This is a genomic window from Defluviicoccus vanus (assembly GCF_014672695.1).
GTDB classification, from domain to species: domain Bacteria; phylum Pseudomonadota; class Alphaproteobacteria; order Rhodospirillales; family Defluviicoccaceae; genus Defluviicoccus; species Defluviicoccus vanus.
Genome location: NZ_CP053923.1, coordinates 2,877,987 through 2,935,657 on the forward strand (window position 1 = coordinate 2,877,987; position 57,671 = coordinate 2,935,657).

Sequence of the window (57,671 nt, forward strand, 5' to 3'; positions counted from 1 at the left end):
TTCTGACCATCTGGAGACTCTGGCGCAGACACTGGAGGCCACGGAGGATTACCGGGTGATCCGGCGTCTCAAGCCACGCCCTCGCACCGTTCCGCCTCCCGGCACCCCGCTGCGCCTTGGCCTGGTGGTCGATGTGGAGACCACGGGGCTCGACCCTCAGCGCGACGAGATCATCGAACTCGCCATGACGCCATTCAACTATGGCTTGGATGGCACCGTTTTCAGCGTGGGCGACAGCTTCCAAGGGCTGCGTCAGCCGAGCGAGCCTATCGCCCCGGAAATCACCGCGATCACGGGCATCACCAACGAGATGGTGGCCGGCCAGATTATTGATCCCGCAGCGGTAGCCACATTCGCGGCGCCGGCTTCGCTCGTCATCGCGCACAACGCGGCGTTCGACCGCCGCTTTCTTGAACGATTCAGCGACGTGTTCTCGACGAAGCCGTGGGCTTGCTCGCTCAGCCAGATCGATTGGGCCGCGGAGGGGTTCGAGGGCACGAAACTCGCCTATCTCGCTCAGGCCGCAGGCTTCTTCTACGACCGCCACCGCGCGATGCACGACTGTCTTGCTACGGTCGAGTTGCTGGCAATGCGGCTGCCCCGATCTGGCGTTACGGGTCTCAGCCGCCTCCTGGACGGCGCTCGTGCCGTTTCTTGGCGCATCTGGGCGGAGAACTCGCCCTTCGACCTCAAGGATGTCCTCAAAGCGCGGGGATACCGTTGGAACGGCGATCCCGGCCCGCAGCCGCGCGCATGGTATATCGACGTTCCCGAAGCTCAGCGCGAGGCCGAGCTACGGTTCTTGAGAACGGAAATCTATCGGTATGAGGTCGATCCCCCGGTTCGGCGGATCGATGCGTATGATCGGTTTTCAGACCGGATCTGAACGCCGTCGAAGGCCGGGCTATTGCTTGCCCTGGCTGTATCCATTGCCGCCCTCGATGCTCCCGGCGGCCTTCAGCAAGTCCCCGATGGAGCGCCCGCCGATCCGGCAGGTGGCCACTACACGGTCGTAGGACTGGCGGTTGGCGACGCACTCGGCGTTTCGGCCCATGGCGATCTTTTCCAGCGCAAGCTTGGCGTTGGGGCCGCCAGGGGAGTGGAGTTCGGGCGCGTAGAAATCCTCCAGTCGTATCTCAACCCAGTTCGATGGCCCTTGGCCCACGGCCACGCACAGAGAGTCGCCGTCTCCGACATAGACCACGGGGCCGGAGAAGTGCGCTCCGCGATGGAGATACGACGGCATCGGTCCACGGTCGGGAATGGCCTTGCAGGGATCGGCCTTGGCCGCCGTCGCCATGGTCAGCGCTCCCAGCAGCAGCGCCAAGCCGATTGCGATCTGCATAGTCGTGTTCTCACTTTCGCTTCAGGCGCCACGGTCTGCGTGACAGTCGATGGTATTGATGATAGGGCTACGTCGTGAAATCGGCAGGATGCACGGACCGAACCGGATTGTTTCCTGCATCCATCGCTTGACGATAGTCCCCGAAAGTACGGTATTTCGGGGTTTCCGGGAAAAATGCAGCAATATCAAGAGCTGGCCGTTTTGGCGGGACAGTTGACGGTATAGTGCTGCAAAAAATATTTTTAACGGCGTGTTTTCAAAGAGTTATGTAGCCCGTTAATAATCGAGTGGGAGTGAATTAGGGTGGTTTCAGACCATCCCGCTCCGTGCCGGAAATCGCACCATCTCTTTGACTGACAAGGATTATTTTTCCAACCCCGTATCGCTGCATGTCACCCCAACCCGGCCACTTTGTTGGTACCGATGTTGGTATGGCGCAGGATGGTCGAGAAACGGGCTTTCGGTACCAACAGCCCCTCCTGNNATGGTATCCGATCGCNCCCCTGACCGGATGCGGATTTATGGGCGATCTCACTGATAAAGAACTGAAAAACCTCAAGCCGAGGGCCAAGCTGTACAAGGTGACGGATCGTGACGGGATGTACGCGGCCGTCACGCCGACCGGTGTCATATCGTTCCGGTACCAGTACCGGGTGAACGGGCGGCAAGAGGTGTTGACCATCGGCCGATATCGCGCCGAGGCGGCGCGCAAGCTGACGCGGGCGCCCGACGCGCTGGAATACGGCATGGAGGTCTCGCTTGCGGAGGCGAGGACACTGCTGGCGCGCGCCCGGCGTCAGGTCGAGCGGGGCGAGTCGCCGTCGAAAGCCAAGGTGGAGAAGCGCATCGCGTCAGCCGAGGCGTTCACGTTCGGCGGATGGGCGGAAGCCTATTTCAAGCACAAAGCCGATCCCAAGTCGGGGGCCGAGAAACTGGCCGACAGCACCTTGGCAATGCGGCGATCCGTCTATGATCGCGCCATCGCGGGCGAGTTGTCGAAGCTCAAGCTGGGGGAGGTGACGCCGCAGCGTCTCAAACGTCTGTGCGACGAGGTTAAGGAGAAGCGCGGGCCGGCCGTCGCCGTGCATGTCCGCGAGGTCGTGCTGCTGGTGTTTCGCCACGCCCAGGGAAGCGGGCTGGACGTGAGCAACCCGGCCGAGTCGATCCGCACCAGCGCCATCGCCACCTTCGAGCCGCGCGAGCGCGCCCTGTCGCCGTCCGAGGTCCGCGCAGTCCTGGCGGCCTTGGATCATGTGACGGCGGCGCCCACATTGCGCTCGGCGGTGAAGTTTGTCCTGCTGACCGGCGTTCGTAAGTCGGAGTTCATCGACGCAACATGGAAGGAAATCGACTTCGCCGCTGCTCGCTGGACGATCCCGGCCGAGCGCATGAAGGCCGGCAAGGCGCATGTCGTCCCACTGAGCGATCAGGCGCTCGACATTCTGACGGCGTTCCGCACCATGTTCGGTGCCAGCCGATACCTGCACCCCGGCCGCTACGACGGCGATACGCCCATCAGCAACGCCACGCTCAACCGCGTGATCGACACGGTGGTAGAGCGTATCTGCGAGGATGACCCGGACTTTCAGAGCTTCGGCGTTCACGACCTGCGCCGCACGTTTTCGACCGGCCTGAACCGCGCCAAGTTCGATGATCGCTGGATCGAGATGAGCTTGGCCCACGCACCCCGGAACCGGATCGCGGCCGTCTACAATGTGAACCGCTATCTCGCCGAGCGGAAGATCATGCTTCAGTGCTGGGCTGATATGCTCGACGCTTGGGTGAAGGGCGAATCCGCGAAAGACCTGATCGCCGATGCGAAGCAGCGCGCCGCCGAGGTCCACGACGACGAACTTGACGACGATCTCTGAGCTACATGCGGCCGCGTCCACTCTGTCAGTCGTTGTCGTTCGCGGCGGCGATACGTGCGGCGAAGTCCTCGCCGGCCATGCGGTGGCCGATGAGGTGTTCAAGCTCGGGGATGATAGCATCGCCTTTGCGTAGCGCCTCGGCGGCGGGGCCATCCACAGTGCGGTTGTCATTTGCCGGGACGAGATATGCGCTCGGCTCCGGCGTGTCAGCGGGGGCATGGTGGGTGGCTTCTACGCCCGGTTCGTCGTTGTCATTGGCGGCCCGCCAGCCGACGGGATCGGCGATCCAACGGTCGATGTCGGATTCTTTCCACCCCGCGCCGTTGACGCTGATCCTGATCTGAGCCGGGAACGTGCCCTCGGCGATCTTGCGGTAGATGGTGGACCGAGACAGGCCGGTACGGTCGAGGACGGTTTTCAGGCGGATGATACGGTCTGGTTGGCGCATGGCTGCGATGCCTCCTGCTGGCTATTTCTGAGAACTGCCAAGACAGGCAAGNNGATGAGAATTTGTTATTGTGCAATAGATGTTTAGNNGCTTCGTAGTCGTGTGGCGCAGCGGAGGCGGAAAATAGGATAGTTCTACGGTCCGAGCCCTTCGTCCCTTTCAGGCGCCTCCCTTCGGTTTGATGGTAATCGTACATTGGACCGGCTTGGCCGTTCGGGCGGCATTCTGCTCGCACCCGGCGATGACGGTGGCGTTCTCGCGCCTCATGTCGATGGCAGCGGCGGTGGCGGCCCATATCTCGGGAGCGTCGGCGCGCATGAGGCGAACGCCGGCCTCCCATAAGCTGGGCTCGCCGATCATGTGCCGGGCCATGCGCTCGGGCACATGCCAGTTTCGCGGCAGCTCACGCGCGATCATGCCGGCCACGACCATCGATATGAGCAATCCCGCGACGAGACCGCCGCTTGCCGCCCATGCGAGGTGTTTGCGTTGTTGGCGGATNNGTCCGGCGGCCGTGCCGATCAGTGCCGTGAACTCGCCCGCTGTTCGTTCCATCTGGTGGCGAGCATTGGCAAGCGCCGCCTCATCCTCGGCGCGCGCCTGTTGTCCGGCGGCGGCAATCTCCCGCGTCATCGCATCGGNGGTGAGCCTCATCGCTGGCCTCGCTGCCATCGTCTCGACGGCCTTGCGCAGAGTCTGTTGCTCGGCGGCGATCTGTCCAAGCGTTTCGGTGTAGTCCGGGGTCTCGTCCCGCCTGGCGGCGAGGCCGGCCACGGCCGCGCCGAGCAAGCTGACCTGATCGGCGAGCCGGTTGAAGGCGGCTTCGGCCCTATCGGAGTCCGGAGTCGGCACGGGAAGCAGGTTGTCGCTTGTGGCGTTGTGTATGGCGGTGACAAATTAGGCCAGGTAGCGGCGGTGATTGGTGCTGCCGCGCCGGAGTAAAATCCGGCCAGTGGTTAGGCTGTCTCCTTTTTTTGGGGGCGGCCGGGGATGTTTGCCGTGGAAGTCTACGCCGCCGTTCGGCATTTCGTTTTCATCGAGGGCAACAGCCGGCGTGAGGCGGCCCGGGTGTTCGGGCTGAGCCGTGAGACGGTTTCGAAGATGTGCCGGTTCTCGTTGCCGCCCGGCTACACGCGAACGAAGCCGGTGAAGAAGCCGAAGCTCGGGGTGCTGCTGCCGGTGATCGACGCCATCCTCGAGGCCGACAGGACGGCGCCTTCGAAGCAGCGGCATTCGGCCAAGCGGATCTTCGAGCGACTGCGCGACGAGCACGGTTATGCCGGCGGTCTGACGGTGGTGAGGGACTACGTCCGGGTTGCTCGGGGAGATTGCGGGAGACCTTCGTGCCGCTGGCTCATCCGTCCGGTCATGCGCAGGTCGACTTTGGCGAGGCGATCGGCGTGATCGGCGGCGTCCGGCAGAAGATCCACTTCTTCTGCATGGACCTGCCGCAATCGGATACTCCTTTCGTGAAGGCCTATCCGGCGGAGACGACGGAAGCCTTCCTCGACGACGGGCATGTGTCGGCATTCGCCTTCTTTGGCGGCGTGCCGTTGTCGGTGCTTTACGACAACACGACGCTCGCGGTGGCGAAGATCTGCGGCGACGGCAGGCGGGAGCGCACCCGGGCCTTTACGGAACTGCAGAGCCATTACCTGTTCCAGGATCGCTTCGGCCGTCCCGGCAAGGGCAACGACAAGGGCAAGGTCGAGGGGCTGGTGAAGTATGCTCGATCGAACTTCCTGACGCCGATCCCCCAGGCGGCAAGCTTCGACGATCTCAATGCCATGCTGGAAGAGCGCTGCCGGCAGCGACGAGGCGAACGCGCCGGTCGCCACGGCGAAACCATCGGCGAGCGTCTCGTCGCCGACCTCGAAGCCTTCCGGGATTTGCCGGCGGTGCCATTGGAGCCGAGCGAGAAGCGGGCGGCCCGTGTCTCATCGACCGCCCTGGTCCGCTACCGCGGCAACGACTACTCGGTACCGACGGCATACGGCTTCCGGGATGTTGTGGTGAAGGGCTTCGTCGACGAGGTGGTGATCCTTTGTGCCGGCGAGGCGATCGCCCGGCATCGTCGCTGCTATGGCACGGGCACCTTCGTATTCGAGCCGCTGCACTATCTGGCGCTGATCGAGACGAAGCCGAATGCCCTCGACCAGGCGGCGGCGCTGAAAGACTGGGATCTGCCGGAGGCGTTCCAGCACCTGCGCCATCTCCTCGAGGCGCGCATGGGCAACCGCGGCAGGCGGGAGTTCATCCAGGTGCTGCGGCTGATGGAGGCGATCCCGATGGAGATGGTGGCGAGCGCGGTCAGCGAAGCGATCCGGCTCGGCGTCATCGGCTTTGATGCGGTCAAGCAGATTGCTCTGGCGCGCGTCGAGCGGCGGCCGGCCCGGCTCGACCTGACGGCCTATCCACATCTGCCGAAAATGGACGTCAGGATGACGGCGGCGGCTGACTACGCCGTTCTCGTTCCCGGGACAACGGCATGACCGGCAAGGCGGGCGCTGATGCGATGCCGGCGGGAACGACAAGCGGCACACCGCAGGTTCTGCTGGCGCATCACCTCAAGCAGTTGAAGCTGCCGACCGTTCTGCGGGAATACGACAAGATCGCCCGCGAATGCGCACGCGACGGCGTCGATCATCCCCGCTATCTGCTGCGCCTGGTGGAACTCGAACTGATCGACCGAGAACGCCGAATGGTCGAGCGGCGGATCAAGGCAGCACGCTTCCCGGCGGTCAAAAGCCTCGACACCTTCGACTTCACCGCGATTCCCAGCCTCAACAAGATGCTGGTGCTCGAGCTGGCCCGCTGCGAGTTCATCCTGCGCCGGGAGAACGTCATCGCGCTCGGCAACAGTGGCACCGGCAAGACCCATGTCGGGCTCGCCCTCGCTCTTGCCGCCTGCCAGAAGGGGTTCACCGTCGCCTTCACCACCGCAGCCGCCCTCGTGCACCAGTTGATGGAGGCGCGTGACGAGCGCCGCTTGCTGAAGCTGCAACGCGATCTCCAGTCGGTGATGTTGCTCATCGTCGACGAACTCGGTTACCTGCCGCTGTCGCCGACCGGGGCGGAACTTCTGTTCGAGGTGTTCTCCCAGCGCTACGAGCGCGGCTCGACCCTCGTCACCTCCAATCTGCCGTTCGAGGACTGGACCTCGGTGCTGGGATCGGAACGGCTCACCGGCGCGCTGCTCGACCGCCTGACCCACCACGTCCATATCCTCACCATGAACGGCGACAGCTACCGGTTGAAGCAATCCGCCGGACGTCGTCGTCCCCCCACCGCAGCCGATCGGGCGGAGCAAAACCAGACCACCGCCGAGACCGTCGATCCCGAGACCGGCAAAACCAGCAAGCCCTGATCCCCGAGGCAAAGCCGACGCACGGCAAGGGGCCCGATCGGGCCCCTTGCCGTGATTGCACCGCTCTCGCCCAAATGGCCTGCTTTTACTCCGCTACAGTGGCCCAGAATTGCTCCGCCGTTGACACGCAGTTTCGGGTGATCCGCCACGTCCGGCCGCGCTTCGCCTGCCGGTCGAGCGCGGCCGGCCACCTCGCCCGGTTCCGCGGCTTCCTGCAGGCGGACGCCTACACCGGCTTCGACAGGCTCTACGGCGAGCGGATCGTCGAGGTCGCCTGTTGGGCGCACGCGAGGCGGAAGATCTTCGAGGTGCACGAGAGCACGAAATCGCCGGTCGCCGCCACCGCGCTGGCGAGGATCGCCGAGCTCTACCGCATCGAGGCGACGATCCGCGGCCGGCCGCCCGACCAGCGCCGCGCCGTCCGGCAGGATCAGACNCGCGGCTTGCTGACCGCCCAGCTCGGCCGGCTGCCGGCGAAGAGCGGGCTCGCCCAGGCGTTCCGCTACGCGCTCGCCAACTGGACCGCACTGACCCGCTTCGCGGACGACGGCCGGCTGGAGATCGACAACAACCGCGCCGAAAACACCCTCCGCGGCGTCAGCCTGGGCCGAAAGAACTGGTTGTTCGCCGGCTCCGATGCCGGAGGCGCCCGCGCCGCCGCCGTTTACAGCCTGATCGAGACCAGCAAACTGGGCGGCATCGACCCGTTCGCCTGGTTGCGGGACGTGCTCGCGCGGATCGCCGAGCACCCGATCCGCCGCATTGACGAACTCCTCCCGTGGCACTGGGCGGCACCCGCCGCCAAGGCTCCGGCCGTCTGAGCAATCCTCAGGCCATCTCGGCCGTGGGCGTCCTCGGACGCTACTACGCGTGGCGGAGGCGACCCGAAAGTCCCAGGGCGGTGGCGAACCGAGCTCTGCTCGCCGACATCCGGCGCATTCACGAGCAGCACCGCGACCGCTACGGCGCGCCGCGCATCTACGCCGCCTTGCGGGCCGAGGGTCGCTCGGTCGGCCGCGGCCGCATCGAACGGCTGATGCGCCGCCACCGCATCCGCGCGGCGACACACCGCCGGTTTCGGATGGTCACCACCGACAGCAACCACGGCCAGCCCGTCGCCGACAATCTCCTCGATCAGACCTTTATCGCCACCCGGCCGAACGAAATCTGGCTGGCCGACATCAGCTACATCCCGACCGACGAGGGCTGGCTGTACCTCGCCGTCGTCCTCGACCTGTTCGCNCGCAAGGTGGTGGGATGGGCGATGCGCGATCACCTGCGCCAGGAGTTGGCGATCGCCGCGCTGACGATGGCGATCCAGCGGCAGCGGCCGGGTCGTGGATTGATCCACCACTCCGACCGCGGCAGTCAATCCAGATTCAAACGGTTGTCGCAACACGGATTCTGTTGACCTACCGCAGCCATTCGTCAAGCGCCTCTGCGGGTGTTTTCCAGCCCAGGGTCTTTCTCGGCCTTGAGTTAAGGGTGGCCGCCACGGCGGCGATCGCGTCTGCGCTATAGGCACTCAAATCGGTGCCTTTTGGAAAGTACTGGCGCAGAAGACCATTGGTGTTCTCATTGCTGCCACGCTGCCATGGGCTTTGCGGATCGCAGAAGTAGACTTGGACGCCTGCATCAATCTTGAGACGGGCATGCTGGGCCATTTCGGCTCCCTGATCCCAGGTCAGCGATCGGCGCAGCTCCTCGGGCAAGGTGATGATCGTGCGCGTAATCGCGCTGCGCACAGCCTCCGCTCCATGGCCAGCAAGAGCGGGCCCGTTCTTTGTGCGCGGCGCATCGCCGTGGCCCGATAGACGGGGAAGATGCAGTAGCATCGTAAAGCGGGTCGTGCGCTCGACCAATGTTCCGATTGCCGAACTGCCAAGGCCCAGGATGAGGTCTCCTTCCCAGTGTCCTGGCACCGCCCGATCGGCCGCTTCGGCAGGGCGCTGGCTGATCATGATCTCGGGCGAGACAAAACTCTTGCCGCGCCGGCCTACTCGCGCCCTTGGCATGCGCAACGCCCGCCCTGTTCGCAAGCACGCTGTGAGTTCGCGGCGCAGAACTCCTCGGCCTTGGACGAAGAGTGCCTGGTAGATGGCTTCATGGCTGATGCGCATTGTCATGTCTTCGGGGAAGTCGATCAGCAAGCGCCGCGCGATCTGTTCCGGGCTCCAGGCCTTGGCCCATCGCCGATCTTGTCGGGGGCCATGCAGACGGCCTTTCCAGGCAACAGTGGGACCGGGAATGCGCATGCCGCTCGGAGCGACGACGATGCCAGCCAATCTCTCCTCTACATACGTGCGCAAGGCCGAGTTGACCGCAATCTCCTCACGCTCCGGAAGCGACAGGTAGCGTCCCGAGAGTGGCTTTGCCGAGGATCTGAACATTGCTGGAGGCATGCCGCCTGCCTTTCGAAACCATCTGGTTCCAACAGCCTGCGACACACCGACTGCAACCGCAGCATCTTCGCTGCTCATTCCCGCGACGATTGCTGACCAGAAACGCCGGCGTTCATCGCGGCTCGACACGGGCGGCCGACCCGGCGACAGCAATGGCGCTCGTCCAGACCGATGGGATCGTCGCTTTCGAACCCTCATCGCAACCTCCAACTTCTGGGTGTTGCGACAACCGGTTGAATCCGCCCAATATGCCGCCGGCGACTATCGCGCGGTGCTGAGAGCGAGCGGCATCGTGCCGTCGATGAGCCGGAAGGGCAATTGCTGGGACAATGCGCCGATGGAAAGCTGGTTCCACACCCTGAAGACCGAACTCGTCCATCACACCCGCTACAACACTCGCAACGAGGCGCGACGCGACCTGTTCGCCTACATCGAAACCTACTACAACCGTCAGCGGCTCCACTCCGCCTTCGGCTACCGCACACCCGAGAAAGCCGAGCTGCGCGCCGCATAACCCAGTGTCCACTTTTCCGGGGAAGATCATTTAACGGGACTATCGATTGCGTGGAGGGGGCGACCGCTTCGAGGATCGGTGCCGCCGGCGAGGAAGGCTGGTCCCGGACTGGTGTCGCGCATCGAAACCGGTCTGGCCGATGCCGAGGGCCACTCTGCGGAATGCGGGTCCGGCATCAGGCCGGTGGATCATTCCACGGATTCAGGAGCGGCACGCCTGTGGGGGCGAAATCGGCCACGTTCCGGGTAACGACGGTCATGCCATGAACAAGCGCGGTCGCCGCGATCAACCCGTCTCGGATTGGCCGAGGATTGGGGACATGGAGAGCCGCGCTGCGGCGTGCCACGGCCGTATCGACGGGTAGGATGCGCTCNNGCAAAAAGGCGGGCAGCACATGGTCGTCCAACCACGCGCGGAGTGTCGCCCCCTTGGGAGGGTCGTGGCGCTCGGCGAGCAACACGCCGATTTCCAGCTCCTGGATGACAATCGCCGACAGGAAGAGGCTTCCGGTGGGGACGGTTCGACCCCACGTTGCCACGTTGCGATCGGCCTTGCCCGCCCTCGCCTTCCGCAGCTCGGAAATCGCGTTCGTGTCGAGCAGGAACATCAGGTGAGGTCTGCTGGCCGGGCGAGATCGCGCGTCGGCGGAATCTCAAGTTCCACGTCTTCAATGCCTGGCGGCAGGCCCAGCCTATCGATGATGCTGCCTTGCCCTCCCGTCAGCCGGTGGTATTCCTCGATGCTGAGTAGCACATGGGCAGGCTTGCCGCGATCGGTGATGAACACCGGCCCTTCCGCGGCGGCCTTCTTCGCGCGGCTGGTGTCCTGATTGAACTCCCGGCTGGAGAGGGTCGTGATCGTCATGGCCATGCCTCCGTGAGGAAATCACAACTGTAGTTATGTTGCTACATGTCTGGCCTTTGTTCAAGTGGGAGACGTGGTCGATTGGTCGGACGCCCGTTGTCGAATGCAGAAGACGTCTGCATCGGCGTTGGTGCGCAAATCGGTCATCACCGGGCTGACGAGAAGTGGGGCTTAGGGTACAGAGGCGGCCCGCCCGCCTGCTCAGGAGCCCCGATGCCGTACAAAGCGAACGAAGCCCGCCGCCACAAGATCCCAAAGGCTCGTTACCGCGTCGAGAACTGGCCGACGTATGATGCCGCGCTGCGGGGTCGCGGGGATCTGACGGTGTGGCTGACGCCGGAGGCGGTGGCCGCTTGGCACCCGCCGCAGACGGGCCGGCGGGGGCGATCGCCAACCTACGCGGAGGTGGCGATCGAGACCGGGGTGATGTTGCGTCTGGCGTTCGGCCGGCCCTGGCGGCAGACCGAAGGGCCGCTGCGCTTGGTGGCTCGACTGATGAAGCTGGAGATCGGCATCCCACACCACACGACGCTGTCGCGCCGCAGCGCGGCGATGTCGCTGGCCGCGGATCTGGCCGGAGCGAAGGGGCCGGTGCATGTCGTCATCAATAGCACCGGGCTGAAGGTGTAAGGTGCCGGCGAATGGCACCGGGAAAAGCATGGCGGCCGTAATCGGCACAGCTGGCGCAAACTGCATCTGGCAGTCGATCCCGACAGCGGCGAGATCCTGGCGTGCGAGCTAACGGACAAGGTCCAGGGCGACCCCACCCAGGTCGGCAGCTTGCTCGATCCGGTCGCCGGCGACATCGCGTCGGTGACCGCCGACGGCGCCTACGACGGCGAGCCGGTGTACCGGGCCGTCGCCGGCCAGGCGCCAACCCGGCGCGACCGCCACCTCCAGACCATCGCTCAACGGGGGCGCATCGGCTGGCAGCGGGCGACCGGCTATGGCCGCCGATCGTTGGTCGAGACGGCGATGTTTCGCTGCCAGACTGATCCGCACCGGTTTTCCCGGAGGCTCCAAATCTTGAGAGGATGGAGCGATGGCGAAGAAGACATCGACGAGATATGCGCCGGTGTCGCCGGTCTGCTGTCCCTTGAGTCGGCTGCCGATCCCCGACCAGACGACGACTTGTTCAGGCGGGCGGAAATTTGGATTTCCCGAACGTCATATCGGCCGGCGCGGCACCCCGAAGCGCGCCTTCAGTTCCGCGTCACCGCCAGCGGCCCCATCCTGCTCGGCCGTGACGCCCACCGTGGGGGAGGCCTGTTCATGGCGACGACCTAACACCAACCATCTGTCGCTAAAGCAGACGCAATCGAAGTCGGCTTTCCCGCCCCAGAACATTCGCTCTCCGCCACCGCCGATGTCCGCAATTTTTCATATCGCGTCCGATGTCTTATGAACGAGGCACTCGCTGTGACACTTGCCCACGCCGAGCGGGCCCGCGTCACCTCCGCAGTGCTACCACTTCGGCGCTCACCTCCGGTGCGGCGCAGAACGCCGCACGACCGGCGGGCGCACCCGTCGCGGTCAGCTACAGCCGTCCGGACGGGGACGTATCCGGGCCACCCGAGAGCGCCAGCTCGGCTGGATCGGTAACTTTGGATCGTCCGCGCCGTGCACTTTCGGCGGCGCCGCTCGCAAGCCTGCAGGCGAACGCGCTTGACCATCGCCGCATCGCCGACATCTCGGCCGAGCCGAGCACCGTTGCTGCTGCGCCGCTCATGTCAGCGGCCGCTGCTCGACCTCGACATGTGACTGTGGGCGAAGCGTTCCGTGCGGTGCTGGCGATAGGCTTGGTGCGGGCTGCGCTCGACTGCCATATCGGGATGGCCAGCTTCGCCGGGCCCGGCGTGAGCACCGGCGAACAAGGGCGACGCATGCATGGTCTGATCACAGTCGTAACTATCGCTGGGCTGGTCGTCGGGGTGTTCTCCGAATCGCAAACCCAGGAGGCGGGAACTGGGGCGACCACCCCTCGAATTTTGGTGATCACTGAGCCCGGCCACGCGGAGGAGGACGGCCCGCTTGATCAGGTCGATCGACGGCAAATGACAATCGGCGCTTCTGAGGATTGTGCATCCGGTGACGGGCTATCGGACCGATTGGCGATTACGCCATCGCCGTCCACGCCGCCTAGGGCCTGTTGAGATTCAGGATTCCATCCTTGGCTTGATTGTGATTCAAGCTATGGATGGAACGTTTTGTACTGACAGACGCCCAATGGGCGAGAATGGAACCGCACTGCCTGGGCAAGCCAACGGACGCGGGTCGCAGCGGCAGAGACAATCGGCTCTTTGTCGAGGCGGTTCTGTGGGTGGTTCGCACGGGCAGTCCCTGGCGTGATTTGCCGGCCTTTTTCGGCAACTGGAACACCGTCTTCAAGCGCTACCGAGACTGGGTCAAAGCCGATGTTTTCATTCGGCTTTTCGAGGCTTGCTCGGATGATCCCGATATGGAGTACGCCATGGTCGACGCCACCATCGTCAAGGTTCACCGCCATGGCCAGGGCGCAAAAGGGGGACTCAGAGCCAGGCCATAGGGCGCTCCAAAGGCGGCATGACGACCAAGATCCTGGCCCTGACCGATGCCCTGGGCAATCTCGTGCGCTTCGCACTCCTGCCGGGCCACCGCTTCGATACCGTCGGCGTTGCCCCGCTCATCGACGGCCTCCAATTCGACGCTTTCATCGCCGACAAAGCCTTCGACAGCAACGACATCGTCGCTGAGCTCAACGAGCGCGGCGCCAAGATCGTCATCTCCCAGCATCCGCGCCGGAGCAAGCCTCTCCCATTCGATGCCGAGATGTACAAATGGCGCCATCTCATCGAAAACTTCTTCTGTAAGCTCAAAGAGTTCAAGCGCATCGCCATGCGTGCCGACAAAACAGACCAAAGCTTCAGCGCCAATATCTATCTCGTCGCCGCCGTCATAAACTCACGGTGAATCTCAACAGGCCCTAGCACAGGCGTACTGGGACGCGTGACGAAGTGGCCATTGTCTCCCGTCGAAACCGGGGGTTGCCGCTGCGCTTCGCCGCTCCTCGCGGCGCAGGTCTTCGTTCACCGACGCTCGGAGGAGCGGGTTGCCATAGCGGCCTCCGGGGCGGACGGCTGGTTTCAGGTCGCGCTGTCGCCGGGCGACTACGTGATCGAGACCCGGGTAGAGGAGATGATGTGCACGCCGGTTGACATCACCGTACCCTCAGATCGCTACGTGCGAGTGGACATCATCTGTGACACCGGGGTGCGCTGAAACGAAGCAGCTGGCCAGAAAAATGCGGACCCGGGAAATGTCCCCGGGTCCGCGGATCGGCGTTCAGCGCGACGCCACCATCGTCCTAAGGGGTGAGCCGCGCGATCCGGGTTTGCCACTGGCAGGAGCCGCTGAGCGTGACCGCCTGCTCACCGGCCAGCCAGAACCCGAACAAACTGGGGTCAAGCTGGGCGCCGGAGTAGTCGCCGCTGCGGAACGTCCCGCCGCCCGCGTAGGAGCAGCTGCCAGGCGCATAGGTTTGCACGCCAGTCCAGCCGGCGTTCACGTTCTTGATCATCGCCGCTGAACTCAGGCGAAAGTTATCGCCATTGAACTCCCATGTTGAGCCCGATCGCAGCGCGGTGTCGATCGCAATGCTTGGGTGGTGCACATATATGTCGTTGCCAAAACCCGCGAAGGTGTTTTCCGGGATTGACGCGGTCAATACGCCGCCAGCTCCGATCCCGATCGATACTCGTGGCGTACGCGTGCAGGACTCATTGACGGTGCCGGCTGTGAAGTTGCAAACCGTCGTGAACTGGCCGATGACGGTGTTGCCGATGCCGGCTACTTGCAACATGCGGTTGTCNGCCGGAGTCGATGCGTGTCGTCGTGCCGGGCTGGGTCCCACTCGGCGGGATTCCGTAACTCCCACTGGTGAGCGTCACCCGCGTGTAGGTCGGGGCGCCGCTGGCCACATTGCGGACGCGATGGACCTGGTACTGGTTGCTCGATCCACGTGTCGTGCTCAAGTAGTACGCCGGGTTGGTTGTCCCGGTTCCTGAGGACGGACTGGTGTAATGCTGTGCCGGCTGGATCGTAAACAGTCCGAAGTTGCCGGCAGTACCCGACGGCTGGAAGATGAAGCGCGGGACAGTTGGGCATGAGGCCGCGTTGTTCGAAGCGATGTTCTTGTTCCAGACGTGGATACGGGCGAACCGGAAGGCGTCGTTACTGAAAGCGAAGTTATTCAGCGTCATGGAGAACGAGTCTGCGCCGGCGCCTATCCCCGGGTAGTCGCCCCAGCTCTCGGTGGACGCGCCAATCTCGCCGCGAGCGTCGATGTTGTAGCGACACCAGTTGGTCGTGAGGTTCGTCGGATCGGGACTGCGAGAAACCGCCACCCACATCCTGGAGACGTCGTTGGCGAGGTTGCTATCGCCGCGGCCCGAGACCTGCAGCGCCACGACGTACACCCTGGGATTAGCCGCGTTCCGGTCATAGTAGACCTTCGGGTCAAACAACAGCCCTTGCGATGTTGCAGCGCCGAAAAACGTATTCAGATTGGCCGTGGCCAAGACGCCGCCAGTCGCATTAAACAGCCGGACGGCGCTGTTTACCGCTTCGACGACTCGGTTGGGGCTCTTGCCTGCGATCGTGTCCGGCGGAAAGAAGACGAACCCGTTGTTGGCCGCTGTCAGCCGGTTGAGACCGAGAAAGTTGGTGGGGACCGCAGCCTGAAGACCAGCGCCCGAGGGGGCAGCGGAATCTGCACTGCACCGGTTGGCGCCTGCAACGTTTCCGCCGCCGCCTTCTCCGCCGCGTATTCTGCATCACTCACCGAAGCCGGGCGATGGATTTCAACGGGCGTCTGAACGCTTGGCACCTGCTCCGGCTCCTGCCTGGCCGGCAGGGTTACCGGCCGATCAAGGATCGGAACCTGCGTTTGCGCCGCCGCCGCTTGGGTGACAGGCTGATCGTCGGCGCCCCGACCGCCGGTCGGTAACACGACCATCGCCGCCGACACTAGTGCAGTGGAGCAGGCGAGCGCACGTATACGTGAGACCCACTGATGATGACGCCGTCGGTGCTCCTTTGTACTATGTAGTCCATCCATCTCTCTCACTCCCATGTTGCTGGAACAGCGCAAAAAAAGAGTGCGCCAGTTTCTCCTGTGCATTCTTGTCTTTTTCGAACGCTCCCTTTTCGGTTCTATGCAGTATGACAAAAAACAGCCCAGCAATTTACTCGGAGGCGAGTGCTCGCGCGGCTGCGCGAAGATAGTTCCGAGCGTCCTACACAGGGATACATCAGTCTTGGTGCCGAACAGTCTTGGCACCGGATGCGGGATTTCTCAGGCGGGGGCGCGGCGCGTGCGTCTTGCGGGTTTGCGCCGCTACGATCAGGTAGGGCTCCGTCTATTCGACAGCGGGCCGTAATTGACTTCCGTCTGCGCCGCCGGGCTAATCGTTCCGTCGCCGTGCCTGTCGGTATCCCGATCGGAGTTGATGTTGATTGTAGCCGAATGCAACTTAGGCTTCAATCGGCTTGCATCGAAATCGACTGCCAGGCAGCAGGATCTGGCCCACCCCTTGGGTCGGAATAGCCGGCGGGCGGAGTCCGACGCATGTCTTCAAGCCGCGACGTGCGCCGGGCGCCACGTCAGCCGCCGCGTCGCAGATTCAATTGGTCGGAGAAGGGCGATGCCACGACCTAGAAGTCGAATACGGCGGTAGACAGGGCGGCGCCGAACTCTGCAACGGCGGCAGTCGAGAGCGACGCCTTCCGTCATCTCCGGCACGCTTCGACGAAGAGACCAACCTTCGAACGGTTGGAATGGGACTGAAAGCGTTTATCCCGAGTTCCGGCAGGGCATCGACGCTCCTGGGAGTGGCTGTGTGAAAACTCCAGTTTGGTTCATGCTCTTGGCGCTTGCTGGGAGGTCGGGATGAAACGGTTTGTTGAAGGTGAGGATCGCGCGCAGCTGAGTTTGCTGCCGGCCCGTCTGGAAGACTATGTCGACGAGGAGAATCCGGTTCGGGTTGTCGATCTCTATGTCGAAGACTTGGATTTGGCGGCGCTCGGCTTTGCTGGTGCGAGGCCGAAGGCGACGGGTCGGCCCGCGTATCATCCGTCGACGCTCCTCAAGATCTACCTCTATGGTTACCTCAACCGGATCCCGTCGAGCCGGCGGCTGGAGCGCGAGGCGGGGCGCAACCTTGAGCTGATGTGGCTGACCGGCCGGCTGGCGCCGGATTTCAAGACGATCGCCGACTTCCGCAAGGACAATGGCCCGGCGATCCAGGCGGTCTGCGCCCGCTTCGTCGGTCTTTGCCGCGATCTGGGGCTGTTCGCCCGCGCCGTGGCCGCCACCGACGGCGCCAAATTCAAGGCGGCCAACGCCCGGGAGCGAAACTTCACCAAGGGCAAGCTGAAGCGGCGCATCGGTCAGGTGGAACAGAGCATCGAGCGCTACCTTCAATCGCTGGACGCCGCCGACCTGCAGGAGAACGACGTCGCCGAGGCCAAGGCGGAGCGCCTGAAGGAAAAGATCGCCGCGATGAAGGCGAAGCTCGAGCAGTTGAGGGAGACGGAAGCGAAGGTTCTGTCAACGCCGAATCAGCAGATCTCCTTGACCGATCCGGACGCGCGGGCGATGGCGACCAGCATGCGCGGTTCCGGCGTCGTCGGCTACAACGTCCAGATCGCGGTGGACACCGAGCATCATCTCATCGTTGCCCACGAGGTCACCAACACCGTCGTCGACCGGACGCTGCTGTCGCCGATGGCGGGCCAGGCGAAGGCGGCGATGGGTGCCGAAACAATCGATGTCCTCGCCGATCGGGGCTACTTCAGCGGTGAGGAAATCCTCGCCTGCGAGGCCATCGGCGTCATCCCTTACGTACCCAAACCCTGCACTTCGGGCGCCAAGGCGGCCGGCCGCTTCGGCAAGGATGATTTCATCTACGACGCCGCCGAGAACACCTATCGCTGCCCGGCGGGCGAAACGCTCAGCCATCGCTGCACGACCGTCGCGAACGGCCGCACGCTGCACGCCTACTGGACGACCAGATGCGGCGACTGCGCTCTGAAGGCCAAGTGCACGCCGGCCAAGGAACGCGTGGTGAGACGCTGGGAACACGAGGCGGTCATCGATGCCATGCTCGCTCGTCTGGCCCGCGCCCCCGGCGGCATGACGATCCGCCGACGGACCGTCGAGCATCCCTTTGAATAGCCCCTAGATTTCTGGACGCCTTCTATCCTAATTTTGAGGACAGGAGACGACGATGGGGAAGCCCAATTTCAGTGATGAGTTCAAGCGTGATGCGGTGGCCCAGATCACCGAGCGTGGGTATCCGGTAGCTGAGGTTTCCGAGCGGCTCGGCGTCAGTCAGCATTCGCTGTATGCTTGGAAGCGGCGACTGGCGAAGGTGGTGTCCGGCGATGCCAGCAAGGATGCCGAGATCCGCCAGCTGAAGCGCGAACTGGCCCGAGTGACCGAGGAGCGCGANCATCTTAAAAAAAGCCACCGCGTATTTCGCCAGGGATGCAAAGTGAGATACGCATTTGTTGCCGAGCATCGTGACCAGTTCAGGGTTCGATCGATGTGTCGGTGCCTGCGCATCCAGCCCAGCGGTTTTTATGCTTGGCAAAAGAGCCCGCTGAGCCAACGGGCTCGGGAAGATGCTCGGCAGACAGAGCTGATCCGGCAAGCCTGGAATGACAGCGGCAAGGTCTATGGCTACCGCAAGCTGCACGATGACCTGCTGGATCACGGCGAGACATGTTGCCCGAACCGCGTTGCCCGGTTGACCAGGCTGGCAGGTATCAAGGCGCAAATCGGCTACAAGCGCAGGCCCGGCAGCTATGGTGGCAAGCCGTCTCTGGCCGTCGACAATACTCTGGATCGCCAGTTTGACGTGGCTGCGCCAGATCGGGCCTGGGTGACCGACATTACCTACATCCGCACCCTGGAGGGCTTTGCCTATCTGGCTGTCGTGACCGATCTCTATTCCCGCCGCGTGGTGGGTTGGTCGATNCAGAGCCGGCAGACTACCGATGTAGTGCTGCAGGCCCTGCACATGGCAGTATGGCGGCGCAAACCGAAGCAACGGGTGCTGATCCACTCGGATCAGGGCTCGCAGTTCACCAGTATGGACTGGGCTGCGTTCATCAGAGCTCACAATCTCGAGCACTCGATGAGCCGGCGCGGCAACTGCCATGACAATGCCGTCGCCGAGAGCTTCTTCTCTTCGCTCAAGCGCGAACGCATCCGGCGCCGGACCTACAAAACACGCGAGGAAGCCCGGCAGGACGTGTTCGATTACATCGAGATGTTCTACAACCCGGTGCGCAAGCAGGTCAGAAACGGGATGCTGTCCTCATCAATCCCCTCATTTAAGCTATGTTCGTCAGTTGGGCGGTGATTGGTTTGTTTTTTAGCATTTCGAGGAACCTTTCGATCAACGGCCGGAGGCGGGGTTCGGGCATGGCCGGGATGAGGTCGTAGAGCATGCAGCCCTGGCGGAACAGGGAATGGGTTCGGCGTTTGGCGGTGTTGACCTTGAGGTGGCGGTCCATGCCGAGCGCTTCGCCGGCCTCGCCGAGCAGGGTGAGGAACAGCACGGCGAAGGCGTTGAGCAGGAGCAGGCGGTCGCGGCGCTGCGGATCGCCGATGCGCACGGCGCCGAGCCCCATGCCGAAGCGCAGATCCCTGGTGTCGCGGAAGCTGGGCTCGATGGTCCAGCGTCTGGCGTAGAGGTTGACGATTTCGCGGGCCGATGCGTCTGCCTTGCTCGTCGCCAAACACCAGGGCTNCCTTCATCGCCTTGGCGTGGACACAGACGACGGCGCCGACCGGTTGCGCGGCGGCAGTGACCGAGGCGCCGCGCAGAATGGCGCGCCCGGCCGCCCTTGCCGACCCACTCGGCCGCCGCCCGGCTTTCTCCGTCGGCGGCGTCGACGCGGATGTCGCCGCGGAACCGGATGACATAGGCGAAGCCCAATTTCGTCAGATAATCGAACAGTTTGCGGTCGCCGAAGCCGCGGTCGNNGCGAGGATCGTCGCCGTCGTCCCCGCCGGCAACACCCCGGCAAGGCGGCCGAGACACGCATCCTCGATGGCGTNNTGCGCTGGCCCGCCAGTTCCGCCTTCAGCATCGTCAGCCACAACAGCGGCGTCGCCCGGCCGTGCCCGGTCACCAGATTGAGCGCCAGCGTCGCCTGCCCGTCGGCGTCGAAATCGGTCCAGTCCATGGCGACGACGATTTCCTTGCGGCCGCCAACCGCCTCCGGAACCCATTGCCCGAACATCTCCCAGACGGAGACGCCGGCGTTGCTCAGCAGCCTGTCGACCTGTTTGACCGCATGCTTGGTCAGCAATCCCCGCGCCTGCGCCAACGCATGGCCGATCATCGAAACCGCCAGCGACGCACCGGTCATCACCCCCAGCGTGCCGTTGGCCAGCGACGCGATCCGTTTGGCGTGAACATGCCCCGCGAAAACCCCATCAAGAAACCGACGAACGTCGGTCAAACGAAACTCAGGACGCGCTACCCCGTTCACTTCCCCACCCCAACCCTCGAAACCTTCCTCTCACCCTGCATAACCGACCGCCGCCGCCAAGCTCATCCGTAGCAACCCATTGATCCGTATCAAAACTCAAAATGAGGGGATTCCTGAGGATGCTGTCACCCGCCGAGTTCGAACGGCAGCAGTTTTTGAAAGCCGAAGGCGTCTAGAAAACTAGGGGCTATTCAGATTGTTGGTCGGCAGGATTGTGATGGTCATCGTCTGTGGTCCCGGTGGCTTCGCTTTCGATGCGTCCATGAGGGCTTATGTGCGGCCCGGCATCAACTCTAATCGGTTGTTCTTTAGGTGCTCTTTCTGCCCCCTGTGATCATCCGATGACCTCGCAGCGGCACGGCATGAGTGAACGTGAGTACGCGCAGCACGCTGGCATCTCCCGGGGTGCAGTGCAGAAGGCGCGCGCGTCGGGCCGGCTGGTGCTGCACGCCGACGGCTCGATCGACGCCGCGGCGTCGGACGCCCGCCGGGCGCATGCGACCGATCCCGGCAAGCAGCCGGCCGGACGCGCGGCGCTGAAGCCGGTGCCGGCAGCCGCCGTCGGCGCGGTCAGCGAGACCCTGCGCGAGCAGGGGACTGCCGGCGCCGACTGCGGCCGGCGGCATGACGTATCTGCAGGCTCGCACCGCGAACGAGGTGCTGAAGGCGCAGGAACGGCGCATCCGGCTGCAGACGCTGAAGGGCGAGCTAGTGGACCGGGCGCGGGCCGTCAGCCTGGTGTTCCGCCTGGCACGGCAGGAGCGCGACGCCTGGGCCGGCTGGCCGGCGCGGGTGGCAGCGATGATGGCGGCCGATCTCGGCATCGGCCCCCACGCCGTGCAGTCGGCGCTGGAGAAGTATGCCCGGCAGCACCTGGGCGAGCTGGCGGAACTCCGGACCGAGTTCCGGTGACCGCATCGACGCCCCGTTCGACGGCGCCGAGGACCTGCTGCAGGCCTGGACGGCAGGGCTCACGCCGGATCCCGATCTCACCGTCTCGGCCTGGGCCGATCGCCATCGCATCCTGAGCTTGCGCGGCGCCAACGAAGCGGGACCCTGGCGGACGTCGCGGACGCCGTATCTTCAGGAGTTGATGGATGCGCTGAGCCCGCGCCATCCGGCGCAGCGCGTGGTGTTCATGAAGGGCAGCCAGCTCGGAGCTTCCGAGAGCGGCTGCAACTGGATCGGCTACGTCATCCACCACGCTCCCGGCCCGATGCTGGCGGTGCAGCCGTCCGTGGAACTGGCGAAGCGCTTTTCGCAGCAGCGCATCGATCCGCTGATCGAGGAGAGCCCCAGCTTGCGCGAGAAGGTCGCACCGGCCCGATCGCGCGACTCCGGCAACACCGTACTGTCGAAGGAGTTTCCCGGCGGCATCCTGGTGCTGACCGGCGCCAACTCGGCGGTCGGCCTGCGCTCGATGCCGGTGCGCTACCTGTTCCTCGACGAGGTCGACGCCTATCCGCCGTCGGCCGACGACGAGGGTGATCCGGTGGCGCTCGCCGAAGCGCGGACGCGGACGTTCTCGTGGCGGCGCAAGGTGTTCCTCGCCTCGACGCCGACGATTAAGGGCCTGTCGCGGATCGAGCGCGAATACGAGGCCTCCGATCAGCGGCGGTTCTTCGTGCCGTGCCCGCACTGCGGCGAGTCCCAGTCTATGACGTTCGAGCGGCTGCGCTGGCAGAAAGGCCAGCCGGAGACGGCCGCCTACGTCTGCGAGGCCTGCGAGCGGCCGATCGCCGAGCACCACAAGACGATGATGCTGGAGAAAGGCGAGTGGCGGCCGACGGCCGTTCCCGTCGATCCGCTCTCCATCGGCTTCCATCTGTCGAGTCTCTATTCTCCGGTCGGCTGGCTGTCGTGGGAGCGGGTCGCCCGGGAGTGGGAGCTGTGCCAGTCTTCGGACGAAGCCAAGCGGAGCTTCATCAACACCGTGCTGGGCGAGACCTGGGCCGAGACCGGCGAAGCGCCCGACTGGCTGCGCCTCTACGAGCGGCGCGAGGACTGGCGCATCGGCACGGTGCCGCCGGGCGGCCTCTTTCTCACCGCCGGCGCCGACGTGCAGAAGGATCGGATCGAGGTCTCGGTCTGGGCCTGGGGCCGCGGCCTGGAGAGCTGGCTGATCGATCACCTGGTGATTGATGGCGGCCCGGGCGAGGCGGCGACCTGGACCCGGCTGTCGGTGCTGCTCGGCGAGACCTGGCCGCATGCGTCGGGCGTGCGGCTTGGCGTCGCCCGGCTCGGCATCGATAGCGGCTACGAGGCGCCGGCCGTCTACGCCTGGGCGCGGCGGCAGGGCTGGGGGCAGGTGCTGCCGATCAAAGGCGCCGAGGGCTTCAACCGGTCGGCGCCGGTGTCGGGGCCGACGCACGTCGATGCCACCGAGGGCGGCGTCAGGATCCGCCGCGGCGCCCGGCTGTGGACGGTCGCCGTCGCCACCTTCAAGAGCGAGACCTATCGCTTCCTGCGGTCGGCGGCGCCGACAGGCGACGACCCGATCGATCGGTATCCCGCCGGCTTCATCCACCTTCCCCGGCAGGTCGACGCGGAATGGGTGAAGCAGTTGGTCGCCGAGCAGCTGGTGACGGTGAAGACCAAACGCGGCTTCAGCCGCCTCGAATGGCAGAAGCTCCGCGAGCGCAACGAAGTGCTCGACTGCCGGGTCTACGCCCGCGCCGCCGCCTGGATCGCCGGCGCTGATCGCTGGCCCGAGCGCAAATGGCGCGAGCTGGAGGCGCAGGTCGCGTTCGACACTGGCGACGAAGAAACAACCGCAACGGAGTCCAACGCTGGCGAGAAATCGCCGACGGCGGGAAAGCTGGCGGCGGCACCACGACGCGGCCGAAGGGTGTTCCACTCCAGCTACGTGAGCTGATCAATGATCCTCGAGGAGATGACCGCGCAGCGCGATGCGCTGCTGGCGGCCCGTTACCGCGGGGTGCGCACCGTCGAGGTCGAGGGCCGGCGCATCACCTACGCCACCGACGCCGAGATGGCGGCGGCGCTCGCCGATCTGGAGAAGCGCATCGCCGCCATGGAGACCGGCACATTGCGGCGGCGGATCCTGACCTCGGCGAGCAAGGGCCTCTGATGCCGGGGATGCTTTCGCAGTGGCGGCGGCGGGTCGGCGCCTTCATCGGTGGCTTCGAGGCCGGGCTCGGCAACCGCCGGCTGAAGGGCTTCCAGCCGAGCCGGGCGCATCTCAACACACTGATCGCCGCGGCCGGCACCGACATTACTGCCCGCGCCCGCTGGCTGATCCGCAACAACGGTTATGCGGCGAATGCGATCGACAGCTGGGCCGGCAACGTGGTCGTCGCTGATCGGCGATGCCGCGTTGAAGGCGTCTATACACAAGCTGTGGCTCGATTGGACCGACGACGCCGATGCCGATGGGGTCACCGACTTCTACGGCCTGCAGCGGCGTGCCGCGCGAGGTGTTCATCGCCGGCGAGGCGATCGCCCGGCATCGTCGCTGCTATGGCACGGGCACCTTCGTATTCGAGCCGCTGCACTATCTGGCGCTGATCGAGACGAAGCCGAATGCCCTCGACCAGGCGGCGGCGCTGAAAGACTGGGATCTGCCGGAGGCGTTCCAGCACCTGCGCCATCTCCTCGAGGCGCGCATGGGCAACCGCGGCAGGCGGGAGTTCATCCAGGTGCTGCGGCTGATGGAGGCGATCCCGATGGAGATGGTGGCGAGCGCGGTCAGCGAAGCGATCCGGCTCGGCGTCATCGGCTTTGATGCGGTCAAGCAGATTGCTCTGGCGCGCGTCGAGCGGCGGCCGGCCCGGCTCGACCTGACGGCCTATCCACATCTGCCGAAAATGGACGTCAGGATGACGGCGGCGGCTGACTACGCCGTTCTCGTTCCCGGGACAACGGCATGACCGGCAAGGCGGGCGCTGATGCGATGCCGGCGGGAACGACAAGCGGCACACCGCAGGTTCTGCTGGCGCATCACCTCAAGCAGTTGAAGCTGCCGACCGTTCTGCGGGAATACGACAAGATCGCCCGCGAATGCGCACGCGACGGCGTCGATCATCCCCGCTATCTGCTGCGCCTGGTGGAACTCGCACTGATCGACCGAGAACGCCGAATGGTCGAGCGGCGGATCAAGGCAGCACGCTTCCCGGCGGTCAAAAGCCTCGACACCTTCGACTTCACCGCGATTCCCAGCCTCAACAAGATGCTGGTGCTCGAGCTGGCCCGCTGCGAGTTCATCCTGCGCCGGGAGAACGTCATCGCGCTCGGCAACAGTGGCACCGGCAAGACCCATGTCGGGCTCGCCCTCGCTCTTGCCGCCTGCCAGAAGGGGTTCACCGTCGCCTTCACCACCGCAGCCGCCCTCGTGCACCAGTTGATGGAGGCGCGTGACGAGCGCCGCTTGCTGAAGCTGCAACGCGATCTCCAGTCGGTGATGTTGCTCATCGTCGACGAACTCGGTTACCTGCCGCTGTCGCCGACCGGGGCGGAACTTCTGTTCGAGGTGTTCTCCCAGCGCTACGAGCGCGGCTCGACCCTCGTCACCTCCAATCTGCCGTTCGAGGACTGGACCTCGGTGCTGGGATCGGAACGGCTCACCGGCGCGCTGCTCGACCGCCTGACCCACCACGTCCATATCCTCACCATGAACGGCGACAGCTACCGGTTGAAGCAATCCGCCGGACGTCGTCGTCCCCCCACCGCAGCCGATCGGGCGGAGCAAAACCAGACCACCGCCGAGACCGTCGATCCCGAGACCGGCGAAACCAGCAAGCCCTGATCCCCGAGGCAAAGCCGACGCACGGCAAGGGGCCCGATCGGGCCCCTTGCCGTGATTGCACCGCTCGCCCAAATGGCCTGTGAAGCGGGACACCTGAGATGAGAGTAAAAGACACCTGAGGTGAGAGTCAAAAAAGTGGTTAAGCGGTGCCCCTGTATTATTTGAGCCATGCGTTGGATGCAGACGTCATGCTCCCCACAAAGCCAATCTGATAGTGGCGTGAGATGGGCCTCAGAGGCGGATTACGATGGATCCGGTAGCGCGCCACCGGGCGGCGGCCAGCCAGGGATAGTCCATCCCGCCGGAGGGCCCATGCCGAGAGTGCCCTTGATGTGAGTGCGGCAGTTAAGGATAGGCTCGGCGTACGGCGCGGCAATAAGGCCCTGCTGCCCGAGTTCGTACCGCAGCGACCCACCTGCCGCAGGCAGTGGATCCTGCCAGTAGGGCAAGGTGTGGCCAGGGAGCAGGACGTAATACTTGAAGGCCGACGGCATATCGATGATGACGGCGCCACCGCGCTTCACCTGGAAGCGGATGTTGCCGCCGGTGGTCGTCGGCAGGTCGAACTCGACGATGATCGGGGTCCCGCCAGCGACTGCGCCGGAGTGCCGGGTGCCGTCAAACGTGATCGCCATCACGTCATCGACGTCCTCCGTAAAGAAGCAGAGGACGGAAATCTTGTTATCAGGAGTCCCACCAGTACTCCTATAAGCAAACCTTCCGCCTCCAAGCGGAACTATGCCGGGGCCGACAGTGGAGACGACCGTCTGATAGGACTGATTAGGGGCTGCATTGTAATCATGCATCCTATGCATGTAGTATATGCAGTCTCGGACGATCGGAGGCTTTACTCCTGACCGAAACCAGTGGATGTAGTACCCGCACACGTCATAGATGGCGTGTTGCGAGCGATCAGATGGCATGATCTCCGCGCCCTCCAGATAGTCGTCACTGGTGATCATGTACATCCCGTCGCCGGGGCGATTTCCGTTGATCGCGGCCATAAACTGGGTGACGAGGCGGCGCCACCCGTTGGACTCATCAAGCCATCCGTTCCTGGTGTGGTTGTTGTGCGGTCTCACAGGCCACATAAACTTGTGTTGGTGGCCGGGTTGGTTGTAGCCGGCGAGCCAGTCGGACGCATCCATCGCGTTCGGATTGGTAAAGGCCCAGCAAGTCACAAACGATTGCTGCCCCGAGACCCGTTCCATGTACGGTAGGTACGTGTCCCGGCGCTCATCAATCCCCTCATTTAAGCTATGTTCGTCAGTTGGGCGGTGATTGGTTTGTTTTTTAGCATTTCGAGGAACCTTTCGATCAACGGCCGGAGGCGGGGTTCGGGCATGGCCGGGATGAGGTCGTAGAGCATGCAGCCCTGGCGGAACAGGGAATGGGTTCGGCGTTTGGCGGTGTTGACCTTGAGGTGGCGGTCCATGCCGAGCGCTTCGCCGGCCTCGCCGAGCAGGGTGAGGAACAGCACGGCGAAGGCGTTGAGCAGGAGCAGGCGGTCGCGGCGCTGCGGATCGCCGATGCGCACGGCGCCGAGCCCCATGCCGAAGCGCAGATCCTTGGTGTCGCGGAAGCTGGGCTCGATGGTCCAGCGTCTGGCGTAGAGGTTGACGATTTCGCGGGCCGATGCGTCTGCCTTGCTCGTCGCCAAACACCAGGGCTCCTTCATCGCCTTGGCGTGGACACAGACGACGGCGCCGACCGGTTGCGCGGCGGCAGTGACCGAGGCGCCGCGCAGATGGCGCGCCCGGCCGCCCTTGCCGACCCACTCGGCCGCCGCCCGGCTTTCTCCGTCGGCGGCGTCGACGCGGATGTCGCCGCGGAACCGGATGACATAGGCGAAGCCCAATTTCGTCAGATAATCGAACAGTTTGCGGTCGCCGAAGCCGCGGTCGGCGAGGATCGTCGCCGTCGTCCCCGCCGGCAACACCCCGGCAAGGCGGCCGAGACACGCATCCTCGATGGCGTTGCGCTGGCCCGCCAGTTCCGCCTTCAGCATCGTCAGCCACAACAGCGGCGTCGCCCGGCCGTGCCCGGTCACCAGATTGAGCGCCAGCGTCGCCTGCCCGTCGGCGTCGAAATCGGTCCAGTCCATGGCGACGACGATTTCCTTGCGGCCGCCAACCGCCTCCGGAACCCATTGCCCGAACATCTCCCAGACGGAGACGCCGGCGTTGCTCAGCAGCCTGTCGACCTGTTTGACCGCATGCTTGGTCAGCAATCCCCGCGCCTGCGCCAACGCATGGCCGATCATCGAAACCGCCAGCGACGCACCGGTCATCACCCCCAGCGTGCCGTTGGCCAGCGACGCGATCCGTTTGGCGTGAACATGCCCCGCGAAAACCCCATCAAGAAACCGACGAACGTCGGTCAAACGAAACTCAGGACGCGCTACCCCGTTCACTTCCCCACCCCAACCCTCGAAACCTTCCTCTCACCCTGCATAACCGACCGCCGCCGCAAAGCTCATCCGTAGCAACCCATTGATCCGTATCAAAACTCAAAATGAGGGGATTCCTGAGAGCAGCGTCGGGTCGTAGAAGCTTATGGGAATATTTCCGCTGACACTCCACTGCGCAGTTTTCGTAATAACGGAAGCGAAGGCAGCGGCGGCTGTTGCGGCGTTACTGCCATGTAATGACGCGCAGTCAACCTGAAACATAACTTTCGGGCCGTCTTCGACCAGCAGTGCCCCATCGTAGTATGCAGAGGCATACAGGAACTGCGCGCTAGATGTGGACGTATCGAGCGGCTCCGGCGCTACTACCGTGATGCCAATGTCCTTCATGAACCGGCACAGAACCGCGGTGCCGCAGTGCACGCCCCAGCCGGTCGCTCCCCATTCTGTTTGAGACGATGCGCCAACGCCACGCGGCAGGTTCTGTGCCGGCCACCACGCACGGCCCTCTAGCCGACAGCCGCAGTCGTAATCGCCGTTGCTTGTATCCTCCGGGCCCAGATCGCTGAGTCCGCCGACGTAGGCGTAGGCTAAGTTGTGCCTGCTGCCGGCGACATTCAGCTCCCCATTGGGCAGGATCATCGGGTCGGTCAGATCGTTGACTAACCGATGGCCGACGTCGTGGACCAGCGCCGCCACCGGGCGCCATGGCAGTGATAGCGGATCGGCCTCGTAGGGCAGCCATGGCGTGCGCGATTTTATCGGGTTTGCGCCCCCGCTCCGGCGCCGCATTAGGACACGATCCCGAGCCAGACGTAGGAGACGCGGCCCAAGCCATTGGTGACCGCGGGCATGACCGCTCTCAGCTTGTCGCCACGCACGCAGCTTGTCGCGCTCAGCGAGTATGTGCCGTCGGTGGAGGCAGGGGGGGAACGTGATAGAGCCAACACTGGCACCATTCTTGGTAATCTGAACTACCGTGGTTGCTGTCGGTGCGGCCTCGGTCGACGCCAGGCCGCCGTTCATATTGACCGGCAGGGTCAGTGCCGTGTCGACCAGATGCACGCCGATGATCTGATTTGCCGTCGGGGTGCTCAATGAATCGCCGTTGAACTCGATCGACTGAGGACCGGATGGAGCACCGCCGCCGCCAACGACGAGAGCCAAACCTTGGGCCAGCACTTCCACCCGCATGCAGATAAATGGGCCGGGCGTCGCTGCGGAGTCATAAAATATAGGCCTCACGATCAGGTCACGCACGCGGAGAGACTCGTCGAGCGCGTATTCCTGGGCGTTTGGCGACGACGCCACACTCATCTCGTTATAGCTGAGCGGGTCCAAGATCTGGATGGGATTGGCTGCCGCGACCAAAGCTTGTGCACCAGAGATATGCGTCGTGATCCCATCGGCCGGATTGCTGTTTGACACCAGCGTCCCGTCCGGCAGATGCCAGGTCAAGCCTTTGTCGGCCGACAGATGGACCAATCCGAATCTCGTAGCACCGGCGCCATTTGATCCGAACGCGGAAAAGAACCGCAGCCTGAACTTGGCTAGGCCCAGCGCGTTCATGGTCGTGCGCGCGAATAACGACTGCCCCTGGGCAAAGAAGAGCGTATTTTGGGCGGGGGCGCTTGCCGACGTCAACGAATTGGCTAGCAGCTGTCGTCGGACTTGCGTCTCGGGCGTCGCCGGACCTGCGTAGGGATCGGTGCGTCGGCGCCTCTGTCAGCGCCATTTTGGGCGGTGCGGTCGCGCTGGCGCGCCTGCGGAACTGGCCGCGCAGGCTAGAGCGGAATCCTACCAGTCTGGATCGTATCCGCAGGCGCTGAAGTAGTTTGCGCACTCGGCTGGGGTGAAGTCGTCGGCGAAGCGGCCGATGGCGGCCCAGAGGGCTTCGACGGTGCGCTCGGCGGCCTTGCGGAGCAGGGCCTTGAGCTTCGCGAACGCCTTCTCAATGGGGTTGAAGTCGGGGCTGTAGGGCGGCAGGAAGAGGAGGCTGGCGCCCGCGTCCTTGATCAGCGCATCGGTGCGCGGCCCCTTGTGGCTGGACAGGTTGTCCATGATCACGATGTCGCCGGGGCGGAGCTCGGGGACGAGCACCTTCTCGACATAGGCATCGAAGGCGTCGCGGTTGATCGCTCCGGTGAGCACGAAGGGGGCGCGATCATGCCGCGCATGGTCAGGGCGCCGACGAAGGTCGTGGTCTTCCAGTGGCCATGGGGAAGCCCATGCGCAGCCGCTCGCCGCGGGGCGCGCGGCCGTAGGTACGGCCCATGTTGGTCTTCGCCCAGGTCTCGTCGATGAACACGAGGCGCTCCGGGGCCAGGTCGATCTGGCCGTCGAACCACGCCTCGCGCTGCTTCAGGATGTCGGGGCGGTCCTGTTCGGTCGCATGGCCGGTCTTTTTTGCGCGTGAGCCCGTGGCGGCGGAAGAACCGCTGCAGCGTGCCGTAGCCGAAACCGTGGCCCCGCTCGGCCAGCGTCGCGCGCAGCTCTTCGGTGGTGACGTCCGGCGTCGCCTCGATCAGCTGCCGGATCAGCGCGCCTTGCGCCTCGACGCGGGCGGAGCGGCGGTCGCCGCCGAGCGGGCCAGGGCGCGGATCACCCTGCGTCCGCTCCAGCGCCCGCCATCGGCTCACGCTGGCGGCGCTGACGCCGAACCGCGCCGCCGCCGCGCGATGATGGCTCGCGCCTTCCGCCACCGCCTTGAGAACCCGGACGCGAAGATCGAGGGAAAGCGCTGTCGACATGTCCACCGGCCTCCTCCTCCGGCAGACATCTTGAATCAGAACCAGCCCCCAATGGGAATCCCCAACGATTCACTCAGATCGGCCTCCGCTCTAGACGGCGCGGCTGAGGGCGAACATCCGCTTCAGGTTCCATGCCATGGTCACAAGCCTCCACTCGCCACGGGCGGCATTGAGCCCGCGCAGCAGGAACTGCCGGAACCCCAGCACGGACTTGATGATGCCAAACACTGGCTCGGGCGTCTGCTTGCGCAGGGCGTAGAGCGCGCGGCCCTGCGGCGTGCGCAGCCGATACGCCATCGCCTGAACCGGGGTGGGGTCTTCGGGCGCCGGTGGCGCCGCAGCGAAGCGCTCTTGCAGGCTGAGATGATGCGCCTCGCGACCAAGTGCGATCAGCGGTTCGATCCCGCCGGCCACACCCAGGCCTGCACATTCGCCTCGCTGAAGTAGCCATTGTCCGCCAACAGCATGTCCGGCCTGCCGAGCACGTCCGGCANNGAGTGCCGATCTTGTCCAGCATGGGTGTAAGCTGCTGCTTGTCGTTGGGCGCCTGCACCACGTCGGCGACCACCACCAGCAGACTGCCCGCCGCCACCGCCGCCTGCGCATTGTAGCACTGCTCAAAACCGCCGCCCGCCACCGCCATGATGCGGCTTTCCTCGTCGGTCAGATTGATCTGATCCGTGGGCAGCGGCGTCGCCACCGGCGGCTTCGGCTCACGGCCCGTGGGCTTCTTGCCGGTGGCCGCTGCCTTGGCGTCCCGTGCTGCGAGTTTCGCCTGATGGTCTGCCTGCTCCCGTTCGAAGCGTTCCTTCGCGCGGGCCTCGATCTTCGCCCGGGCCTCGGCGAGCCTGGACAACCGTTCCTCACGTCGCGCCAGTTCGTCGGGGATCGACATGCCGTCAGCGATGTCCACCTGGTCCGCCGCTTCTGCCTTGGCCATGAGATCGGCCACTTCGGCCTGCAGTTGGGCCTCCAGCTTGCCCGCATGGTCATAGGACAGCGCGCTGTGCCGGCTGGCATTGGCGTGGACCTTGGTCCCGTCGAGCCCGACCGTTCCCAGCTTCAGCACGCCCATCTCGCGCGCGAGCACCAGCACCTGGACGAACAGCTTCTCGATCTGCGGCAGAAAGCGTCGGCGGAACGCGGCGATGGTGTCATGGTCCGGATGATCGTTCGCCGCGATGAAGCGGAACGCCACGCTGTCATAGGTCGCCCGCTCCAGCTTGCGGCTGGAGAACACCCCGGTGGCGTAGCCGTAGATCAGAATGCCCAGCAGAAGGCTGGGGTGGTAGGACGCTTCCCCAGAGCCACGGTAGCTGCCGGTCATCGGCCGCAGATCCAGCCCCGCGATCACCTCCACCACGAACCGCGCCAAGTGCCGCTGCGGAAGCCACTCGTCCACCGACGGCGGCATCAGAAATCCGCTGTCGCGGTCGATCGGGCGGAAGTTGCTCATGCCGAAGAGGTCCGGGCCGGGGGCGTGAATCCATGCCCGGATTCTATAACCCACAGCTCCGCCTCGCGTTAAGTCCGACAGGCTGCTAGGACCGCGCTCGACCCCTGCGAACCAACGGCACGGTTATCGCCGTACCGCAAACTCCTTGATCATTGGTGTGGAGTTCCCCCGCCGCGTCAGGCGGTGTGGACGGTGGGCGAGGGAGCGAGGCGGTTGCGCGTGTCGACGACGATGGTCGCGTGCTTCGGCAGCAGCTCCCAGGCGATCGCATCGTGGTCGGTTACGACGACTGCGACGTCCCAGATCTTGCTCGGGGCGGCTTGCAGCTCGACCGATCGGCGGCCGGCCAAGTGCCCGTACTCGCGCGTCTTCGGGACGACGGGAATGTGCGGGTCTAGGAAATCGACGTTCGCGCCGCGCTTCTCGAGGAGTTCGATGATCTCGAGCGCCGGGCTTTCGCGCATATCGTCGATGTTCTTCTTGTAGGCGACGCCGACGACGAGGACGGAGGCGCCGTTGAGGCCCTTGCCGCTCTCCCGGTCAAGCGCCCGGGCCGCGCGATCGACGACGTAGCGCGGCATGAACGTATTGACCTCGCCCGCGAGTTCGATGAAGCGCGTCGAGATGCCGTACTCGCGTGCTTTCCAGGTCAGGTAGAAGGGGTCGATCGGGATGCAGTGTCCGCCCAGTCCGGGGCCGGGGTAGAAGGCGAGATAGCCGAACGGCTTCGTCTTTGCAGCCTCGATCACCTCGCAGATGTCGATGTCCATCGCCTGGAACACGATCTTCAGTTCGTTGACTAGGGCGATGTTGACGGCGCGGAAGATGTTCTCCGTCAGTTTCGTTGCCTCGGCGGTCTCGGGCGAGGACACGGGCACAGTCCTCGCGACGAACTGATCGTAGAAGGCGCAGGCGAGCGTCAGCGCATGTTCGCCGTCGCCGCCCACCACCTTCGGAATCCGCCCGACGTGGAACGTCGCGTTGCCGGGATCTTCGCGCTCGGGACTGAAGGCGAGGAAGAAATCGACGCCGGAGCGCAGCCCGGTCTCCTCGAGGATCGGTTTTACGACTTCCCGCGTCGTGCCGGGCCACGTCGTCGACTCCAGTACGACGAGGTGGCCGGCCCGCAGAACGGCCGCGATCGCGCGCGCCGTCGCCTCGACGAAGGAGAGATCGGGCTCCCGGTGGGCGCCGAGCGGCGTCGGCACGCAGATCACGATCGCATCAGGTTCGTTCAGGCGCATGAAGTTCGACGTCGCCTCGAAGCGCCCGGTGGCGCGCGCGGCGGCGACCTTGTCGTCGCCGATGTGGCTAAGCGGGGCTCGNNCGCCTCGGTTGTAGGCCCCTACCTTGACGTCGTCGATGTCGAAACCGATCACCGAGAATCCGGCGGCGACCGCCGCCAGCATCAGTGGCAAACCGACGTAACCCATGCCGATGATGCCAACGACGGCTTCGCGGCGCACGAACCTCTGAATCAGCGCTGCGGGATCGACCCCCGAGCCACTCATAGCTTCAACTCCCGTCCAGAAGAACGACGATAGCCGACAGAGCGGACGTTCTCCAATGCCAAATATGTTTAGGGTTATCGGATGCCTGCCGTACACCGATGGTGGTGACGCGCGGGCGGCAGGCGTCCGATAAGCCTCAGGGGAGGAAACCGCGGGGGCCGCACCGGTGCTGGTCGGTGGGAATGGGTCTATGGGGAATTGGCCGTGGGAGGCGGGGGCGCGGCTGCCGGCAGCTGTCCGTGGCCCGGCGGGGCATGACGGCCACGGTTCGGGACGAGCTGCGGCGATCGGCGGCCGGCCGATCGGGTGTCTTTCGCGGCAGCTGCCGCTGGTCCGGGCGCGTCGCCGCGTCGCCGGGCGCGGATCGGCGGCGGGATCGGGCATCGGTGCGGGCGGCTGGCCGTTGCGGCGGTCTCATGAGCTGTCGATCCCGATGACCGGCGCCGCGGCCGCCGGTCGGGATGCGGGCGCGGCGCCGCGCCGGAAGGTCTCGACGACGATCATCACGCCGCCGCAGCAGGGACAGCGGTACGCCTTCGGCGGTGCGGCGTCGGCGGAGCCGGCCGCGGCATCGCCGGTGCTGTCGGCGGGCACCGTCCGATCATCTGGCGCTTTGGCTTTGCCGCNCAGCAGCGCCCGGGCGTGGGCGACGGCGGCGCGGCGCTGGCCGTTGGCGAGGAAGCCGTAGTGGCGGATGCGGTGGAAGCCCGCCGGCAGGACGTGGATGAGGAAGCGGCGGATGAACTCGGCTACCGGGAGCATCATCGTCTTCCAGCGGCGTAGGCCGTCGGCGCGGTAATCCTTCCAGCGGAAGCTGACGCCTTCGTCGTCGCAGGCGACCAGCCGTCGGTTGGAGATGGCGACGCGGTGGGTGTAGCGGGACAGATAGGCGAGGACCGCGTCCGGCCCGGCGAAGGGTTGCTTCGCATAGACGAACCACTTCGTCTTCTTCAGCGGGGCAAGGACTGCCGCGAAGGCGCGGGCGTCGGCGAGCGCCGTGAGGCGGCCGAAGAAGGCGAGGTGGCCGGACCGGTGCGCCTCGGCCAGCGCCGCCAGCATCAGCCGCCGGAATAGGGTCGACAGCACCCGCACCGGCAGGAAGAACCCCGGCCGGCAGCCGATCCATCGGTCGCCGTCCGGCGCCAGGCCGCCGCCCGGGACGATGACGTGGACGTGCGGATGGTGGGTCAGCGCCGAGCCCCAGGTGTGCAGCACCCGCCGTCATCCCCGCGACCACAGATGCTCCCCTACCGCGGGAGCGGTTTCGTCCTATGTTTTTTTTTGAGCATTAGTGTACACAATAACACTATTGGGGGTTGATCGCGTTCCTTCGTTGCGTAAGGTGGCGGACGTGATGGAGACCACTTGTGCGGGGCGGGGTGAGGAAACGATGCCGATCGCTGACAGCGTCGTTCTCGGCCGGGACGTGAAGATTAATCACCCGTCGCTCGTCAACCTCTACGGTTGCCGGATCGGCGACGAGACGAAGATCGGCGCGTTCGTCGAGGTTCAGAAGAACGCTGTCATCGGCGCGCGGTGCAAGATCTCGTCGCACTCCTTCATCTGTGAAGGCGTCGTCATCGATGACGACGTGTTCATCGGCCACGGTGTGATGTTCGTTAACGACCGCTACCCCCGCGCGAGCAACGCTGACGGCAGACTGCAGACCGAGGCCGACTGGGTCGTCGAGGCCACGCGGGTCGAGCGAGGCACTTCGATCGGGTCGAACGCGACGATCCTGTGCGGCGTCACGATAGGGCAGGGGGCCATCGTCGGCGCGGGCGCGGTGGTGACGAGAGACGTTCCGGCGCACGCCATCGTCGCCGGGGTTCCTGCGCGTACGATCTCGACGGCGAAGAAACCGTCAACCGCCGTGCGCTGACGGCCAAGTTTTTTCCAAGCGAGGGTCAAATAATGATTGGGATAGGTGTGATCGGGTACGGCTACTGGGGCNNCCCAAACCTCGTGCGGAACTTCGCGGAGACGCCAGGGGCGGAAGTCGTGGCGGTCTCGGACCTCGACCCCGCCAAGCTCGCGGTCGTCAGCCGCCGGTATCCGGCGGTGACGACGACGACGCGGTTCCAGGATCTGCTCGCCAATCCAAAGGTCGACGCGATCGCGGTCGCGACGTCGGTCGGGACCCATTTCGAGCTCGGCATGGCCGCGCTCAAGGCCGGCAAGCACCTCTGGATAGAAAAGCCTATGGCGGAGATGTCGCTTCAGGCGATGAAGCTCGTCGAGGAGGCGGATCGGCGCAAGCTGACGCTGATCGTCGACCACACCTTCATCTATACGGGCGCGGTTCGGAAGATNGGGGAGATCGTCAGGAGCGGCGATCTCGGGCGCATCTACTACTATGACTCGACGCGGGTCAATCTCGGCCTCTTCCAACGCGACGTCGGCGTGATCTCCGACCTCGCGGTCCACGATTTCTCAATCCTCGACTATCTCCTTGGAGAGTTTCCCGTCGCCGTCTCGGCGAGCGGCACGAACCACTTCCCCGGTACGCCGGAAAACTTGGCCTTCATCACGCTGTTTTACGACTCAGGCGTCATCGCGCATGCGAACGTCAGCTGGCTTGCCCCCGTGAAGGTGCGCCAGATCCTCGTCGGCGGCAGCAAGAAGATGATCGCCTACGACGACCTCGAGCCGAGCGAGAAGATCAAGGTCTACGACAAGGGCGTCAGTTTCACCGACGATCCCCAACAGATCCAGGAGATGCGTATCGGCTACCGGATGGGCGACATGTGGGCGCCGAAGCTCGCCTTGAGCGAGGCGCTCAGGGTCGAGAGTGAGCACTTCATCGATTGCATAGAGCAAGGCAAGCAACCGGAGACCGACGGCCGCCTCGGCGTCCGCGTCGTCGAGGTGATCGAGGCGGCCAATAGTTCGATGCGCGGTCGCGGCGAGACAGTCTACCTCCGGCAAGGAAGAGCGGCGTGATCCCTTTCGTCGACCTGAAGGCGCAGTACGCCTCGGTCAAGGACGAGGTCCTCCCGGCGATCGAGGAGGTGCTCTCGTCCTGTCAGTTCACTCTCGGCTCTGCGGTCGCGGCGTTTGAGAAGGCGTTCGCCGCCTATTGCGGCGTCGAGCACGCGATCGCCGTCAACAGCGGCACGAGCGCGCTGCATCTGGCCCTCCTCGTCGCCGGCGTCGGCCCCGGCGACGAGGTGATCACGACGCCGTTCACGTTCGTGGCGACGGCGGCGGCGATCCATTACTGCGGCGCGCGGACGGTGTTTGTCGACATCGACCCGCGCTCGTTCACCATCGATCCCAGTCAAATCGAGGCCGCAATCACGCCTCGGACAAAGGCGATCCTGCCGGTGCACCTCTACGGTCAGCCGGCCGACATGAAGCCGATCCTCGAGATCGCCCGCCGTCACGACCTCCTCGTCGTCGAGGACGCGGCGCAGGCGCACGGCGCCGAGTACGACGGCGTCCGCGTCGGCTCGCTCGGCGACATGGGATGCTTCAGCTTCTACCCGGGCAAGAACCTCGGCGCCTACGGCGAAGGCGGCATGGTCACGACCAACGACGCCGAGCGCGCCCGCGTCATCTGCATGCTCCGCGACTGGGGCGCCGAGCGGAAATATGAGCACGTACTGAAGGGCTACAACTACCGGATGGAAGGCTTCCAGGGCGCCGTCCTCGGGATCAAGCTGCGCCACCTGGAGGCCTGGACGGAGGGCCGGCGCGCGGCGGCCGCGCGCTACGATCGGCTCCTCGCCGGAAGCGGCGTCCCGACGCCGGAAGCGATGCCCTATTCGCGTCACGTCTACCACATCTACGCGATCCGCACGGCGCGGCGCGAGGCGTGGCAGGCCGCGCTCAACGCGCAAGGCGTCCAGACCGGCATCCACTACCCTTACCCGATCCACCTTTTGCCGGCCTACGCCGACCTTGGCTACAAGCGGGGACGGTTCCCCCACAGCGAGAAGGCCGCGGCCGAGGTCCTGTCGCTGCCGATGTTCCCGGAGCTAATGGCGGCGCAGTGCGAGACGGTGGCGGAGGCGGTGACGCGGCTCGCCCGCGCCGATCGACTGGTGGATCCGCTGTGAACACGGGACCGCAACCGTCCGCCGAGGCGGCGCCGCTCCTGATCTTTCCCTTCAACGGGAACGCGCTGGAGGCGGTCGACTGCCTCGGGCCCGCGCATCGGCTGGTCGCCTTTGTCGACGACACGCCGTCGAAGCGCGGGCCGACGGAGGTCGGGCGTCCCGTCGTCGGACGGGAGGCCCTCGTCGAGCACGCCTCGGCGGCAGTTCTCGCGGTGCCGGGGAGTCCCGCCTCCTATCGGGAGCGGCGACGGATCATCGAGGGGTTGGGCGTCGCGGATAACCGGTTCGCGCGCGTCGTCCACCCCACGGCGGCGGTTTCGCGGCTCGCCCGCGTCGGCTGCAACGTCCTGATCATGGCGGGCGTGGTGGTGACGAGCAACGCCGTAATCGGCGACCATGTCTGCATCCTGCCGAACACGGTCGTCCACCATGACGTCGTCATCGGCGCCTTTAGCCTGATCGGATCGAACGTAGCGATCGCGGGCGGCGTCCAGGTCGGTGAGAACTGTTACGTCGGCAGCGGTTCGAACATCATCAACGGCGTGGAGTTGGGGAGTGGCTGCCTGATCGGGCTCGGATCGAACGTCACCAGGAGCGTCGCCGCGGGGACGAGCGTCGCTGGCAATCCGGCGCGTCCGATCAAGAGCGGTCGTCACAGCCTCGACGTCCGCAACAATCTCTTTCTGTCGGAACGAAGTAGCCAATTGAAGCAGCACCCGCGCGAGTGAGTCGGAGGGCATTGCTCTCAACGTTGTATAAATATGGGTCGAGAGGAGACGATGTTTCGTACAAATGCGCAGGCAGTTCCCTTCGCTCAAGTCCAAGCACGTCGTCCATACGGCGGCGACATGCGCTTGGAGGACACGCTCTCCGCCGAATTGTTCTTGAGTCAGCTTCAGCGCGAGCGCCGACGGTCCGAACGGACCAAGGGTCCGCTTTCCCTCGCCGTGTTTCGTTACGACAGCGGGAACATCAACGAACTCGCGGCCGCCGACCGATTGGCGCAGCACCTCCACAGGATCAAACGCGACATCGATGTCGTCGGGTACATCGACGTCGGCACGATCGGCGTCATCTTGTTGGACACGAACGCCGAGGGCGCGCAGAGGTTTCTCCTGCGCCTCAGCACTCGGCTCAACGGGTTGCGATTCCTTGGCACCACCTTCACGTTTCCCGACAACATCTTCGACCGCCTGCTCTCCGGCGTCGACGCCTGTTCGCCCGAGCAGAGCATATTCTTCGATCGCACGAACGGGTGCCTGCAGGCCATCGCCAAGCGGCTGATCGACATCGTCATCGCCTCCACGGTGCTCGTCCTCTGCGCGCCGCTGATGCTGGCGACGGCGATCGCCGTGGCGATGACGTCGCCCGGCCCGGCCATCTTTCGACAAACGAGGCTGGGCAAGGACGGTACGCCTCTCGTCATGAACAAGTTTCGTTCCATGTATCAAGACGCTGATGAGAGGATCCATCGCGATCACGTCGCCAAATTGATCGGCGATGCCCCCGACGGCGAAGACGAAGCGAACGACAAGAAGACTTGGCAGAAGCTGGACAACGATCCCCGCATCACCCCGATCGGCAGGATCATCCGCAATTTGAAGATCGACGAGCTTCCCCAACTCTTCAACGTTCTGAAGGGCGATCTGAGCCTCGTCGGACCGCGGCCNCCCATTCCCTACGAGGTCGCTTTCTACCAGGCTTGGCACCTCGGTCGGATCCTCGCCGTTAAGCCCGGCATTACCGGCTTCTGGCAGATCGAGAGCGGGGGCAACGTCACATTCGACGACATGGTGCGCATGGATCTGCAGTACGTGGCGAACGCGTCGATATTGCTCGATCTGAAGATCCTCTACCGGACGGCGGCCGTCGTCGTTCGACGCGCGATCGCCTTCATTGTCTCTCCCGGCGCATTTCGGAACGGGTCTTGCTAGCCGTGCGCGCATCGAGAGGCCGTACAATGGCGGCCTTCGCCGCGTTTCCAACGTCCTCTCCGACGCTGATCGCGTTCCGCGTCGGCCCGGCGGACCTCGTCGCCGCGTCGGAGGCAGGCGCGATCGACGACGCCGGTCGCTCGCCTTTCCCGCAGCATCCGAGTATGGATCGGGTGCGAGAGGCAAACGGATCGGAGAGATAAAATGGATCTCAATGGCGCGAGCATTTTCGTCACAGGCGGCTGCGGGTTCATCGGGTCGACGACGATCGATCTCCTCCTGAAGGAGCACTTTCCGAGCCGCATCGTCATTCTCGACAATCTGGTGCGGGGCACGCTGGCCAATGTAAAGGACGCGCTCTCCGACCCGCGCGTGGAGTTGATCCGCGGCGATATTCGCGACGCCGCCGTGGTGGGAAGAGCGATCGACGGCGCGGACGCGGTTCTTCACTTGGCCGCGCTCCGCATCACCGCCTGCTCGGCCGANCCCCGCGAAGCGCTCGAGGTGATGTGCGACGGCAGCTTCAACGTCGTCGAAGCAGCGCAGCGCAGTGGGGTCAAGCGGGTCGTCGTCGCGTCGTCGGCGTCGGTCTACGGCCTGTCGAACTCGTTCCCGACGGAAGAGACCCAGCACCCCTACAACAATCGCACTTGGTACGGCGCGGCGAAGGTGATGCTGGAGGGGCTGTTGCGCGCCTTCAACGACATGTACGGCCTTCCGTACGTCGCACTGCGCTATTTCAACGTCTATGGCCCGCGCATGGACATTCACGGCAAGTACACCGAAGTGCTGGTGCGCTGGATTGAGCGGATCGAAGCTGGAGAGCCGCCGCTGATCCTCGGCGAGGGTGCGGACGCCATGGACTTCGTCGACGTCAGCGACGTTGCGCGGGCGAACGTCCTCGCCCTCGCGTCCGACGCGTCGGATGCGGTTTTCAACGTCGCGAGCGGGACCGAGACCAGTTTGAACGAACTGGCCGGCGTATTGCTCGCGGTCATGAGCTCCCAACTCCAGCCGATCTACGGACCGCAGCGGCAGATCAACGCGGTCTCCCGGCGCCTCGCCGACATCAGCAAAGCGGAGCGGATGTTGGGCTTCCGCGCGAGCGTCGGCCTCGAAGAGGGCCTGAAGCGGCTTGTGGCGTGGTGGCGCGCCCAGAAGAAGGCGATGTCNGTGCTGATGATTCCGATTGCGAAGCCGGCGTTGGGCGAACCCGAAGCGGACGCCGCGCGCCGCGTCATTTTGAGCGGCTGGATCACCCAAGGCCCTGAGGTCGCCGCGTTCGAGAGGGAATTCGCGGCCTTCGTCGGAGCTCGCCACGCGTGTGCGGTCTCCAGTTGTACCACCGGCCTGCATCTGGCGCTGATCGCCGCGGGCGTCGCCCCTGGAGACGAGGTCGTCACTGTCAGCCATTCCTATATCGCGACCGCGAACAGCGTCGCCTACTGCGGCGCGACCCCCGTGTTCGTTGACATCGACCCTGCCACCTTCAACATCGACCCGCAGTTGATCGAGAACGCGATCACCGCGCGCACGCGCGCAGTTCTCTGCGTCCACCAGATGGGCATGCCGTGCGACCTGCGGTCGATCATAGCGATCGCCCGCGCGCGCGGGCTCGTCGTCGTCGAGGACGCCGCTTGCGCGATCGGCTCGGAGATCCTCTGGGACGGGGCCTGGGAGAAGATCGGCAAGCCGCACGCTGACGTCGCCTGCTTCTCGTTCCATCCCCGGAAAGTCATCAGCACCGGCGACGGCGGCATGATCACGACTGGGCGCGCCGATTGGGACGCGCGCGCGCGACTGCTCCGCCAGCACGCGATGTCCGTGCCCGACACCGTCCGCCACGCGGCTCCGCGGGTGATCTTCGAGAGCTACGCGACGATCGGCTACAACTATCGGATGACGGACATCCAGGCCGCAATCGGACGCGAACAGCTTCTCCGCCTGCCGGCGATCGTCGCCCGCCGGCGGGCGCTCGCCGATCGATACCGCTCCTTGTTGGCGGACATTCCCGGCCTGCAGACGCCGATCGAACCCGAATGGGCGCGTAGCAACTGGCAGAGCTATTGCGTGCGTCTGCCAGCGGGGTTCGATCAACAGACGGTAATGCAGGCGATGCTCGACGAGGACGTCAGCACTCGCCGCGGCATCATGTGCAGTCATCGCGAGGAGGCTTGGCGGGGGTCCTCGCATCGCCCGCTGCCGCAATCCGAGAGCGCGCAGGACCATTGCGTCCTGATGCCGCTCTATCCGGACATGACGGACGACGATCAGGAGCGGACGGCCCTGGCGCTGGCGCGGGCCTGCGGTGTGCGATGAGCGTTCCGGCGAGCACCTCCTCCGAGCGGCCCGCGGCGCCCGTCGAGGAGCGCAGCTATCGCCAGATCTTGAAGTCCTCCGCCCTGATCGGCGGCTCTTCGGTCGCCGCCATCGCGATCGGCGTGGTCAGGACGAAGGCGATGGCGGTGCTGCTGGGACCCGCCGGATTTGGCCTGATGGGCATCTACAGCTCGATCACAGACTTGACGCGTAGTGTCGCCGAGTTCGGTATCAACGGCAGCGGGGTTCGTCAGATCGCAGAGGCGGTGGGCTCGGGCGACGAGGAGCAGATCGCGCGGACGGCTTTCGTGTTGCGCCGCACGGCGGTCGTCCTCGGCCTGATCGGCGCGGGATTGCTCGTCGCCTTCTCCGGACTGGCGTCGCAGTTGACCTTCGGCGACGAAGGGCGGGCAGGGGCGGTGGCTGTCCTCGGGCTCGCCGTCTTCTTCCGCCTCGTCGCCGACGGGCAGGGCGCGCTGATCCAAGGCATGCGGCGGATCGGCAATCTCGCGAAGATGGGCGTCTTCGGCGCGATCTTCGGCGCGGTCGCGAGCGTCGCCCTCGTTTACTTCCTGGGTGAAGACGGCGTCGAGTTCGCCGTCGTCGCGATCGCCGCGACCGGCCTTGCGTTCTCATGGTGGTACAGCCGCAAGCTCGAGGTCCGCACTCCGAAGATGTCCATCGCGGATGTGCGGGAGGAAGCGTCGGCGCTTCTGAAGCTCGGTTTCGCCTTCATGGCGAGCGGCATCCTGATGATGGGCGCCTCGTACGCCGCGCGGACCATCGTCCTGCGGATTGAGGGGCTCGACGCCGCTGGACTCTACAGCGCCGCCTGGACGTTNGGGGGCCTCTACGTCAACATCATCCTGCAATCGATGGGGGCCGATTTCTATCCGCGCCTCGTCGGCGCCGCAAACGATCATCCAAAATGTAACCGCCTCGTCAACGAACAGACGCAAGTCAGCCTGCTGCTGGCCGGTCCCGGCGTAATCGCGACGCTGACGTTCGCGCCGCTCGTCATTTCGCTCTTCTACAGCGCTGAATTTGCGGGCGCCGTCGAGTTGTTGCGCTGGATCTGCCTCGGCATCGCGCTCCGGGTGATCACTTGGCCGATCGGTTACATCATCGTCGCCAAGAACAAGCGGGTGATCTTCCTCGCCACCGAGGTCGCCTGGACGGTCGTCAACGTGGGTTTGACCTGGGCTTGCGTGACAGCGTTCGGCCTGAACGGCGCAGGCATCGCGTTCTTCGCCTCCTACGTGTTCCACGGGATTATGATTTCCGCCGTCGTCCGCGCGGTCACCGGATTTCAATGGAGCCGAGCCAATGTCCGACTGGCGTTGTCGTTCGGAGCGATAATCGCGCTCGTTTTCTCGTGTTTCTACGCCTTCCCACCGCTCGTTGCGATGGGCGTGGGTGTGGTCGGCGTCGTTCTCACGAGCGCCTACGCTCTGCGCGCCCTCCTCAGACTCACCGACGCCGACAGCATCCCCGATATGCTCAGGCGCTATCTTGGAAGAAGCGGAGCCAGGTCATGAGTTCCGTCGATGTCGTCGTCCCCTGCTACAAGTATGCGCAATTTCTTCCGCGATGCGTCGAGAGCATCCTCGATCAGGCGGGCGTAGACGTCCGCGTTCTCGTCATCAACGATGCATCTCCCGACGACACCTTTGACGTCGCGACCGCGCTCGCCGCCAAGGACTCCCGCGTCCACGTCTCGACCCACGAACAGAACAAAGGCCATATCCTCACCTACAATGAGGGCATCGAATGGGCGACTGCCGANCTTTTTTTGTTGCTGTCCGCCGATGANTTTTTGCTTCCTGGGGCTCTTTACAGAGCTATTACGCTGATGGAAAACCACTCGGACGTAAGTTTCACGTTTGGACGCGCTCTCGAGCTCGCCGACGATGGCGCAACCCGAAAGGTGACACCTATTGCGAACGGTCTTCAAAGCAACATGGACATCGTCTTGTCGGGGCGACGATTCATTCGAGCGTCTGGCCATCGCAACATCGTTCCAACGCCGACCGCTGTCGTCCGAACCTTCATGCAGAAAAAGGCTGGTGGCTATCGTCCCGAATTGCCTCATGCAGGCGACATGGAGATGTGGTTACGCCTCGCCGCGCTTGGTTCGGTTGGCTTCATAAAAGATTTCCAAGCTGTCTATCGGGTTCACCGTGGGAACATGTCTCTGGACTACTATAGAAATTCTTGGTTGCCGGATCTGCGGCAAAGAAAGGAGGCTTTCGATTTCTTTTTCCGCGAGTGCGACAAGGGCTTGCGAGCGCTGGACAGCCGCATCAGTTGGCTGCTTGGATGCCAAGCTGTTCGACACGCAAGCGCCGCCCTCGAGGAAGGAGCCCCCGAGACGAGTGACGAACTCGCGCGGTTCGCTCTCCGAACATCGCCAGCGGTCCGAGCGTCGTTGCCCTGGATCAAGTATTCGTGCAAGCGCGCGATCGGCGTTGAAAGATTGAAAACGGTACGAGGCATGCTCTCAGGTCGAAAGCGATAGAGTATTTGCTCGTGAATAAGCCCTTGATATCCATAGTCATGAGCGCCCGTAACTGCGTCACTTACGTTGAAGACGCACTCGATAGTATTCTGCGCCAATCGTTCAAGGACTGGGAGCTGATCGTGATCGACGATGGCTCTTCGGACGGCACGTCGAAGGTAATCGCGGCTCGTGGTCGCGCCGACAAGCGGGTGCGAGCCATCTACCAGGAAAGCCGAGGCCTCGTCGCGTCCTTGAACCGCGGCCTCTCGATGTCGCGGGGGCGATATGTGGCCCGGATGGACGCAGACGACATTTCGACGCTGGATCGCATCGAAAAGCAGGTCCTTTTCATGGAGCGAAATCCGCAAGTCGCCGCTGCCGGTGGGGCGGTGAAGGTCATCAACGCCACTGGCGACGTTGTCGGCCGAGAGCGCTTTCCGATCGCGAGCGCGGATATCGAGCGTATCTTGCTCGAGGGCGGATGCCCATTGTGCCATCCGACCGTTATGATGCGCGCCGACATAGTCCACACTTTGAATGGATATCGGTCGGTCGTGCGCCACGCGGAGGATTTTGATCTTTGGTTGAGGATGGCTGACCGGTTTGAGTTATCCAATCTAAGCGCCGAGATCCTCTTCTACAGGCGTCACACGGGTCAGGTCTCCGTGAGGCGATGCGGAGACCAAGCTCTTAGTAATCTGGCCGCTCGGGCGGCGACGGTGGCGCGGAGAAGCGGTCGCCCGGACCCACTTGACTGCATTGATGAGATCACGCCTGCTACTTTGAAGGCATTGGGCTTGAGTGAACCAGTCCAGAGGGCGGCCGTCAATCGGGCTAGTGTGGTTTGCATCAGCAGCATGATCGAGGCACGTGAATACACCTCCGCAGGCGAAAGGATCGGCGCTATGCTTGAAGACTTCGGGTCATGTTCGGCCGACCGCACCATACGATCTGATCTTCTTCTCTTATCGGCGCGCTTCCATCTTACCCAGGGAAAGTTGATCAAGGCATTCGCGAACTGGCTCCGAGCGCTGCGAACACGCCCGATCGTTCTTCTGCGTCCACTCAAGCACGTGATGAGCCTTTTAGGCTTATCGGTAAGATTTGACGTAGCAGTCGAGCAACTCGAAGTAGGTTTGGTCCGGCCGATCATTCGGCGACTGGTGCAGTGGTGATCGAGAGCTCAGGAATCCCCTCATTTTGAGTTTTGATACGGATCAATGGGTTGCTACGGATGAGCTTGGCGGCGGCGGTCGGTTATGCAGGGTGAGAGTAAGGTTTCGAGGGTTGGGGTGGGGAAGTGAACGGGGTAGCGCGTCCTGAGTTTCGTTTGACCGACGTTCGTCGGTTTCTTGATGGGGTTTTCGCGGGGCATGTTCACGCCAAACGGATCGCGTCGCTGGCCAACGGCACGCTGGGGGTGATGACCGGTGCGTCGCTGGCGGTTTCGATGATCGGCCATGCGTTGGCGCAGGCGCGGGGATTGCTGACCAAGCATGCGGTCAAACAGGTCGACAGGCTGCTGAGCAACGCCGGCGTCTCCGTCTGGGAGATGTTCGGGCAATGGGTTCCGGAGGCGGTTGGCGGCCGCAAGGAAATCGTCGTCGCCATGGACTGGACCGATTTCGACGCCGACGGGCAGGCGACGCTGGCGCTCAATCTGGTGACCGGGCACGGCCGGGCGACGCCGCTGTTGTGGCTGACGATGCTGAAGGCGGAACTGGCGGGCCAGCGCAACGCCATCGAGGATGCGTGTCTCGGCCGCCTTGCCGGGGTGCTGCCGGCGGCGACGACGGCGACGATCCTCGCCGACCGCGGCTTCGGCGACCGCAAACTGTTCGATTATCTGACGAAATTGGGCTTCGCCTATGTCATCCGGTTCCGCGGCGACATCCGCGTCGACGCCGCCGACGGAGAAAGCCGGGCGGCGGCCGAGTGGGTCGGCAAGGGCGGCCGGGCGCGCCATCTGCGCGGCGCCTCGGTCACTGCCGCCGCGCAACCGGTCGGCGCCGTCGTCTGTGTCCACGCCAAGGCGATGAAGGAGCCCTGGTGTTTGGCGACGAGCAAGGCAGACGCATCGGCCCGCGAAATCGTCAACCTCTACGCCAGACGCTGGACCATCGAGCCCAGCTTCCGCGACACCAAGGATCTGCGCTTCGGCATGGGGCTCGGCGCCGTGCGCATCGGCGATCCGCAGCGCCGCGACCGCCTGCTCCTGCTCAACGCCTTCGCCGTGCTGTTCCTCACCCTGCTCGGCGAGGCCGGCGAAGCGCTCGGCATGGACCGCCACCTCAAGGTCAACACCGCCAAACGCCGAACCCATTCCCTGTTCCGCCAGGGCTGCATGCTCTACGACCTCATCCCGGCCATGCCCGAACCCCGCCTCCGGCCGTTGATCGAAAGGTTCCTCGAAATGCTAAAAAACAAACCAATCACCGCCCAACTGACGAACATAGCTTAAATGAGGGGATTGATGAGGATCGAGAGGAGAGATCTATGACAGGATGTAGATGTGCGACCGGAAAGCGCGGGTTTAGAGCGCACGCTTGGCGCTTTTTGTCTTAGAGGATTGTCATGGAGTATGTCATACTACAGAGCATCAGAGGAAAAATGCGTCCCCTTCACGCAATCTCATGCTGTGGAATCGATATCGTATCGAAGGGACGGCTGCTGCGGACCGCGGAGATGTCCGACGAATACTGGTTGCCCCGCGCCTCCATTCCAGATCCAGGCGCACTGGTCGCCGAGCTGAAAAGGATCGGCGGTTTCGCGGATGTGTTCACCTTCACCCAAAAGGTTCCCGACACCGAGCCTGTTCACCCTTATCGCTCCCTCCGGGACAACGTTGCCGTTCTGCCGATCTCATCCTATGAAGCTTGGTTCAGAGAACAAATTCCGGCAACGACCAGACGTCACATCCGGGCGAGCGAGAAAAAGGGGGTCACCGTCGCCATTGCCGATTACGATGATGCCTATGTGGCGGGCATTATGTCGATCTACAACGAGACCCCCTTTCGCGCCGGCCGTCGCTACTGGCATTACGGCAAAGATTTTGATGCCGTCAAGCGCGAGAATGGAACGTATTGCTCGCGCAGTACCTATCTTTCTGCATCGATTGGCGGCGAGTTCGCCGGCTACCTGAAGATCGTCTGGGACGATCGCACCGCCGCAATCATGCAAATTCTTTCGAAGATCTCCGCTCGCAACAACAGAACGAACAATGCACTGATTGCGGCGGCGGTTCGTCAGTGCTGCGAACGGAAAGTGGAATACCTCTTGTACGAGAAGTACGATTATGGAAACAAGGCTGACGATTCTCTGACTCAGTTCAAGAAAAGCAACGGGTTCGTGCGCATGGACCTGCCGCGGTACTACGTTCCGCTGACGACGATGGGCGAACTCGCTCTGCGGCTGGACCTGCACAGGCCATTGGCCGAAAAGCTGCCCGAGTGGGCTCTGGCGCCCGCTCGCCGGCTGCGCGCCAAGTGGTGCGAGCGGTGCGCCGAGAGGGAGTCCGAGTTTCGCGGAGCATCCCAGGCTCATCCATGACGGCCCATGAAGGTCTCCTGGATGGTGTGACGCTGTATCGGTTCGCCCACATGATGAGGTGGTCGACCAGCGGCGGCGTCGAAAACTATTTGTTCCATCTGAACATCTCCTTNCTTCTTCAGCGCAACAAGATGAGGATCTTACAGACGTTCTTATCGCCTCCGGGCGCAAAGGACGAAGTCGTGACGGAGAAGATTGGGCGAGGAGAATTGATCTGGATCCCTTCGTTCATCAGCTACGAGACGTTGGATTTCTGGGGACGCTTGCGGCGGGCGAGAGCGACGCGCAAGATGCGATGTCGAACTGCATTCAAGATCGACCATCGGTTGCTGACCGAGATGCTGTCCTCCTTCGATGTGTCTCTTGGTGTTTTCCATTGGCTAAGTAAAGATTGCGAATCGGTCCTCGATGACCTCGTTTCGCGAGCCGTCCCTGTTTGTATCCTGAACCATTTCGCAAATGCTTACCTCGAAAGCCATTTGGCGAAACGGTGCGCGCTCAAGTGCGTCGGCGTCGGCGGGGTCACGGGGGTGGAGGCGCCGGCGTTCCTCGGCGATAAGTTCACGACGTTGTTGGACGGCATCAATGTATCTTTCTTCGATCCGGCGCGCGCGCAGCCCGTCGATTTCGCGCGCAAGTCTTTCGTGATCTTGTTGCCGGCCCGGATCAGTTGGGAGAAAGGACACATCGACGCCGTCCGCGCTCTTGGACTCCTGCGTCGCGGGAACATCGACGCCTGCCTCTTCTGTGCCGGACGCGACAGCTCTCCGGACTTCATGAGAAGTCTGAGCCGCGTGATTGAGAGGGAAGGCGTCGAGGACCGCGTCGCCTTTCTTGGAGAGCTCACCCCATACCAATTGCGGAATTGGTACGCGACCGCGGATGTCATAGTGTTACCGAGCCACACCGAAGGATTGAACAGGGTGCTGTTGGAAGCACAAGCGATGGGGAAGCCCGTCGTCACCTGCGACGTCGGTGGGTCCCGCGAGGCGGTGCGCGATGGTTCGAGCGGCATTTTGGTCGAGAAAGGCGACGCGCGAGCCCTCGCGGACCGACTTCTCGAACTCCTCGAAGATCCCGGTCGTCGAGAATCGATGGGACGAGTCGGAAGAGAGCACGTCATCGCTCGTTTTTCGCTGGGCCCTCTCGCCGAGCGCCATGAACAATTCTATCGACGTTTTGCGAAGATCGCGCCGATCGCGCCCGAGCCCGCGCTCGGGGTTTCTCGATCTCGGGGCCAAGTCTCGTAGCGGAGCGTCTCTCGTCTCGAATGCTTGCTAACTTGACTGGGAGGATTGATGACATCTGGCAGGCGAGCCGTGGTCACGGGCGGCGCCGGCTACATCGGCAGTCACGTCGTTTTGGCGCTCGTCGAAGCGGGTTGGGACGTCGTCGTCGTCGATGATCTCTCGACCGGGCGACGGGAGGCCGTGCCGCCGATGGTCACGTTCGTCCACGGCGACGTGGGCGATTGCTCGACGATCGAGGCGGCGATGGCTCGGCATCGGCCGCATGCGGTGCTCCACTTCGCCGGTTCGATCGTCGTCACCGAGTCAGTCGCCGACCCTCTCAAGTACTATCGAAACAACACTGCGGCGAGCCGAACCGTCATCGAAGCGGCGAACGCGTTCGCGGTGAAAGTCTTCATCTTCTCCTCGACGGCGGCGGTTTACGGCGCACCCGACGGGATCGCGGTCGCCGAAGACGCTCCGACCGAGCCCATCAACCCCTACGGCAGGTCGAAGCTCTTCACCGAGATGATCCTCCGAGACGTCGCGGCGGTGACGCCCATGCGATACGTGGCGCTGCGTTACTTCAACGTCGCCGGCGCGGACCCGAAAGGTCGCGCCGGACAGACGTCCCCAGGGTCGACCCACCTGATCAAAGTCGCCTGCGAAGCGGCGCTCGGCGTGCGCGCCGATCTGGAGATTTACGGCGACGATTACCCGACGCCTGACGGCACCTGCGTTCGCGACTTCATCCACGTCAGTGATCTGGCGGACGCCCACGTTCTGGCGATCGAATACCTCCTCGGCGGCGGCGAAAACGCCGTCCTCAACTGCGGCTACGGTCACGGATGGTCCGTCAAGACCGTGGTCGAGATAATCCGGTGCGTGGCGGGCGTTCCTTTCGAGGTGCGCATCAAGGGACGGCGCCCCGGCGACCCTCCGTCGCTGGTGGCCGACCCTTCGAAGATCCGATCACGGCTCGGTTGGCGGCCGAAGCACGACGACCTTCGCTTCATCGTCGAGAGCGCGCTTGCTTGGGAGCGCACTCAGCTCATCTCGCGCGGCGGGTGACCTCTCCTGCGCGCCGGACTCGTCGGTCAGGCGCGCAGGAGCGTCCTGTGCACCACCTCCAACGTCAGCATCTTGGTGATCATCGTCGTGTGATTCTGCCGCCCCTCGAGATGGCTTTCGACGCATTTCCGGAAAGCTGCTCCTCGCAAGTAACCCCGTTCGAGTGTTCTACGGTCGAGCAGAACGTCTCTGACGTACGATGACAATTGATCGCGATACCACACGCGAAAATGGTAGAACTTTTGTCGGCCGAGAAAGAGATGCTCGAGCTTCAACGGCCTTGCGGCATGATCGAGGCTCGCCAGCCATTGCGGCATTCCATAGTCGTAAGCGTATTCGGCCTTGGCCCCAGTCTCCTCCCACATCGATCTGAGGCCGGACAACACCGGGATGGACGGGAAGGACAGGCCCCGATCCGTCGGTATCCTCGCCAAGCGAGGATCGCCCTCCGCGATGAGCCGAAACGAGGGTTCTCGGCTCGCGAGCAGGTCCGCGGGCGCCTGATACATGAGGCCCACCAACTCGTTGTCGAGAAACGGCGATCGCGGCGTAAGGTGCGACGCCTCCACGCTCAATCGAGCGTAATGGTGCCAAGGCACCTGTTTGAAAGCGATGAAGGTTTGGTCGCGACACGCGCGCTGTTCGCGATACCGGACGGGAGCGATCGCGACCAGCCGCGCGAGTTCCGGTTCGAGAACCTCCCAGCGATCGAGCCTCGGACGAAAGGCGACGTGCCCGCGGATGACTTCCGAGCCGTAGTTTCCCGTCAACCGCACTCTACAGAGCCGCCTCACAATTTCGTTGACATAGAATTCGACGGCCCCCGTGACATCCATACTGCCGTCGGAGACGAGAACGGTCTTTTCCGCGAGCGCAGGGAAGTCGCCGAGAAACGCCGCGCCCACCGTGATCGTCTGGTGCGGCTGCCGGCAATGCTGGGCTACGCGTCTCGCGATCCTGACATCAGCGCATTCGCGGTAGACGCCTCCGAACGTGACGCAGGGGAGGGATCCAGCGGCTTGCCCGCCCCAGGCCATGATCATGCGGCAGTCCAGTCCCCCGGTGAGGGAGATCGCCAGCGGCCCTCCGCGGAAATACTTCGGGAGAATACTGGTGAAGGTCTCCTTCAGCCTTTCGTAAAACTGCGCGCCTTTCAATAGCGGCCTATTCTCCCACATGCTACGATCGAAGTAAGTAGATCGTTCGACAATTGTCTTCCCGGAGAAGGACCACAGAGATCCGCCGGGAAGAAGATGCACGCCTTTGAAGAGCGTTCTGTTCTCAAGGACGCAGCCGAAAGACAACATCTCCGCGATGGCTGAAGGATCCAATCGTTTAAGGTTCGGGACCACTTCGAGCAACGCTTTAGCTTCAGAGGCGAAATAAAAAGCATCTCTCGCCTGGTGGAAGTAGATCCTGCGGAGACCGTACCTGTCGTTGAAAAGAAAGGCTCTCGCGCGGCGGCGATCGATGACGACGCCGCTGAACCACCCGTTCAGCCTCTCGACGAACGATGGACCGAAGGTTTCGTAGAGGTGGACCAGATAAGACGCCTTGGTCTCGTCGACGATCCGGCCCTCTCGCCGCAGAAGATCGAGGTTGGAGTCGTCCTGAAAGTCTTCGCCAGTGAAGATCAAGCAGACGTCGCGCCTCTCGTTCCAGATCGGCGCGCAGTCGTCGAAGGCGCCTTCGTGGCACACCCAGCCGACATGGATGCCGAGCTCAATCTCGTCGTGCACCCCCGAGACATCGGACAGCCGACGCGTCATCGACCGGATCATTTGTTCTATCGGCGAGCGCGTCGATCGGCCCCTCCCATCTGACGATCCCGGCTATTCCTGACATGCCTTCCCCCTCGACGACGAAGCGTGACTGCACCCCGAGAGGCGAGCGCCCGACCGTCCACAGACGCCGATCGCCTCCGACGCCCCGCCCACGACGAGACGCGTCCGGATTTCACCGAATGTCGCGCCAAGCCAGACGAACAGGGCTCGCCCTCGGGCCGACAGCAGGGAGCACCGGTCTTCGTCGCTGTTACGACCGACCGCGTCCCTCACCTGAAGACGACGACGGAGACGTCCTCGGTTAAAGGTGCGCACTCTTCGATCACGCTTAACTCTTCGCGGATCACTTGCAGTATCTTCTCATACTTCCTGCGGTCATAGAGACGAACAATGAAGACGCCGCGGTCGCCGAGGTGCGGCCGATAGCGGCGCAGCAGCGGCTCGATGTGGGCGACGGGGAGGTAATTGATCGACTCGCGAAAAAGGATGACGCTGTAGGCTCGATCGGGGGCGAACGTCGTGATGTCGGACTGGACATATCGGTTCTTTCCATCTCTCCTATTCGCGGCGCTTCTCGCGATAGCCATCTCGATCGCGACGTCCGAGATATCAACGCCGAGGTAGGAGCGATAAGCGGAGTAGTCGAGTTCGTTGCCCGTGTTTCCAGACCCGCAGCCGAGGTCGAGAATGTCGCCGCCGTCGGCCCATCGCTCGACGTACGAGTATACGCAATCACCGGCGGTATCTTGAAGATGATCCCAACGGCCGCTCGCGAACTCTTTGTTCCAGAGCATCTTCTTGATTGGGGCCGTGGCGTGCGATTGCAGCAGTCTGCGACCGCCGCTCCTGAGCTTGCTGATTAGGCTCATGTCGAATGATCTCTTCGATTGCGAAGCCCCGCAGAAGAGCCTGCAGGCCGAAACTCAAGTATATTCTGTTCGAATGCCGTTGTACTCTCGAAGCGGTTCGCCGGGCAGATTCGGGCGATGGCACGGCCGCCGCCGATCGAGCGCCGCCCAATCTACTCGTCTACGCCGATTCTTATCATTTTTTGGCTTGTCGCGCTATCACGCCGCGTCGTTTTGTCGCGCGCACCGGAGGGAAACCGTGATCATCTTGAACGCCGACGACTGGGGAAGATCGCAGAAGGAGACCGAGGCCGCTCTGCATTGCCATCGGTCGGGACGGCTTTCCTCCGTGACGGCGATGGTTTTCATGAAAGACACCGAACGAGCGGCTCGTTTGGCGGCAGAAACCAGCCTTGATATTGGTCTTCATTTGAATTTTACGGAACCGTTCACGGGCGGGTGCAGCGACGCGAGCCTCCTCAGAGCTCAGGAGCGGATCATGGCCTACTTTCGGTCGGGGCCGATGGCCTTTCTGATCTACAACCCGCTTCTCACGAGCGCGCTGAATGACGCCTACCGGGGTCAACGCGAGGAGTTCCTGCGGCGGTACGGGCGCGAACCGTCCCATCTCGACGGTCACCAGCACGCTCATCTGTGCGCCAATATGCTAATCGACACAATCATCCCCGAGGGCGAGAAAGTGAGGCGAACGTTCCACTTTTGGCCGGGCGAGAAAAACGTCGTCAACCGGACGGCTCGGCGCTTCTTGAATTACGTGGTCGACGGACGGTATCGTTCGACAGATTACTTCTTTGCGCTGTCTCAATCGATCCAGGGAGAGCGACTGGCGCGAATCAAACGCGTCGCGCGGACCGCGACGGTCGAGATTATGACCCATCCCGTCGTGNNGCGAGGGGAGCAGCGCTTTATCCTCGGAGAGGAGTTCGCCGCTTTCGTGGATGGTCAGGAAGTTGGAACCTACGCATCACTCTGAACTCCGCGGATGTCGACCGCGCTGAGGCCCGCCGCAAAAGATCGGACTAATCGAGAGAACGCCGTGGACGACCGCCCTCCGCACATTTGCGTCTGCGTGCCGACCTATCGTCGCCCCCTATTACTGGGCTCGTGCTTGTGCGGGCTCAAGGCGCAAGATGCGAAAGGTTTTTCCTATTCGATCGTCGTCGCCGATAACGATGTCTTGCAGTCCGCGAGAAACGTCGTCGACGATGCGCGACGTCAATCTTCGGTCGAGATTTTCTATTGTGTCAACTCGATCCCGAACATCTCACGCGCGAGGAACACGGCGCTGAAGCATGCCCGCGGCGACTTGATCGCCTTCATCGATGACGACGAAACGCCTCATCCCCTATGGTTGACGGGGCTCTACGCCACATACGTCCAATGCGCCGTCGATGGCGTCCTGGGGCCAGTGGCGCCGGATTACGAGGGAACGCCGCCTCGATGGCTCGTCGAGAGCCGACTCTGCGAGCGGACATCCCTGCCGACGGGAACTCCGCTCTCGAACGTCAGGGACATGAGGACGGGAAATCTCCTATTCGCTCGCGCCATCGTCCTTGGTGACGAGGAGCCGTTCGATCCGCGTTACGGTCGAACGGGCGGCGAGGACACGGCGTTCTTTCAGAAGAAACTCGAAGAGGGCAGGCGCTTCGTCTGGTGCGAAGAGGCCATCGTGTTCGAGACCGTACCGCGGGAACGGCAGACGCTCCGATACTTCGTGCGGCGGGCCGTGCTTCTCGGCGCCACCGCGGCCACGCGGGAGCGGCGCCTCGGTCTCTCGACGATCAAGTCGGTCGCCGCGGCTAATCTATACGCCGTTGCTCTCCCGTTTGCTTTGTTGCTCGGGTATCATCACTTCGTGAAGGTGTTGGTGAAGGACTGCAACCACCTCGGAAAGTTACTCGCCCATCTCGGCGTCAAAGTCGTTCGCGAGCGTTCGTCGACTTGAGGCCGTTCCGAGGAGCCAGTCTTCCGCGAGATCGAAGGGTCAAGCGCCCTGCCGTCGACGCGGACGCGGCCCTCGTCGGCTCGGCCGCGGGCGGTCGAGAGGGCGCCGGCTTCTCCCCAACGGCGGACTTTCGGCGGCGACGGTCGGTTTTCCCATCTCGGGGGCGATCCTGCGGACGTCGAGCACGCTGAGAAGAACCAATATGAAGGTGTTGCTCACAGGAATGAAAGTCGCCTCAGTATAATTGTAAATCAGGACGATGGCAAGGTACGTGAACTTCAAGGCGGCGAACCTGTAGTCTGTCGACAACGCCGCCTTGATGTTCACGAAACCGATGGCGACGCTTCCGATCAGGAGCGCGAGCCCCAAGATCCCCAGGTTGAGGTAGACTTCGATGTACCCGTTATGGGCTTGAATGATTCCTTCGACGCCGAGCCTGGCCCAGATGCGCGTAAGTCGCGCGCCCGTCCAGAAGCTCTCGTACCCGTACCCGACCCAGGGGCTCTCCTGCATCGATATGACGAGCTCCCAGATGAAATCGCGATCCGTGAGGTCGGGACGCCGGCCCAACATCAGAATGATCGACTCCTTGACGCCGAACAGGGCGTCGAGCGCGCCGAAAGCGAGAACGCCCGCGATCGCGAGGTAGAAGATCCGATCGGGCTTCTTCGTAATGAAACGCGTTCTCATCATGAAGAGCATACCAATGGCGAGAATCGTGCAAGAAAGCGATGTGGCGCTGTTCGCCATGTAGAGCAGCCAGGCCGTCGTCGGTATCATCACGGCGAGCACGGGCAAGCTCACCGTCTTTCCGTTCGCGGGGACGCGGGATCGCCTCATCAACACTTCCCAGGCGAAGTAAATGGCGCATATCAGACAGAGCTGCCCGAGAGCGTTCTTGCCGTATGTCGCGCCATTATACATCTGCTCGCCCATGAAATATGCCCGCCCCAGACTCGGGAAATACTTAATGTACAGGACGGAGAGCGGCAGAAGGATGAAGCTCATGCGTCGAATGCAGAAAGCGAGCGCTTTGTCTGGCTTTTGTTCGCTCAGGATCACCAGCGCCATCACTAAGTTGCCGATGCCTTTTATGAAGCGCTTGAGGGACAACAGGGGATCGTCGGCCCATCCGGCGCTTATAAGGCAGTACAAGAAGAACAGCCAGACGGCGGGGTTGCTCGCCACGGTCCGCCGCCAATCCACCTTCCGGCGCGAAAGGGTCCAGACGGCGGACACGATCAGGGCGAGAAAGACGTTCCGATCGATCGGACTTCCTTNCGCCCGCAGCGAGGTCGGGCGGGGGGCGCCGAGCCATTCGGACGGGTAATGGGAGGCGGAGAAGAACATCCAGATGATGGGGATCAGAACAGCGTTGGAGACCTCTTTGTTTTCCTTCCGATCGGCCCAGAAGAGATATCCGATCCCGAGGATACAGAGGAGGGTCGCGATTTGCGGCATGTCGGGCGATTTCCTCCTTATCTTCGACCTGCCGAATGGCTCCGCGCCGTTTACGCCGACGAGGACGTCCTTTGTTCTCGGGTCGGAGCGCGCTTGAAAAAGGGAATCGCTCGGGAAAGCATCTCACGCAGTCTCGCCATTTGCTCGGCGCGGTGGAACGCGATCAGCTCCTGGGGGATCGGTCGGCGCGTCCCGACCATCATCGCCCAAAAGTAACCCGCGATCAGAGAGATCCCACCGACGAGGAGTGGCGAGCGCGGCATTTGAAACACTCCGCGTGCTATTTCCCACACCGGGTGTCCGCCCAGATAGTAATCCTCCTTCCCGTGCCGAAATCTGGCGCTCACGGGTCCGCGACCGGCGGTGCCCATTTTCCTGTGGTGATGACAGATCTTCTCGACGAAGGTGCGAGTGTTCCATCCTTTCGTTCGCGCGGTCGTCACTGCCACCCAGTCGATGCCGCCGCCTTTGATCGGCGTATAGCCGCCTACCTCTTCGAAGCATTCGCGTCGGAACATCTGGCAGGCGCCGGATACGTGGCTCGTATCGGCGAAACGATGAGCATAGGAGTGGACTTCGGGCTGCGCGGCGTCCTCGACGAATGGGGTGCCGGCAACGCCGAGGCGGGGGTCGGACGCGAACTTCTCGATCAGGAACTGGTAATAGTCGGGCTCGAACGTGATGTCGGCATCGAGATTGCCGATGAGATCGAAATCGAGCGGCTTCAGCCGTTCGTATGCCGCGTTGAAGCAGGCGGCCTTGGCGGCGAAGCTGCGGTCGCGATGCTCGGGCATCCGAAGGAGATCGATCCACGGGACCTCCTTTATCGCACTGCGGACGATTTCGTCCGTTCCGTCGGTCGAGCCGTCGCTGACGATGACCCACCTCGCCGGGGGAGNTTCTTGCGCGATGACGGAGCGGATGCAGGCTTCGATGAACTCGCGCTCGTTGCGCGCGGGCGTGATCAGCACGTAGGTCAGACGTCGTCCCTCCTGAGTCATCGACGGTGCTCGCCGTTCGAGAGCTTCTCGAGGAGGGTGACGAGGGCCTTGAACATGGTCGCCTGTCCCCAGTGGATGTAGGGCGTCTTGGACTTGATCAACGGGTATTGACGAAAGTAAAAGAAGCCTGCCCGATCTTGCATGTTGTCGATCGTCCACTTCGCCACTTTCACGGAGAGATCGAGGCATGACGGATCTTCCGAGGAGCAGAAGGCCAACGTCTCGATCGCCTGTGCAGCGCATTGTATGTCAATCGGGTACAATCTATTGTGATAGTAGCACGGCCTGCCGTCGTCCTTGAAGAAGACGTTCTTGAAATAGGCTAGACCGCGTCGAAGATGAGGACGAAGGGTCTCGTCGCCACTAGCGTTGATGTACCGCTTCAATCCATCCAGATTGTAGCCCGTATGGAAGCCGTCGATCCAATGATACTTCAACTCTTCGCCATACCACCACGAACCGTCCTCGCGCTGACGGGCGCAACTGTAGAGCATCGCGCTCTTCGCGACATTCAGCAGTTCCGGATCCCGCAGGCGCTGCCGCGCGCTCGCGAGCATGGCGGCTCCGAGCATATTGGAGTTGTGAATGGAGGACTGAGCGAAAGGAACGTAGCTTAGGCATGTCCCCGTCGCTGTCTTCTCGCGTGGCACGCTTAGGATCCAGAGGGAAACGCCGCGGACGACTTCCAGCCATCGATCGTCGTTT

At 63.6% G+C, this 57,671-nt stretch carries 44 protein-coding genes and 11 pseudogenes (3 of these 55 running past the window's edge); 35 read left to right on the plus strand and 20 right to left on the minus strand.

Annotated features, from left to right (window positions below; genetic code table 11):
* A protein-coding gene (locus HQ394_RS12935; protein ID WP_190260582.1) for an ATP-binding protein crosses the window boundary here: on the plus strand, positions 1-6 show its 3' end. The gene continues 2,037 nt to the left of window position 1, outside the view; only the last 6 of its 2,043 coding nucleotides appear in the window; its start codon lies off the left edge, out of view; the stop codon is at positions 4-6.
* A protein-coding gene (locus HQ394_RS12940) for a 3'-5' exonuclease (protein WP_190260583.1) crosses the window boundary here: on the plus strand, positions 1-886 show its 3' portion. The gene continues 8 nt to the left of window position 1, outside the view; 886 of the gene's 894 nt are visible here — the last part of the coding sequence; its start codon lies beyond the left edge, outside the window; the stop codon is at positions 884-886. The genes HQ394_RS12935 and HQ394_RS12940 overlap by 14 nt, the downstream gene beginning before the upstream one ends.
* Before the next feature lie 18 nt (positions 887-904).
* Here HQ394_RS12940 and HQ394_RS12945 read toward each other — a convergent pair whose 3' ends face one another.
* On the minus strand, positions 905-1,345 hold the full coding sequence (locus HQ394_RS12945) for a thermonuclease family protein (protein WP_190260584.1): 441 nt from the start codon (positions 1,343-1,345) through the stop codon (positions 905-907).
* A gap of 521 nt (positions 1,346-1,866) precedes the next feature.
* Here HQ394_RS12945 and HQ394_RS12950 point away from each other — a divergent pair.
* Entirely contained in the window at positions 1,867-3,216 is a 1,350-nt protein-coding gene (locus HQ394_RS12950) for a tyrosine-type recombinase/integrase (protein ID WP_190260585.1), read from the plus strand.
* Between the two features lie 25 nt (positions 3,217-3,241).
* Here the strand turns inward: HQ394_RS12950 and HQ394_RS20000 are convergent, their stop codons facing one another.
* Entirely contained in the window at positions 3,242-3,664 is a 423-nt protein-coding gene (locus HQ394_RS20000; protein WP_223291565.1) for a helix-turn-helix transcriptional regulator, read from the minus strand.
* Between the two features lie 159 nt (positions 3,665-3,823).
* Positions 3,824-4,516 carry a DUF6118 family protein gene (locus HQ394_RS12960; protein ID WP_190260586.1) on the minus strand — a complete coding sequence of 231 codons (693 nt, stop codon included), beginning with the start codon at positions 4,514-4,516 and terminating at the stop codon, positions 3,824-3,826.
* A 138-nt stretch (positions 4,517-4,654) separates the two neighbouring features.
* Here HQ394_RS12960 and istA point away from each other — a divergent pair.
* The 4 genes and pseudogenes from istA to HQ394_RS12980 all read left to right on the plus strand — a co-directional run.
* A pseudogene (gene istA / locus HQ394_RS12965) lies at positions 4,655-6,156 on the plus strand (IS21 family transposase).
* The gene (gene istB / locus HQ394_RS12970) at positions 6,153-7,031 is read left to right on the plus strand and encodes an IS21-like element helper ATPase IstB (protein WP_317628947.1); all 879 of its coding nucleotides are present in this window, start codon (positions 6,153-6,155) and stop codon (positions 7,029-7,031) included. Before istA ends, istB (HQ394_RS12970) begins: the two are co-directional and overlap by 4 nt.
* Before the next feature lie 185 nt (positions 7,032-7,216).
* Positions 7,217-7,852, plus strand: a pseudogene (gene tnpC, locus HQ394_RS12975) (IS66 family transposase); the annotation flags it as partial.
* Between the two features lie 41 nt (positions 7,853-7,893).
* Positions 7,894-8,403 (plus strand): annotated as a pseudogene (locus tag HQ394_RS12980) (IS3 family transposase); the annotation flags it as partial.
* Positions 8,404-8,443: 40 nt separating this feature from the next.
* On the opposite strand, the gene HQ394_RS12985 reads toward HQ394_RS12980, so the two are convergent.
* Positions 8,444-9,631, minus strand: coding sequence for an IS30 family transposase (locus tag HQ394_RS12985; RefSeq protein ID WP_190260589.1), 1,188 nt, complete (start codon positions 9,629-9,631; stop codon positions 8,444-8,446).
* A gap of 46 nt (positions 9,632-9,677) precedes the next feature.
* On the opposite strand from HQ394_RS12985, the pseudogene HQ394_RS12990 reads away from it, so the two are divergent.
* Positions 9,678-9,947: pseudogene (locus HQ394_RS12990) on the plus strand (integrase core domain-containing protein); the annotation flags it as partial.
* A 175-nt stretch (positions 9,948-10,122) separates the two neighbouring features.
* Here the strand turns inward: HQ394_RS12990 and HQ394_RS12995 are convergent.
* Together HQ394_RS12995 and HQ394_RS13000 are read right to left on the minus strand one after the other, a co-directional pair.
* A complete protein-coding gene (locus HQ394_RS12995; protein ID WP_190260590.1) occupies positions 10,123-10,554 on the minus strand; it encodes a type II toxin-antitoxin system VapC family toxin in 432 nt (143 codons plus the stop codon).
* On the minus strand, positions 10,554-10,811 hold the full coding sequence (locus HQ394_RS13000; protein WP_190260591.1) for a type II toxin-antitoxin system Phd/YefM family antitoxin: 258 nt from the start codon (positions 10,809-10,811) through the stop codon (positions 10,554-10,556). The genes HQ394_RS12995 and HQ394_RS13000 overlap by 1 nt, the downstream gene beginning before the upstream one ends.
* Before the next feature lie 213 nt (positions 10,812-11,024).
* Here HQ394_RS13000 and HQ394_RS20005 point away from each other — a divergent pair.
* The 4 genes and pseudogenes from HQ394_RS20005 to HQ394_RS13025 form a co-directional block, all read left to right on the plus strand.
* Positions 11,025-11,795, plus strand: a pseudogene (locus HQ394_RS20005) (IS5 family transposase); the annotation flags it as partial.
* A 620-nt stretch (positions 11,796-12,415) separates the two neighbouring features.
* Positions 12,416-12,964, plus strand: coding sequence for a nicotinate-nucleotide--dimethylbenzimidazole phosphoribosyltransferase (locus HQ394_RS13015; protein ID WP_190260593.1), 549 nt, complete (start codon positions 12,416-12,418; stop codon positions 12,962-12,964).
* 44 nt (positions 12,965-13,008) lie between these two features.
* A protein-coding gene (locus tag HQ394_RS13020) for an IS5 family transposase (RefSeq protein ID WP_190260594.1) occupies positions 13,009-13,760 on the plus strand; the annotation gives its coding sequence in 2 pieces (ribosomal slippage) (positions 13,009-13,339 and positions 13,339-13,760; 753 coding nt in all).
* Between the two features lie 51 nt (positions 13,761-13,811).
* On the plus strand, positions 13,812-14,069 hold the full coding sequence (locus HQ394_RS13025) for a hypothetical protein (protein WP_190260595.1): 258 nt from the start codon (positions 13,812-13,814) through the stop codon (positions 14,067-14,069).
* A gap of 85 nt (positions 14,070-14,154) precedes the next feature.
* Here the strand turns inward: HQ394_RS13025 and HQ394_RS13030 are convergent, their stop codons facing one another.
* On the minus strand, positions 14,155-14,514 hold the full coding sequence (locus tag HQ394_RS13030) for a hypothetical protein (protein ID WP_223291566.1): 360 nt from the start codon (positions 14,512-14,514) through the stop codon (positions 14,155-14,157).
* A 2,223-nt stretch (positions 14,515-16,737) separates the two neighbouring features.
* On the opposite strand from HQ394_RS13030, the pseudogene HQ394_RS13045 reads away from it, so the two are divergent.
* Together HQ394_RS13045 and HQ394_RS13050 are read left to right on the plus strand one after the other, a co-directional pair.
* Positions 16,738-18,018, plus strand: a pseudogene (locus HQ394_RS13045) (IS1182 family transposase); the annotation flags it as partial.
* Positions 18,019-18,076: 58 nt separating this feature from the next.
* Positions 18,077-19,216, plus strand: a complete 1,140-nt coding sequence (locus tag HQ394_RS13050; protein WP_190260600.1) for an IS3 family transposase — start codon at positions 18,077-18,079, stop codon at positions 19,214-19,216.
* Here HQ394_RS13050 and HQ394_RS13055 read toward each other — a convergent pair.
* Positions 19,188-20,324: pseudogene (locus tag HQ394_RS13055) on the minus strand (IS4 family transposase). The gene HQ394_RS13050 and the pseudogene HQ394_RS13055 overlap by 29 nt on opposite strands.
* 654 nt (positions 20,325-20,978) lie before the next feature.
* On the opposite strand from HQ394_RS13055, the gene HQ394_RS20010 reads away from it, so the two are divergent.
* The 6 genes and pseudogenes from HQ394_RS20010 to istB (HQ394_RS13085) all read left to right on the plus strand — a co-directional run bounded on the left by HQ394_RS20010 (position 20,979) and on the right by istB (HQ394_RS13085) (position 25,119).
* Positions 20,979-21,266, plus strand: coding sequence for a hypothetical protein (locus HQ394_RS20010; protein WP_223291567.1), 288 nt, complete (start codon positions 20,979-20,981; stop codon positions 21,264-21,266).
* Positions 21,214-23,229 (plus strand): phage terminase large subunit family protein, encoded by a 2,016-nt coding sequence (locus HQ394_RS13065; RefSeq protein WP_190260601.1) that lies wholly within the window; start codon positions 21,214-21,216, stop codon positions 23,227-23,229. Before HQ394_RS20010 ends, HQ394_RS13065 begins: the two co-directional genes overlap by 53 nt.
* 3 nt (positions 23,230-23,232) lie before the next feature.
* Entirely contained in the window at positions 23,233-23,445 is a 213-nt protein-coding gene (locus HQ394_RS13070) for a phage head-tail joining protein (protein ID WP_190260602.1), read from the plus strand.
* 8 nt (positions 23,446-23,453) lie between these two features.
* Entirely contained in the window at positions 23,454-23,882 is a 429-nt protein-coding gene (locus tag HQ394_RS13075; protein ID WP_223292102.1) for a phage portal protein, read from the plus strand.
* A pseudogene (locus HQ394_RS13080) lies at positions 23,801-24,244 on the plus strand (IS21 family transposase); the annotation flags it as partial. The gene HQ394_RS13075 and the pseudogene HQ394_RS13080, both read left to right, overlap by 82 nt.
* The gene (gene istB, locus HQ394_RS13085) at positions 24,241-25,119 is read left to right on the plus strand and encodes an IS21-like element helper ATPase IstB (protein ID WP_317628948.1); all 879 of its coding nucleotides are present in this window, start codon (positions 24,241-24,243) and stop codon (positions 25,117-25,119) included. The pseudogene HQ394_RS13080 and the gene istB (HQ394_RS13085), both read left to right, overlap by 4 nt.
* Before the next feature lie 242 nt (positions 25,120-25,361).
* On the opposite strand, the gene HQ394_RS13090 is transcribed toward istB (HQ394_RS13085), so the two are convergent.
* The 7 genes and pseudogenes from HQ394_RS13090 to HQ394_RS13120 form a co-directional block, all read right to left on the minus strand.
* Positions 25,362-26,267, minus strand: coding sequence for a hypothetical protein (locus HQ394_RS13090; protein ID WP_190260603.1), 906 nt, complete (start codon positions 26,265-26,267; stop codon positions 25,362-25,364).
* 104 nt (positions 26,268-26,371) lie between these two features.
* Positions 26,372-27,502, minus strand: coding sequence for an IS4 family transposase (locus tag HQ394_RS13095; RefSeq protein WP_190260604.1), 1,131 nt, complete (start codon positions 27,500-27,502; stop codon positions 26,372-26,374).
* Positions 27,503-27,628: 126 nt separating this feature from the next.
* Positions 27,629-29,095 (minus strand): hypothetical protein, encoded by a 1,467-nt coding sequence (locus HQ394_RS13100; protein WP_223291568.1) that lies wholly within the window; start codon positions 29,093-29,095, stop codon positions 27,629-27,631.
* Between the two features lie 228 nt (positions 29,096-29,323).
* A pseudogene (locus tag HQ394_RS13105) lies at positions 29,324-30,276 on the minus strand (IS630 family transposase).
* Positions 30,277-30,366: 90 nt separating this feature from the next.
* Positions 30,367-31,732: pseudogene (locus tag HQ394_RS13110) on the minus strand (IS1182 family transposase).
* A gap of 176 nt (positions 31,733-31,908) precedes the next feature.
* Entirely contained in the window at positions 31,909-33,627 is a 1,719-nt protein-coding gene (locus HQ394_RS13115; protein ID WP_456151433.1) for a nucleotide sugar dehydrogenase, read from the minus strand.
* A 30-nt stretch (positions 33,628-33,657) separates the two neighbouring features.
* A pseudogene (locus tag HQ394_RS13120) lies at positions 33,658-34,458 on the minus strand (IS91 family transposase); the annotation flags it as partial.
* 175 nt (positions 34,459-34,633) lie between these two features.
* On the opposite strand from HQ394_RS13120, the gene HQ394_RS20810 reads away from it, so the two are divergent.
* From HQ394_RS20810 to galE, 13 genes are all read left to right on the plus strand, one after another.
* Entirely contained in the window at positions 34,634-35,125 is a 492-nt protein-coding gene (locus HQ394_RS20810) for an acyltransferase (RefSeq protein WP_190260607.1), read from the plus strand.
* 32 nt (positions 35,126-35,157) lie between these two features.
* Positions 35,158-36,186, plus strand: coding sequence for a Gfo/Idh/MocA family protein (locus tag HQ394_RS13130; RefSeq protein ID WP_190260608.1), 1,029 nt, complete (start codon positions 35,158-35,160; stop codon positions 36,184-36,186).
* Positions 36,183-37,304 (plus strand): DegT/DnrJ/EryC1/StrS family aminotransferase, encoded by a 1,122-nt coding sequence (locus HQ394_RS13135; RefSeq protein WP_190260609.1) that lies wholly within the window; start codon positions 36,183-36,185, stop codon positions 37,302-37,304. The genes HQ394_RS13130 and HQ394_RS13135 overlap by 4 nt, the downstream gene beginning before the upstream one ends.
* Complete coding sequence (locus HQ394_RS13140; protein ID WP_190260610.1) at positions 37,301-38,032, plus strand: acetyltransferase; 732 nt, start codon at positions 37,301-37,303, stop codon at positions 38,030-38,032. The genes HQ394_RS13135 and HQ394_RS13140 overlap by 4 nt, the downstream gene beginning before the upstream one ends.
* A 120-nt stretch (positions 38,033-38,152) precedes the next feature.
* The gene (locus HQ394_RS13145; RefSeq protein ID WP_456151610.1) at positions 38,153-39,238 is read left to right on the plus strand and encodes a sugar transferase; all 1,086 of its coding nucleotides are present in this window, start codon (positions 38,153-38,155) and stop codon (positions 39,236-39,238) included.
* Positions 39,239-39,442: 204 nt separating this feature from the next.
* A complete protein-coding gene (locus tag HQ394_RS13150; protein WP_190260612.1) occupies positions 39,443-41,557 on the plus strand; it encodes an aminotransferase class V-fold PLP-dependent enzyme in 2,115 nt (704 codons plus the stop codon).
* A complete protein-coding gene (locus HQ394_RS13155; RefSeq protein WP_190260613.1) occupies positions 41,554-43,095 on the plus strand; it encodes an O-antigen translocase in 1,542 nt (513 codons plus the stop codon). The genes HQ394_RS13150 and HQ394_RS13155 overlap by 4 nt, the downstream gene beginning before the upstream one ends.
* On the plus strand, positions 43,092-44,075 hold the full coding sequence (locus tag HQ394_RS13160; protein WP_190260614.1) for a glycosyltransferase family 2 protein: 984 nt from the start codon (positions 43,092-43,094) through the stop codon (positions 44,073-44,075). Before HQ394_RS13155 ends, HQ394_RS13160 begins: the two co-directional genes overlap by 4 nt.
* A 38-nt stretch (positions 44,076-44,113) precedes the next feature.
* Complete coding sequence (locus HQ394_RS13165; RefSeq protein WP_190260615.1) at positions 44,114-45,232, plus strand: glycosyltransferase; 1,119 nt, start codon at positions 44,114-44,116, stop codon at positions 45,230-45,232.
* 155 nt (positions 45,233-45,387) lie between these two features.
* Positions 45,388-46,518, plus strand: a complete 1,131-nt coding sequence (locus HQ394_RS13170; RefSeq protein ID WP_190260092.1) for an IS4 family transposase — start codon at positions 45,388-45,390, stop codon at positions 46,516-46,518.
* Between the two features lie 224 nt (positions 46,519-46,742).
* Complete coding sequence (locus tag HQ394_RS13175; protein WP_190260616.1) at positions 46,743-47,606, plus strand: Rossmann-fold NAD(P)-binding domain-containing protein; 864 nt, start codon at positions 46,743-46,745, stop codon at positions 47,604-47,606.
* A gap of 338 nt (positions 47,607-47,944) precedes the next feature.
* Entirely contained in the window at positions 47,945-48,856 is a 912-nt protein-coding gene (locus tag HQ394_RS13180) for a glycosyltransferase family 4 protein (protein ID WP_456151611.1), read from the plus strand.
* Positions 48,857-48,904: 48 nt separating this feature from the next.
* Complete coding sequence (gene galE / locus HQ394_RS13185; RefSeq protein ID WP_190260618.1) at positions 48,905-49,906, plus strand: UDP-glucose 4-epimerase GalE; 1,002 nt, start codon at positions 48,905-48,907, stop codon at positions 49,904-49,906.
* 26 nt (positions 49,907-49,932) lie between these two features.
* Here galE and HQ394_RS13190 read toward each other — a convergent pair whose 3' ends face one another.
* Positions 49,933-51,675 carry an asparagine synthase-related protein gene (locus tag HQ394_RS13190; RefSeq protein ID WP_223291569.1) on the minus strand — a complete coding sequence of 581 codons (1,743 nt, stop codon included), beginning with the start codon at positions 51,673-51,675 and terminating at the stop codon, positions 49,933-49,935.
* 284 nt (positions 51,676-51,959) lie between these two features.
* On the minus strand, positions 51,960-52,559 hold the full coding sequence (locus HQ394_RS13195; RefSeq protein WP_190260620.1) for a class I SAM-dependent methyltransferase: 600 nt from the start codon (positions 52,557-52,559) through the stop codon (positions 51,960-51,962).
* 73 nt (positions 52,560-52,632) lie between these two features.
* On the opposite strand from HQ394_RS13195, the gene HQ394_RS13200 reads away from it, so the two are divergent.
* Together HQ394_RS13200 and HQ394_RS13205 are read left to right on the plus strand one after the other, a co-directional pair.
* Positions 52,633-53,532, plus strand: a complete 900-nt coding sequence (locus HQ394_RS13200) for a ChbG/HpnK family deacetylase (RefSeq protein WP_456151612.1) — start codon at positions 52,633-52,635, stop codon at positions 53,530-53,532.
* Positions 53,533-53,541: 9 nt separating this feature from the next.
* Entirely contained in the window at positions 53,542-54,504 is a 963-nt protein-coding gene (locus HQ394_RS13205) for a glycosyltransferase (RefSeq protein WP_190260622.1), read from the plus strand.
* 39 nt (positions 54,505-54,543) lie between these two features.
* Here the strand turns inward: HQ394_RS13205 and HQ394_RS13210 are convergent, their stop codons facing one another.
* From HQ394_RS13210 to HQ394_RS13220, 3 genes are all read right to left on the minus strand, one after another.
* A complete protein-coding gene (locus tag HQ394_RS13210) occupies positions 54,544-55,965 on the minus strand; it encodes an O-antigen ligase family protein (RefSeq protein ID WP_190260623.1) in 1,422 nt (473 codons plus the stop codon).
* Between the two features lie 50 nt (positions 55,966-56,015).
* On the minus strand, positions 56,016-56,966 hold the full coding sequence (locus tag HQ394_RS13215) for a glycosyltransferase family 2 protein (protein ID WP_190260624.1): 951 nt from the start codon (positions 56,964-56,966) through the stop codon (positions 56,016-56,018).
* Positions 56,963-57,671 carry the 3' portion of a hypothetical protein gene (locus HQ394_RS13220; protein ID WP_190260625.1) on the minus strand. 467 nt of this gene lie beyond the right edge of the window, so the window shows 709 of its 1,176 coding nt (coding positions 468-1,176); its start codon lies beyond the right edge, outside the window — the gene reads right to left on this strand; its stop codon occupies positions 56,963-56,965. The genes HQ394_RS13215 and HQ394_RS13220 overlap by 4 nt, the downstream gene beginning before the upstream one ends.

Coding starts and splice junctions, on each gene's coding strand:
- HQ394_RS12985 (WP_190260589.1), bottom strand. CDS start 9,631: ATGAGGGTTCGAAAGCGACGATCCCATCGGTCTGGACGAGCGCCATTG.
- HQ394_RS13090 (WP_190260603.1), bottom strand. CDS start 26,267: ATGGATGCGTCCGACTGGCTCGCCGGCTACAACCAACCCGGCCACCAA.
- HQ394_RS13205 (WP_190260622.1), top strand. CDS start 53,542: ATGTCGACCGCGCTGAGGCCCGCCGCAAAAGATCGGACTAATCGAGAG.
- HQ394_RS13165 (WP_190260615.1), top strand. CDS start 44,114: ATGAGCGCCCGTAACTGCGTCACTTACGTTGAAGACGCACTCGATAGT.
- HQ394_RS13175 (WP_190260616.1), top strand. CDS start 46,743: ATGTCCGACGAATACTGGTTGCCCCGCGCCTCCATTCCAGATCCAGGC.
- HQ394_RS20000 (WP_223291565.1), bottom strand. CDS start 3,664: ATGCGCCAACCAGACCGTATCATCCGCCTGAAAACCGTCCTCGACCGT.
- HQ394_RS20010 (WP_223291567.1), top strand. CDS start 20,979: ATGACGTATCTGCAGGCTCGCACCGCGAACGAGGTGCTGAAGGCGCAG.
- HQ394_RS13100 (WP_223291568.1), bottom strand. CDS start 29,095: ATGAACGCGCTGGGCCTAGCCAAGTTCAGGCTGCGGTTCTTTTCCGCG.
- HQ394_RS13180 (WP_456151611.1), top strand. CDS start 47,945: ATGCTGTCCTCCTTCGATGTGTCTCTTGGTGTTTTCCATTGGCTAAGT.
- istB (WP_317628948.1), top strand. CDS start 24,241: ATGACCGGCAAGGCGGGCGCTGATGCGATGCCGGCGGGAACGACAAGC.
- HQ394_RS13195 (WP_190260620.1), bottom strand. CDS start 52,559: ATGAGCCTAATCAGCAAGCTCAGGAGCGGCGGTCGCAGACTGCTGCAA.
- HQ394_RS20810 (WP_190260607.1), top strand. CDS start 34,634: ATGCCGATCGCTGACAGCGTCGTTCTCGGCCGGGACGTGAAGATTAAT.
- galE (WP_190260618.1), top strand. CDS start 48,905: ATGACATCTGGCAGGCGAGCCGTGGTCACGGGCGGCGCCGGCTACATC.
- HQ394_RS12950 (WP_190260585.1), top strand. CDS start 1,867: ATGGGCGATCTCACTGATAAAGAACTGAAAAACCTCAAGCCGAGGGCC.
- HQ394_RS13075 (WP_223292102.1), top strand. CDS start 23,454: ATGCTTTCGCAGTGGCGGCGGCGGGTCGGCGCCTTCATCGGTGGCTTC.
- HQ394_RS12945 (WP_190260584.1), bottom strand. CDS start 1,345: ATGCAGATCGCAATCGGCTTGGCGCTGCTGCTGGGAGCGCTGACCATG.
- istB (WP_317628947.1), top strand. CDS start 6,153: ATGACCGGCAAGGCGGGCGCTGATGCGATGCCGGCGGGAACGACAAGC.
- HQ394_RS13000 (WP_190260591.1), bottom strand. CDS start 10,811: ATGACGATCACGACCCTCTCCAGCCGGGAGTTCAATCAGGACACCAGC.
- HQ394_RS13065 (WP_190260601.1), top strand. CDS start 21,214: ATGCCCGGCAGCACCTGGGCGAGCTGGCGGAACTCCGGACCGAGTTCC.
- HQ394_RS13190 (WP_223291569.1), bottom strand. CDS start 51,675: ATGACGCGTCGGCTGTCCGATGTCTCGGGGGTGCACGACGAGATTGAG.
- HQ394_RS13070 (WP_190260602.1), top strand. CDS start 23,233: ATGATCCTCGAGGAGATGACCGCGCAGCGCGATGCGCTGCTGGCGGCC.